The following is a 56,992-nucleotide window of genomic DNA, read 5'->3' as shown; positions in this document are numbered from 1 at the left end:
ACTTCCCAGCCGCCGTCCGCAGTCGGCAGCAGGCACCACGTGTTGTCCGCTTCCCGGCCGATCGACACGACTTCCTCGGGCACCCCGATGACGTCCAGCCATTTCCGGATCGATTGGCTGTTCATCGTGCCTCCCGCGTGACATCAACCAGGAATCCCAGCGTGACCAGTTCGTCCGCGGAGAGCACCGCACGGTAGCGGATTCCGCCGCCCGGCCCGTCGAACCACTCCGCCGACGTGGCTTGCCACACCGGCATCGGCTTCAGCACGCGATAACGGCGGTAGCCGGAACGCAGCGCGGCGGGCGGCAAAGCGCGCTCCGCGAACGGCGTGCCGTCCGGCGCGAACACCCGGCCGTGGTCGCTGCCGAAGCGGTCCAGCAGCGTGTTTTCCGGCAATACCACCGGATTCGGCTCTTCGACGCAGCCCTCCGCGGGCGGCCACACGTACTCGGCGCCGACCACGAATCGGCGCTCCCACTCCGGACCCGCTGGCGGCGCATAGCCTTCAGTGACCGCCTGGGGCGGCTCCGGATCGACCGGCGGCGCGGGCGAACGACGAAAGCCCTGTTTGACGTATCCGAGCACCGCCGTGTCATCGAGCAGCGCCGATTCCGGATGGTCGAACAGCGGACGCCGGGCGACCCCGTCCGAGGGCAGCGGCAACTGCCGGTCCGGACGGTCCGCGGCCACCGGCAAATGGCCGAGCGGGAACATGTGCACGGCGAACAGCGCCAGCACGCTTTCCCGGTCCGTGCGCGGAGAACCGACCGGCGGACGGCTGTGCGCGGGCAGCACTCCGGTGCCCGTTGGCGGGGTGGGCACCTCGTCGAAGCCGCGCTCGAGCAACCCGCCGTATTGCGCGGGCACGCGCACCGGGCCGGTGGCGACGTCGGTGTCTGCGGGTTCGGGTCGGTCGGACACTGGCACCCTCTTCTCGGTCGTGCCGGCACCGGGTCGGACGCTCGCTCGCGCCGGAAGGTTCCGGGCGAGCGGGAAACCCACCTTATCGGGCGACGGGGATGCGCCGCCGCACCAACGCGCGGGCCAGGCCGCGCTTCTCGACCGCCTCGAAGCCCGCGTCGGTGAACATGCCGGTGGAGCCGTGATAGAGGTCCGCGGAGGTCGTCCGAGGTCCGGCCTCCACCGGATATCCCTCGACGCTTTCCGCGCCCTGTTCGGCTGCGTAGTCCACGGCGGCCCGCAGCAACGCCGTCGCCAGCCCGCGCCGACGGCCGCGCCGGTGGATGTAGAAGCAGGTGATCGACCAGACCGCGCCGGGTTCGTCCGACGCCATCACGCGCGACCGCGCCAGCCGCGGATTGTCCTTCCGCGGCGACACGGCCACCCAGCCGAGCGGTTCACCGTCGATGATTCCCAGCAGCCCCAACGGTTTCCCGTCCTGAGCCTCGCTCCGGACGTGCTCCTTGCGGCCCTCGCGGCCGACGGCCTTGTAGTCCGGACCGCTGAGCCGGAAGAACGAACACCAGCAGCCGCCCTGCACCCCGCCCGGACCGAAGAGCCGCTCGAACAACGCCCACGTCTCCGCCCCGAGCGGGACGAACTCGACGACGCTATCCGGCAAGCGCGTTCACGACCCGCGACGGCGACGGACGGCCCAGCTGCCCGGCCATCCACACGCTGGTCTCCACCAGCTTGCCGAGGTCGACGCCGTGCTCCACGCCCAGTCCTTCCAGCAGCCAGACCAGGTCCTCGGTCGCCAGGTTGCCGGTCGCCGACTCGGCGTACGGGCAGCCGCCGAGACCGCCGGCCGACGAGTCCACAGTGGACACCCCGGCGCGGAGCGCGGCCTCGGTGTTGGCCAGCGCCTGGCCGTAGGTGTCGTGGAAGTGCACGGCGAGCGCCGAAGTATCGCCGAAGGCCTCGATCAGCCGGGTGACCTGGTTCGTGGTGGCGACGCCGATGGTGTCGCCGAGCGAGAGCTGCGAGCAGCCGAAGTCGAGCAGCCGCTTGCCCGCGCGCACGACCTGCTCCGCCGCGACCACGCCTTCCCACGGGTCGCCGAAGCACATCGAGAGGTAGCCGCGGACCTCGAGGCCCTCCTTGCGGGCCCGCGTGACCACCGGTTCGAACATGGCGAACTGGTCGTCGAACGTGGAGTTCAGGTTGCGCTGGGCGAAGGTCTCGGTGGCGCTGGCGAAGATCGCGATGTGGTCGACGCCCGCGTCGAGCGCGCGGTTGAGGCCGCGGTCGTTCGGCACCAGCACCGGATACCGGACGCCGTCGTGCCGGTCGAGCCCGGCGAGCAGCTGTTCGGCGTCGGCGAGCTGCGGCACCCACTTCGGGTGCACGAAGCTGGTCGCCTCGAGAGTGGTCAGCCCGGCTCCGGCGAGCCGGTCCAGGAATTCGAGCTTGACCTCGACCGGCACGACCGAGCCCTCGTTCTGCAGCCCGTCGCGCGCCCCGACCTCCCAGATCTCGACCCGCGGCGGCAATCCGCCCGCGGGGACCCGTTCCGGCAGGCCGACCTCTCGAGCACCCACGTCAGCGTCTCCTTCCGCGCGGTTCCCGGCCGCGCGGGGGCAGAGGTTCGGTGTCCTGCGGACCGGGCGCGCCGTGGTAGTCGTCGTAGGGATTGTCGTTGACTTCGCGGTAAATGACCGTGTGCACGTGCTCGACGTGGGGAATGTCATCGAAGCGCAGCGGCTCGTCCGAGGCCGACTCGATGATGAGCGTGCCGCAGCCGAAGATCCGGTCCATCAGGCCGTGCTCGAACTGCACGCTGTTGATCCGCGACAGCGGGATGTCGATGCCGGTGCGCTTGAGCACGCCCTCGCGCGCGATCAGCCGGTCGGTCGTCACGATGAAGTGCGTCGTGCGCCAGCGGACCAGCGGCGAGAGGAACAGCCACACCACGAAGATCAGCGCCACCACGGCGACAGCGATCATCGTGACGTTGTTCCACGGTCCGGCGAAGTCCTTGGCGAGAACGAACAGCCACACCGCCGCGCCGACGGTGATCACGAACGCCAGGAACGGGAAGATCAGCATCTTGAAGTGCGGGTGGCTGTGCACCACCACGCGCTCGTTCTGGCTGAGCAAATCGTCCGGATAGGCCACGGCGGGCGCTCCCCTGCGAATGTGTGCCGATGAGGTGGATCCACCGTACCGGCGCTGGCCCCGCGCGGGCGCGCCCGTTCCGGTCAAGCCGGGCGGACGTGCACCACATCACCGGCGAAAACGGTCAGCCGCCGCCCGTCGGCGACGTCGACCTGCAACTGGCCGGACGCGTCCAGGTCCGCGGCGCGGCCGGTGAGGGTCGACCCGTCCGGCAGCTGCACCTTGACGTCCTGGCCGAGCGTCGCGCACCGGGCGCGGTAGTCGCCGAGCAGTCCCGCCTCGGTGAGGTCTCCGCCCGCGGTCCGCCAGCGGCGTTCGAGGTCGTCGAACCTGGTCAGCAGGCCGACCGCGATCTCGGTGCGGTCGGTGGTCGTCGCGCCCTGTTCGGCGAGCGAGGTCGCGGGCAGGCCGCCCGGACCCGCTGGGACGTCGTCGCCGAGCGGCAGGACGTTGAGCCCGATGCCCAGCACCACAGCCGCGTCGTCGGTGCCGACGGCCTCGGCGAGGATGCCCGCGCATTTGGCTCGGTCCGGTCCGGCGAGCACGTCGTTAGGCCATTTGAGGGCGACGTCGACGCCCAGATCGGTGGCGAGCGCGTGCACCGCGAGACCAGCGACCACAGACAGTGAGCCGAGCGCGGAGAACGGCACGCCCGCCGGGCGCAGCGCGATGCTCAGGTACAGCCCGGCCCCCTTCGGCGAACTCCACGAACGAGCCCGCCGTCCCACGCCTGCCGTCTGGTGTTCGGCCAGCAAAACGGTCCGGTCCGCCGCGCCTTCGGTGAGGGCTTTCCGCAGGTCAGCGTTGGTGGAACCGGTCGTCTCCACGACGTCGAGGCGGGCGTAGCGGCCGCCGAGTCCGTCCCGCAGCCGCGCCGCGTCGAGTTCAGCCATGTGCCCACAATATGAGAGTCCCCCTAACGTGCAAGCCGTTCGCTCGTTACCCAGAGGTGCGCTCTTCTAGATTGGACGCCGTGACGCCGGAGACCCCCACCGCCGACGCGCCGCAGAAGCCCACTTGGGCTCGTGGCGCGCTGTATCGAGGGCTCGTGGCGTTGCCGCTGGTCGCCGGACTCGCCACCGCGGGTTGGCTAGTCGCCGGACGCGATCAGCCCGCTCCCGTTCCGGCGCAGGCCGCGCTCACCGCGCCAGTGCCGACGCAGACCGTCAGCGGTCCATCGGTGCTGCAGGCGAGCGCCCCGGTGCAAGCGCAGGAACCGGCTCAGGGCGCGGCAGGCGGAGGCGGCGGTCCCGCTCCGCTGCAGAAGTGGGCGGATTCGCTCGCCGGACCGTTGGACATCCCGGCTCCCGCGTTGCTCGGCTACGCGAACGGCGAGCTGACCATGCGCAAGGAGCGCCCGGACTGTCACCTGTCGTGGGTCACCCTGGCGGGCCTCGGCGTCGCCGGAAACAACCACGGCCGCGGCGACGGTGCCGCGATGGGGCTTTCGACGCCGCAGTGGAAGAAGTACGGCGCGCAGATTTCCGGCATCGCGAACCCGGCGCTGTCCGACCCGTCGGCCGCCTCCGTCGCCGCGGGCCGCGCACTGTGCGCGAGCGGCGTCGACCTGTCCGCGGGCAATGGCTGGTGGAAGGCGCTGGCCGGGTATGAGAACGGCAGCGGCATGGAGCTGTTCCGGCAGCGAGTGCTCGGCTACGCCCAGCTGTACGCGACGCTTTCCCTGGACCCGGCGAAGTCGAACGCGCCGTCGGTGCACGCCGCGCGGTTCGCGCTCGGCCAGCTCGGCCTGCCGTACGTGTGGGGCGGCAACGGTCCCGACGCGGGCGCGGCCGGGTTCGACTGCTCGGGTCTCACCAAGGCTTCTTACGACAGCGCCGGGGTTTCCTTGCCGCGCACGGCGGACAGCCAGTTCCGTTCGATGCCGCCGGTTCCCGGCGGGCAGGAACCGCAACTGGGCGATCTCGTCTTTTACGGCAGCCCGGCGCACATCCACCACGTGGGGCTGTATCTCGGGAACGGCCTGATGATCAACGCGCCGACCGAGGGACAGGCGATCCAGATCCACACGTTCCACCGGCCCGGCGACGATTACGCCGGGGCGGGGCGTCCGGCGAACTGACGTCGAGCCTCCGGATCACTGGCAATATTTCCGTTTTCGCACGCAGCGCCCGTCTGTCGCTTATGCTCCGGAGCATTCTTCCTGACGGGAAAGGCACGCCATGTCCGCTCGCATTGTCTCCGTTCTTGCCGTGGGCGCTGCTCTGCTGATCACCAGCTGTTCCGGAGAAAGCGGCGGCACCGCCTCCCCCGCGCCCTCGTCCGCACCCTCCGCCGCGCCCGTGTCTTCTTCGGCTGCAAAGCCCTCACCGTCTACCTCTGCCGCGCCCTCGTCGTCGGTTGCTGAAGCCACCGGTGGTGACGCGGTAGAGCGATACGAAGCCTTCATGCACGCCGCGGGTAAGGAGGACCTCGCGACGGTCTGCGAGATCGCCGGTCCGGCCGCCAAGAAGGCGGAGAACGAGGGCATGGGCCCGTGCGAGAAGACGATGCCGATGGCGTTCCAGCTGATCTCCCCGACCCAGAAGAAGGCCCTGCAGACCGCCATGGTCGACCGGTCCAAGATCAAGGACGGGGCCGACAAGGTCGAGATTCCGGCGAGCGCGGTGAAGGCGTCCGTCAAGTTCGCCAAAAGCGACATCGGCGACGTGGTTATGGAGAAGCGCGGCGGCAAATGGTACGTAGTCGACTGACCCAATGCGCGGCACCGGCGCGGCGGGCTACTTCGGCGGCCTTGCGGTAGTGCTCGTCGGGCGGCAATCCCAGCCGGACGGCCAACTCGCCCAGGTAATAGGCGACTGGCCCTAGTGTCACCACGCCGGAACCGGCACCGGCCAGTTCGTTCTCCGCTGGGATCAGTCGCTCGTACAGCTCGCGCGCGTCTCCGGTCGCGGCAGTGAGGCAAGCGCGCAGTTCCAGGAACAGGTCCGGGCGATCTGGCGGCAGAGTGAAGTCCACGGTGGATTCCAGATCGTGTTGCAGGTAAAGGCAATGCCGGGCCAGCGGCAGCAGGCCACGGTCCACTCCGGACATTCCGCTGCCGGACAACCTGGCCGCGGCGCTGCGATAGGCGGCTTCCGCGGCGGCGACCGGGCCGGTGACGGCCAGGCGGAGCGCGCGGTACCAGTCGGTGAAGACGCTGACGAGCGGGAGGTCGTACTGCTCCCCCAGTCGATCCGCCGCGGTCGCGTGTTTGTCGGCGGCGGCGAAGTCGGCGAGCGCTGAGCGGGCTTGCATCAGCACGAGGTGACCGAGCACTTCGAACGTCACCAATCGGTGCCGGGCAGCGAGTTCGACCAGTTCTTCGCCGATCCTGGCGCGTTCCGGGGCCAGGCCAGCGCGGGTGAAGGTCTGCGTCCAGCGTGCGTTCAACGCCAACGCCAGCAGCGCCGGATCCTCAGCGGACCGCGCCAGTTTCTCCGCTTCGACGGCCGCGTCGTGGGCGCGTTGACCGCCTTCGTTGCGCAATTCCAACGCGATGGTCGCGAGCAGCCGAGCGCGGACGTACGGATCGGTGGCGTGGACGCGTTCGGCGGCGTCGGCGATGCGGCGGGCCAGCGCGGGGTCGTCGTTCTCGGTCCAGATTCCCGGCACGTCGAACGCGGTCAGAACCCGTATGGTCAAAGCGGAATCATCACCGGCGAGGTCCAATGCCTCGGCGCGGTAGCGACGCGCGGCGGCCAACGACCCGGTGAACGCGGACGTCCGGGCCAGGCCCATCAGCAATTCGACGCTACGCGGTCCTTGCGCCAGTGCGGCTTGCCAGAGTCGAAGCGCCTCGTGGGGCGCGAAATCCCATTCGGCGCGTTCCGCTGCTGCTTGCGCATAGGCGGTACCGCGGTCGTCTCCGGCGAGCAGGAAGTGGTGGGCCAGCAAGGAAATCTCGGATGGCCGACGACTCGCCAAAGCCTCGCCGACTTCACGGTGCAGCTGTGCGCGCCGAGCCAGTGAAAGGTCGTCATAAACAGCGTCGCGGACGAGCGCGTGCGCGAACCGGAATGCTCGCGGTCCGCTTTCAGTCAGAAATCCCGCCTGTACAGCGGTTTCCAGCTCGCCGAGGACGTCGCCGAGCAACCCGAGGTCGACGTCTGCGCCGATCACCGCGGCTTTCCCGAGCACCGCGCGCACGTGGTCGGGCAGCGCGGCAATCCGGTTCCGGACGACGTCGCGTACTCCGTCCGGGAGGTCGCCTTCGGCGTCCAAAGCGCGAGCTAGTTCCTTGACGAAGAACGGATTTCCGCCAGACCGTCGATGAATCACCGCGGCGGACTCCGGACCGACCAACTCAGCGACCGCCTCGACCGAAAGCCCGCCGAGATACAGCCGAACCGGGTCGGCGCGCGCGAGCCTGCCCAACGCAGCGGTCAGTTCCGTGGAGACTTCAGTGGTCCGATACGTCGCGATCAACAACACTGGAGCCGCGGTCATCGACGTCAGCAGCGCCAGAGTTTCCTCGCCCGCCCAATGCACATCGTCCAGTACAAGCAGCAGCGGACCCCGGCGGGCCACCTCCGCGATCCGCGCGGTCATCGCCTGATGCCATTCGAACCGCGCCACCGCCGGATCACCGCCCGCGGACCGCGGCGGGACCGGTTCGCCCAGCGCGGCGAGGATCCGCGTCCACGGCCAGGCGGGCGGCACCCCGGCACCGTCCGGATTCGCGCCCCACGCCGTCGTCCAGCCCAGCCGCGCGGCGAATTCCTCGACCAGCGCGGTCTTTCCCGCACCCGCCTCGCCGGACACGAGCACAAGCCGGAATCGCTTGCGGTCAGCCACTTCCGCCGCGACTTCGGCGAGCCGCGTCAGCTCCGCGTCCCGCCCGGCCAACCGGCCGGAAACCGACGGCGCCAATTGCGGAGCCTGCGCGAGAATGTCCTGCTCCACTTGCCGCAACGCCGGTCCAGGGTCAACGCCCAGCTCCGCCGCCAGCCCGGCCCGCGCCCGACGCAACGCGGCAAGCGCATCACCCTGACGTCCGGCGCGGTACAACGCGAGCGCCAGCAGCCGCCACGCTTCCTCGCGCAGCGGATGAGCGTCCACAAGGGACTCCAGATCCGGTACCGCTTCGGCGGCGCGGCCGAGATCCAGCAAGCCAGCCGCCCGCCGTTCCAAGGCGAGCAACCGAAGTTCGTCGAGCCGAGCCCGTTCGGAACGCGCCCACGGTTCGTCGGCGAACTCCGCGTACGGCTCGCCGCGCCACCAGCCGAGCGCCTCGTCCAGCTGCGCGACCGACGGCGTCCCCCGCAGCAAGACCTCGAACCGCCAGGCGTCAACCTGCTCCGGTTCAGCACGCAGCGCATACCCCGGCCCGGCGGTGACCAGCAGTTTCGCGGGCGTCCGCGGCGGGCGGTCCGGCTCCAGCGAACGCCGCAGCGCGCCGACGAAGGTCTGCACCGCGCCGACCGCGCCCGCTCGCGGCTCGGTCCACAACGCGTCGACCAGCGCGTCCGTCGAAACCACCTGTCCGCGGGCGACGAGAAGCCGCGCGAGCACCAAGCGATGCCGCGGCCCGGGCAGCGTCACCGGCCCGCGCGCGTCGTGGGCCGTCAGCGGGCCCAGCACCGAGAACGAAATGGTCATCGGTTCCGTACTGTAATCAGCTCAGTCGGCGCTGATCGGTTGCTGATCGGCCCGGCGCACGCTGGGTCGCATGAACTTCGACTACCAGCGGGTACCCGTCGCGGATGGCGTGTCCCTCAACGTGGCGGTCGCGGGCTCCGGCTCGCCGGTCGTCCTGCTGCACGGCTTCCCGCAGACCCACCTGATGTGGCGGCACGTCGCCGCCGACCTCGCCGCCGACCACACCGTGCTGTGCCCTGACCTGCGCGGCTACGGCGACAGCGACAAGCCCGCCGACACCGGCGAGACCTACTCGAAGCGCACCATGGCCGCCGACGTCGTCGCCCTCGCCCGCGCCTTCGGCCACGAACAGTTCGCGCTGGCCGGGCACGACCGCGGCGCGCTCGTCGCGATCCGCGCCGGCCTCGACCACCCGGATCACGTGTCCCACCTGGCCATCCTCGACGTGCTGCCGACGCTGGACATGTGGGACGTGCTGCACGGCGTCAGCGCGGCGGTCGCCTTCCACCTCTACCTGATGGCGCAGCCGCCCGGCCTTCCCGAGCAGCTGATCAGCGGCGCGCCGGACGCGTTCTTCGGCTACTTCCTCGACCAGTGGGGCGCCGACCCGGAGTCCATTCCGGCCGACGTCCGCGCCCGCTACCTCGAAGCGAGCCGGAACGCGGTCCCGTCGATCGTCGCCGACTACCGCGCCTCCGCGGGCATCGACCTCGAACACGACCGCATCGACCGCGACGCGGGCCGCCAATTGAAGATGCCGACCACGGTCCTGCAGCAGGGCTGGGGCGACGCGCTGGGCTTCGACGCGGCCGCGCTCTGGCGCGCGTGGGCACCGGACTGCGTGCACGAAACCGTACACAGTGGACATTTCATGGCCGAGACTTCCCCTGCCAGCGTTACGAAATCCCTGCGGGACCTGCTCGCACGCTGACCCTTCGAAAGTCGTGCCCCGGACGAGTGGTCGCCAGTAATTCACCCACCGACCGCTCTCCGGGACACCTCCGCCGTGGCACGGTCTATGCCGCTCCCACCTGAGCGCATTTCCCGACCGATCTTGGAGGACCTGTGTTCCGCAAGCGGATCGTGGCCGCCGTCGCGACGGCAATTCTCGGTGCGGCAACCGCCGCCCAACCAGCCTCAGCAGCGGCAACCGTGCCCACCTTCGACCACGTCGTGCTCGTGATGTTCGAGAACGAGTCGTCGACGTCGATCGACTCGACCACCGCGCCTTACTTCGCCTCGCTCGCCGCGCAGGGCGCGAACTTCACCGACTCCCACGCGCTCACGCACCCGAGCCAGCCGAACTACGTCGCGCTGTTCTCGGGCGACACCCAGGGCGTCACCGACGACACCTGCCCGCAAAACCTCGGCGCGGTGGACAACCTCGGTTCGCAGCTCGCCGGCGCGGGGAAGACCTTCACCGGCTACTCCGAGTCCATGCCGTCGGACGGTTACACCGGCTGCTCGTCCGGCGAGTACCGGCGCAAGCACAACAGCTGGGTCGACTTCTCGAACGTGCCCGCGTCGAGCAACGTGCGCTACTCGCAGTTCCCGTCGGACTACTCGCAACTGCCCAGCGTTTCGTTCGTGACGCCGAACATGTGCAACGACATGCACGACTGCTCGGTCGGCACCGGCGACACCTGGCTGAAGAACAACCTCGACGGCTACGCACAGTGGGCTAAAACGCACAACAGCCTGCTGATCGTGACGTTCGACGAGGACGAAGGCACCTCGACGAACCAGATCTACACGAGCTTCACCGGCGCGCACGTGAAGCAAGGGGACTACTCGGAGACGATCAACCACTACACCGTGCTGCGCACCATGGAGGCCGCCAACGGTCTCCCCGGCATCGGCAACGCGGCGAACGAGACGCCGATCTCCGACGCCTGGCAGTGACGCGCGCCGGTCGCGGCCGCCTCGCCGGGGCCGCGACCGGGGTGCGCCCAGCTGTGCCGAACTGGAATGTCAGACTGGTCCGACCAGCGGATCTGACAACCAGGGAGAGCGATGGGCGACGGGCAATCTGCCGCCGAGGTGCTCTCCGCGGAACTCGCCGCACTGCGCGCGCGGGCCGGGAATCCGTCATTTCGCAAGATGGCCGACCGCTCCGGGCAGATCTCGCACACCACGCTGCACGAGGCGGTTCGCGGTACCCGGTTCCCGTCGTGGGACACCACGCGCGAGTTCGTCCGGGCGTGCGACGCGGACGAACAGCAGTGGCGGCGACGCTGGGAAGAGCTGAAAGGCGTGCCGCCGGAACCTGAGATCGCCGAACCGGGAGAGATCGCGATCGTCAACCCGGCCGCGGAACGGGTGCTGATCACCTCGGACCCGATCGCCCCGGAGAAACCCCGCCGCCGCAAGTACGCGCTGGCCGCGGTCGCGTTCGTCGTCGTGCTGCTCGCCGCCGTCGCCGCGATCGTGGTGCCGAAGCTGACCAACGGCACCATGGTCGACGTCGGTGCGCGCCTCCCCGGCGACAACTCCCAGTTCGTCGGCGACGTGACCGTGCCCGACGGCACCGTGATCCACGTCGGCGAGACCGTCCAGAAGGTGTGGGAGCTGAAGAACACCGGATCGGTCGCCTGGCATCAGCGGTACCTGCAGCGGATGGACCTGCCGCCGGCCCCCGGCTCCTGCCGCACCCCGGACCGGGTGCTGATCGGCGACACCCCGCCCGGCGACCACGTGATGGTGAGCATTCCGCTGACCGCCTCGCCCGCGCCGGGGCGCTGCTGGATCGGCTGGAAGATGATCGACGCGAACGGCGCGGAGTTCTTTTCGACCCGCCGCCCGGTGTATGTACTGGTGACGGTCGTCTCCTGACGTGTGTCAGATTCTGTAAGACCTGGTCACCGGGGTACCGAACACCCCAGCCCGCTCGACAGGATGAGTGCCGCTGGGGGTCGGTCCGTGGCAGCTCGCGAACAGCGCTGCCACGGACCGCCGCATTCAGGCCGGTCGGCGGAACGTCGTCCGGTAGGCGCTCGGCGAAACCCCGAGCGCGGCTTGCAGGTGCTGGCGCAGCGACGCCGCCGTCCCGAATCCGCACGCCGCGGCGACCCGGTCGACCGGCAGCTCCGACTCCTCCAGCAACTGCCGCGCGCGCTCCACTCGCTGCTGGGTCAGCCACTGCAGCGCCGACATCCCGACCTCGTCCCGGAACCGCCGGGTGAACGTGCGCGTGCTCATCGACTCGCGCACCGCCAGGTCGCGCAGCGTGATCGCCTGGTCGAGATGCTCCAGCGCCCACGCCCGCGCGGCAGAGGTGGACGACGACCTCGGCTCCGGCACCGGACGGCGGATGAACTGGGCCTGACCGCCCTCGCGATGCGGCGAAACGACCGTGCCGCGGGCGACCTCGTTGGCGACCGTCGCGCCGAAGTCGCGGCGGATCATGTGCAGGCAGAGGTCGATGCCGGACGCGACGCCCGCCGAGGTGAAGACGTTGCCGTCCTCGGTGTAGAGCACGTCCGGGTCGAGCCGCACGCGCGGGTATTCGAGCTGGAACTCGCACGCCGAACGCCAGTGCGTGGTCGCGCGCCGGCCGTCGAGCAGGCCCATCGCGGCGAGCACGTACGCGCCGGTGCAGATCGAGGCGATCCGGCTGTCCGGGCACACCAGGCTCATCGCGTGCTTGAGCTGCGGGGTCAGCTGCCGTCCGGTGGGCTCGTACTCGAGCGACGACGCGGGCACGATCACCGTGTCGGCCTCGGCCACCGCCTCCGGTCCTTGCGCGACCGGGATCGTGAAGTCCGAGTCGGTGCGGATGTCGCCGGGCTCCGGCGTGCAGGTGACGACCTCGTACAAGCGCTCGCCGTCCCCGGATTTGGCCTGGCCGAACAGCCGGTGGACGATGCCGAGCTCCATCACGAGCATGCCGTGCCGCACCAGCACCGCGACCTTGTGCCGCTCCGGATGACGAAAAACAGCCATGGCCCGATTCTTGCACAAGGTGGCCATCGGGCCACTGTTTTGGCCGTTTCGCCGGTTGCACCCTGGCCTCATGAACGTCTTGTGGATCTACGCCCACCCCGACCCCGCCTCGCTCAACGGCGCGCTCCGCGACGAGGGCGTCACCACGCTGCGCGATCTCGGCCATGACGTGCGCGAATCCGATCTCTACGCGATGCGCTGGAACCCGATCGTCGACGAGATCGCGACCGTGCCCGAGGACGTCCGGATCGAGCACGAAAAACTCGGCTGGGCGGACACCGTCGTCGTCCAGTTCCCGCTCTGGTGGGCGGACACGCCGGCCATCCTGAAGGGCTGGTTCGACCGCGTTTTCGTGCAGGGATACGGCTACGACTACCGCGACGAAACCGGCCACACCCTGCGCTACGGCAACGGGGTGCTGGCCGGGAAACGCGCGATGGTCATCGTGACCGCCGGGGCGCACGAGGACAGCCTCGGCCCGCGCGGCGCGCACGGTTCGCTGGACGATCTGCTGTTCAACGTCCAGCACGCGACGCTCTTCTACACCGGCATGACGGTCCTGCCGCCGCTCAAGGTGACCGGCACGAACCGGATGACGCCGGAGAAGTTCGACTGCGTCGCCGAGCGGCTGCGCAAACGTTTGCACTCCCTGGAAACGACCGATCCGCTGCCGTATCGCACGCAGGACGGCGGCGACTACGACCGGCGGCTCGTCCTGCTGCCCGAGGTCGCCCCAGGTCAGACGGGGTACGCAGTGCACCTGACGGCTTGACCCGTATATACCTCCGTGGTTATATACGGGCATGGCGATCCTGCGAACCACTCCTGGCGGACGACCGAGCGTGAAACTCGAACGGACCCTGGCGCATCCGCCGGAGAAGGTGTGGCGCGCGGTCACCTCGCCGGAAGAGCTGGCGCACTGGTTCCCGGCCGCCGTCGCCCTGCCGGAAACCCCGGCCCCGGGCGGGAAGATCACGTTCACCTTCACCCAGACCGGGGACGTCAGCGAGGGCGAGATCCTCGGCTACCGGCCGCCGGAGGTCTTCGAGTTCACCTGGAACTCGGACCTGATCCGCATCGAGGTGTCGGCCGACGGCGCGGGCAGCAAGCTCGCCTTCACGCACGTTTTCAACCGCGGCGAACCGGACATCGCCCTGCTCGGCGCGGGACGGCACGTCACCGGCTGGGTCGCCTGCCTGGATTCCCTCGAAGCCGCGCTGGACGGCCGGGAGCCGGAGATGCCGACCGACTGGCACGCGCGGATGGTGCACTACATCGAGGAATTCGGCCTGGAGGACGGCGAAGTCCTGGACGGCGGGACGATCCGCTTCCGCCGCGACCTGGTCTGGCCGCCCGCCGAGGACGTCTGGAATCGGTTGCCGCAGCCGGAAGACGGCGCGGAGGTGCTGGAGTCGCGGTCGCCGGAGGTGCTGGCCCACACCTGGCTGCACGACGGGAAACCGGCTGGGCGCGTGCGGTGGGAGGTGACCGAGGATCCGCTGGACGGCGTGCGGGTGGAGCTGACGCAGACCGTTCCGGCGGAGCTCGCCGATCAACTGCCGGACCTGCTGACGACTCGACATGAGCAGCTGAACGCGTTGTTCGCCGGGACGTTCAAGGTGGAGCTGGAGCCTTGGTCGGCGGAGCGGCGCGCCGAGGTCAGGAAGCGGTACAGCTAGCCGAGAGCGGTGTTGTACGGCGAAAACCGCACCTCCGCCGGTCCCGGCAACGCCTTTCCGTGGAGCACCAGCCGCGGTGCCGGACCGTGGACCGCCAGCCCGCGCGCCTCGCACCACGCCGACAGCCCCGGGAACCGGTGGTCCACCGCCAGCCGGAGATCGCCCGGCGTGGTGCGGGCGATGCCGCGGATCAGTGCGCGAGCCTGCTCCTCGTCCGCGGCCACCACGGGACCGACCACCAGCACCCCGGCTTGCGCGGTGCCGAGCGCATAACCGTCGTCAGTTACGTAGACGTGGTCAGCCTCGAACAGCATGCGGTTCAACAATTCCCGCCGCGCGAAGCCTTGTGAAGCACTGTCCAATTCGTACACTCGCGCCACGTCCGCCGGACCGATCGGCCGCGCCGCTGGACCACCGTCGTCGGTGAACCGGCCGCGATGGTCGTTGCAGCCGCCGTCGAATTCGAAGCCCATCGATTCGTACAGCGGACGCGCGTTTTCCGTGGTGTGCAAGGACACCACCGCATCACCGGCTTCGTCGAGCGCCCGCGCGGTCACGCGACGGCCGAGCCCCTGCCGCGCGAACCGCTCCGCGACGACGACCATCGACACGCTCGCGGTCGGCCCGGTCCGGGTGAGCACCGCCGCCGCGGCGAGACCGCCGTCCGGGGCGTCGATGCCGAATCCGCGGCCGACGTCCAGCAGCATCGCCCATTTCCGCTCTTCGCGCGGCCACCCACGATCGGTTCCGAGGTCGAGGCAGGCGGACAGGTCGGCGGGCCCGAGCGAGCGGACCGAGGCGTCGGCGAGCAGCACGCTGCCCACCCTAGGCCGGAGAACGCCCGTCAGGGCCAGGCCGACGCCGAAAATTCAACTGACGCCCGGCATAGGCTTCGCTGGTGACCGACTCCGAAGTGCTGACCGTCCAGCAGGTTCTCGGCGACGGCCGGTTCGCCGAAGTCGGCGACGTGCGGCTGACCGAGACCGATTCCCGCACGGGTCATGTGGCCGTCGGGGGTGCGCTGGGACGTCCGCTGTGGGCCGGGCACAGCGTGGCGAGTTCGTCCGGCCCGACCGCGTGGAACCGTGTCGGCGTCTACCGCGCCGACACGCTCGAATGCGTTCACCTCGTGCGCCTGTATTGGCCGGTCAATGCGTTGGCGTTCCATCCGGAGCTGCCGATCCTGGCCATCGGCTCCGGGTCGTACGACGGCGGCTATTTCTACGAAGGCGAGCTAACCGTCCTCGACCTCGAATCCGGCCACGCGACCTCTTTGCTGAAGGACCGCCGTGAGGTCACCGGACTTCGCTGGCGCGACCGGCACACTCTCGACGCGAAAATTTCGGTTCCCACCGAGGACGACGAGAATGAGCTCGGCACCACCACGATGGACGTCGCCATCGCCGTGCCGGACTGGCGAGCGGCGAAGGCCCGTTCACTGCAGGTCAACGGCGTCGCTGTGGCACCGACTGCCACGCCGTTCGCCCCGGAAAAACGCCGACGGCAGGCGTGGGCGGTCGCCGCGTTGAGCGACGGGCGGATTCTCGCCAGTCTTGATCGGGTCGCCGTCGAGTGCTGGTCAGCCACCGGCGAACGGGAATGGTCCGTGCCCGCCTCGGGCGTCGGCTGCCAGCTCTACGTCGACCCCGCCGAGAACACCGCCGTCCTCAACACCTGGACTGGCTGGACCGGATCGGCCTCCACCGTCGAACGCGTCCGGCTGGCCGACGGACACGTCGAACCGGTCCGGACTCTCGACCGCCCCGCCGTGGTCGTCACCGACGAAACCGGACAGCTCGCGATCCGCCCCGAAACCGGGCCGACCGAGGTGCTGCCGTCGGACAGCCGGGTCGAACTCGGCCGCTACGACCTGATCAACCACTTCTTCGACATCCGCCGCGCCCCCACGCTGCTGTTCCTGCAAGGCATGGGCGCCCGAGCGCACGAGGACAAATGGATCGTCGCCTTCGATCCCACACGGCAACGAACCGAGCGCTTGTTCCCGCTGGAATGGGACGCGGCGCAAGGCAGGCAACTCTTCGGCGGCCCGGGCGTGTTCGTCGACGGCTCGATCGTCCACGCCACCGCGGTCCACAACGGAGCCGGACTCCTGCCGGGCAACTCCTGCGTCGTCCGCCGCTCCTATCCCGACGGAAAAGCCCAGTGGGTCTTCACCGCCGACCACCAGGTCACCGCGATGGACACCATCGGGTGCACCGTCTACGTCGCGTTCAACTCCGGCGAGATCGTCGCCCTCGACGCCACCGACGGCCAACTGCTCGGCAGGCAACACCTGCAGGTCAACGGGCACCCGGTCGTCCCGCTCTCGATGAGCGCGGCTGCCCCGAACCGGCTGATCATCGGCACACTCGACGGCCGCGTGCTGGTCTGCGACACGGCGGTGAGGGAGTCCTACGCCACACGCGCGGCAACCGCGCAGTAGCTAAGCTCCGCCACATGAGCAGTGCGACGCAGCCGCTCGGGACGCCGCCCGAGGGAGAACCGGACATCCACACGACGGCCGGCAAGCTCGCGGATCTCTACCGCCGCTACGACGAGGCCGTGCACGCCGGTTCGGCGCGCGCGATCGAGAAACAGCACGCCAAGGGCAAGAAAACCGCCCGCGAGCGGATCGATCTGCTGCTCGACGAGGGCTCGTTCGTCGAGCTGGACGAGTTGGCGCGGCACCGCTCCACGAACTTCGGGCTGGAGAAGAACCGCCCGTACGGCGACGGCGTCGTCACCGGGTACGGCACCGTCGACGGGCGTCCGGTGTGCGTGTTCAGCCAGGACGTCACCGTCTTCGGCGGCGCGCTCGGCGAGGTCTACGGCGAGAAGATCGTCAAGGTGATGGACCTGGCGATCAAGACCGGCCGTCCGATCATCGGCATCAACGAGGGCGGCGGCGCGCGGATCCAGGAAGGCGTCGTCTCGCTCGGCCTGTACGGCGAGATCTTCCGCCGCAACACCATGGCCTCCGGCGTCATCCCGCAGATCTCGCTGATCATGGGCGCGAACGCGGGCGGCCACGTCTACTCCCCCGCGCTCACCGACTTCGTCGTGATGGTGGACGAGACGTCGCAGATGTTCATCACCGGGCCGGACGTCGTGAAGACGGTGACCGGCGAGGACGTCACCTTCGAGGAACTCGGCGGCGGGCGCACGCACAACACCAAGTCGGGTGTCGCGCACTACCTCGGTTCCGACGACGAGGACGCCATCGCCTACGTCAAGGAACTGCTCTCCTACCTACCGCAGAACAACCTGTCCGAGCCGCCGGAGTTCGACGCCGACGCGCCGCCGGCCGGGTTCTTCGAGAACGTCACCGACACCGACCGCGAGCTCGACACGCTCATCCCGGACTCGCCGAACACGCCGTACGACATGCACGAGGTCGTCACCCGGGTGCTCGACGACGGCGAGTTCCTCGAGGTGCACGAGCTGTTCGCGCCCAACATCCTGGTCGGCTTCGGCCGGGTGGACGGCCAAAGCGTCGGCGTCGTCGCGAACCAGCCGACGCAGTTCGCCGGCTGCCTCGACATCGACGCGTCCGAGAAGGCCGCCCGGTTCGTGCGGACCTGCGACGCGTTCAACATCCCGGTGCTGACCTTCGTGGATGTTCCCGGCTTCCTTCCCGGCACCGACCAGGAGTGGAACGGCATCATCCGCCGCGGCGCGAAGCTGATCTACGCGTACGCGGAGGCGACCGTCCCGCTGATCACGGTGATCACGCGCAAGGCCTACGGCGGCGCGTACGACGTGATGGGTTCTAAGCACCTCGGCGCGGACATCAACCTGGCCTGGCCCACCGCGCAGGTCGCGGTGATGGGCGCGCAGGGCGCGGCGAACATCGTGCACCGCAAGACGCTGGCCAACGCGGCGGCGGAGGGTCGCGATGTGGACGCGTTGCGCGCCGATCTGATCCAGGAGTACGAGGACACGCTGCTGAATCCGTACGCGGCGGCCGAACGCGGCTACGTCGACTCGGTGATCGTGCCCGCGCACACCCGCGGCCACGTCGCCAAGGCGCTGAGCCTGCTGCGCGGCAAGCGCGAATCCATGCCGCCCAAGAAGCACGGCAACATCCCCCTGTGAGGTCGCGATGACGGACGCTCCCCTGCTCCGCGTAGTCCGCGGCAACCCGGACGACGCCGAACTCGCCGCGCTCACCGCGGTGGTGGCCACTGTCGCTTCGGCGTCGGCGCCCGCTCCGGCGCGGCGTCGTACGTCGTGGTGGGGCGACCGGTCGACCGCGGTGCACGCGCCGATCGCGGCTGGTGACGGGGCCTGGCGCGCCTCAGCTCTGCCTCGCTGAAGTCTCTCTGGTTGATCCCGGTTTCCGAGCCGGGATCGACTTTGCGCCCACCTGCTAGACTCATTTTCTAAAATTGGATTTTGAGTCAAAGGCGGCAGCGTGGACGAGCACCTCATCCGGGAAACCGAGAAGATCGCGGTCGCGGTCGGCCGGATGTTCCCCGGGCTGTGCGAGGTCGTGCTGCACGACCTGCGGGATCCCGACCACGCGATCCGCGCGATCGAGAACAACCTGTCCGGCCGCCAGGTCGGCGATCCGGCGACCGAACTCGGGCTGCAGCGGATCAGCGACCCGGACTACCCGAGCGTCCTGCAGAACTACGCGAACCAGTTCCCGGACGGGCGGCCGGTCAAAAGCACGTCGATCGGCATCAAGAACGCCGAGGGCGAGTACATCGCCGCGCTGTGCCTGAACCTGGACGTCTCGGTGTTGTCGCCGCTCACGCACACGCTGACCAACCTGGTCGCTGCTGACGCCACGCAACCCGATGTCGTCGAAGACCTGCGTTCCCGTACCTCGCGTGAGCTGCGGGAACGGATCGAACGCGCGGCCGGTGGCAGCCCACGTTCTCTTTCCCGCGACGCCAAACGCGACCTGGTCCGCCGGTTGCGCGACGAGGGGTACTTCGAATCCCGCGACGCCGCCCAGATCATCGCCGACCTGCTCGGAGTATCCCGGGCGACCGTCTACAACTACGCGAAATGAGCCTGTCGATGACCGAAATCGTTCTGCGCGACAGTCCTGAACTTTCCGCACCCGGAGGGCATTACTCGCACACCGCGCAGTACGGCGGGATGGCGTTCGTCTCCGGGCAACTGCCCATCACCAGCGACGGGACCCGGCTGGTGGATGAGCCTTTTTCCGTGCAGGCCAAGCAAGTTCTGGCCAACCTCGACGCGTGTCTCGCCGCTGCTGGCACGGGCCGGGATCGGCTGCTGTCGGTCACCGTATACGTGACCGACATGGGCGACTGGCCGGAGTTCGACCGGATTTACCGTTCCTGGCTTGGCGATCATCGCCCGGCGCGCGCGGTCGCCGGGTCGAGCACCCTCCACTTTGGAGCGAAGGTCGAGGTGCAGGCAATTGCCGCCGGCTGAGGAAACTCTGGCTGATCCGGACACGCCGTTCGCCGTCGTCGAGCTGTCACGCGCCCAGCGCAACGCTGAATTCTTAGCGCAGCGGATGCGCGAACTCGGCGTTTCCCTGCGCCCACACACCAAAACGGCGAAGGCGTTGCCCGCTGCCGCGTTGATGCACGGCGGCAAGCCAGGCCCGATCACGGTGTCGACGCTGGCCGAAGCAGAAGCCTTCGCCGACGGCGGCTACACCGACATCACCTACGCCGTCGGCATCGATCCGCACAAGCTCCCGCGCGTGATTTCGCTGCTGCGACGCGGAATCACCGTGCGGGTGCTGCTGGACAGCGTCGCGCAAGCCTCTGCGGTAACCGCTGCAGCACGCGAAGCCGAGTTACGCATTCCGTCACTGATCGAGGTCGACTGCGACGGTCACCGTGGTGGCGTACTACCCGAAGACCCCGCGCTACTCACCATCGGACGACAGCTGCACGACTGTCTCGACGGTGTCCTCGTACACGCCGGTGAGTCCTACTTCGCGACAACCCCTGCAGCGCAGCGCGAAGCCGCCGCGCACGAGCGTGACGTCGCTGTCGCTGCAGCACAACGCCTTCGCGACGAAGGCCTGTACGCAGGCACAGTCAGCGTCGGCTCCACCCCGACCGCACACGCAGCCGACGACCTCACTGGCGTCACCGAAGTCCGCGCTGGCAACTACATCTTCTTCGACCTGGTGATGGCCGGACTGGGCGTCTGCAGCGTCGAAGACCTAGCGCTGTCCGTGGTCGTCACCGTGATCGGACACCGCCCCGAGCACGGCTGGATCCTCACTGACGGCGGCTGGATGGCGTTGTCGCGAGACCGAGGCACCGCGAATCAAGCCGTCGACCAGGGATACGGCTTGGTCGCCGACCTCGACGGCACTCTGGTGCCCGGTCTCGTAGTGACCGGCGCGAGCCAGGAACACGGAATCCTCACCGCGCGCGACGGGCATCCGCTGCCCGACCTGCCGATTGGCACCCGCCTGCGCGTCCTGCCCAACCACGCCTGCGCCACGGCCGCACAACACGGCAGCTACCGGATCGTGGAGAACGGCCGCCTCACCGGCACCTGGCAGCGAATGAGCGGCTGGTGAATCAACGTCCGCGCTGAGCCCAATCCGGAGCGTCAGCGCCCGCGTGCGCCAACAGCTCCTCCCGGGTGATCGAACCGAGCGGGCCGACTCCGCGCAGCAACAGGTAATCGCCCGCGTCGGCCTGGTCGTGCTCGATCTCGACGTCCTCGGCGTGATAGCTGTCGGTCCAGACGATCCGGACCTGGCAGCCGCCGTTCTGGGTGAGCGCGTGCACCTGCTGGACGGTCGCGAGCCGCGCCATCGGTTCCGATTCCCATCGCTGCTGCAGGAATCGCCAGCGCGAGGCCTGTTCGGCAGCCCGCAACCGCTGATCCAGCCCGCCCGCGCGGTCCCGGAAAATCCAGACAATCCCGGCCATGACCGCGGCGGCCACAGCCAGCCCGACCAGCCACCAGACCGTTCCCATGTCTCCAGGAGCCTACTCGGGCTGATGCTCCCGGAGGTATCGCTCAACCAGGCCATCTGTGAATTCCGGCGGCACCGGAGCGCCGGTGACCAGCACGCGGTAGTGGATCGGCCCGACGAGCTGTTCGACCGCGCTGTCCAGGTCAGTGTCCGACGGCAGTTCGCCGCGAGCAACGGCGCGTTCGAGCGGCAGCCGGTCGCGCGCGTGCTGGCCGCGGATGTGGTCCTCGCGCAGCAGCCGGGCCAGGTCCGGATCGTGCTGGGCCTGGCCGAGCAGCGTGCGGAACACCGCACCGGCGTCGGCGGTGGTCAGGAAGGACGCGATCGCGGCGAGGTGCGCGCAGAGGTCCTTGCGGAGGTCGCCGGTATCGGGCGGGGTGAGTTCCTCGACGAGGTCGTCGCCGAGGGCTTCGAGCAGAATGTCCACTTTGGACGGCCACCAGCGGTAGACGGTCTGCTTGCCGACGCCCGCCCTGGCCGCGATGCCCTCCATGGTGAGCCGGGCGAAACCGACCTCCACCAGCAGATCGTCGACCGCGTGCAAGACCGCGCGGCGCGCGTTCTCGCTGCGGCCGTAACGGTTCCCGTGATGCCGGCGCTCGCCGGGCTCAGTGACGTCGCCCACGTGCCGGAGTCTAGCCAAGACGCAACGTCTCGTCTAGCGTAGAGCGCACCAGCTCACTAGGGGGTTCTCAGTCATGTGTTCCGCGTGCGGGGTGCCGACGCACCAACCCGAAGCCGAGGCTGCCCCCGCGGCCCCGCGCAAATTCGCCGCGCTCTACAACAAGGATTGCCGTCCGTATCTGATCGGCACCGGCCTGGCGATGATGGCCGACAACGTCGAGCACGTCATCACCTACTGGGTGCTGTGGGAGAAGTTCCAGTCGCCCGCGCTGACCGGGTTCGAGGTGATCAGCCACTGGGTGCCGTTCCTGCTGTTCTCGGTGTATTTCGGCGGGCTGGCCGACCGGCACGACTGCCGCCGGATCATCCAGGCCGCGCAGGTGCTGTTCATGGCGGTGTCCGCGGCGTGGGGCGTGCTGATCCTCACCGACACCCTCGAGGTGTGGAGTGCCTGCGTACTGCTGATTTTGCACGGCTGCGCGGGCGCGATCTGGGGCCCGGGCGAGCAGCTGATGCTGCACGATTTCGTCGGGCCCGCCGAATTGCCGAGCGCGGTCCGGCTCAACGCCACCTTCCGCAGCCTGGGCATCCTCTTCGGCCCGGTTGTCGGCTCGGCCCTGCTCCTCGGCCTCGGGCCGGTGGCGGGCATCTTCGTGAACGTCGCGTTCTACCTGCCGCTGACGGTGTTCCTGTTCCGCACCAAGTTCACCGGCCACACCCGAGACGGCGGAATCATCCGCCGGCCACGGGTCGGGCTGATGGATTCGGTGCGGATCCTGAAGGACATCAGCGGGAATCCGACGATGGTCGGGATGATCATCCTCGCCGGGCTCGGCGCGTTCTTCGTCGGCGCTTCGATGCAGAGTTCGATGCCGATTTTCGCGCAGGACCTCGGCGCGGGCAGCGCCGGAACCGCGTACGGCGTGCTGCTGTTCGCCAACGGCGCGGGCGGCGTGATCGGCGGAATCCTGCTGGAGGCGACCGGAAAGATCAAACCGAACGTGCCCGCGGCGGTGATCAGCACGGCGGTCTACGGGATCTCGAGCCTGTTCTTCGCGATGACCGCCAGCTATCCGATCGCGGTGGTGCTGCTGGTGATCGGCGGAGTGGCGAACCTGGCGTCGATGTCGATCGGTCAGACCGTCGTGCAGCTGCTGGCGAAACCGGAGGAACGCGGCCGGGTGATCGGCGTGTACAGCGTGTCCGCGAGCGGTCTTCGCGCGGGCAGCGGATTCACCGTGGGGCTGCTCGGTTCCGCCGTCGGGGTGCACTGGTCGTTGGGCCTCAGCGCGGCCGCGCTGACCGTCGGCACTGGGATCGCGGGCTGGTATTCACTGGGCAGTCGCCGGGCACGGCAGCTGCATCAAGTCACCGACTGAGCCGGTCCCGAAGCCGGTCTACCTCGTCCGCGGCCAGTCCGGCGCGGACGAGGTATTCGGTGACGTCGAATCCGTCGAGGGTCTTTATGACGGCTTCGCGGATGGTCGTTTGGCGGCGGGCCAAGGCTGCTTCGAGCAGCTCCGTTTGGTCTTCCACGCCTAGCGCGCGGTACAGCGGGAGGACGGCTTCGGTCGAGAGCGCGTAGTCAGCGGCGATGGTTTCCGGGTCGACGTCGGCCAGGGCCAGCAGGAGGAGCGAGACGAGGCCGGTGCGGTCCCGTCCGGAAGTGCAGTGGAAGAGCACTCCGACTTCTGCTTGGGCCAGTGCTCGCAGGACGGTTGCGCAGCGTTCTGCTTTGCGGTCAAGGAAAACGCGGTAGTACAACGGGGTTCCGTCTAGCTGTTCGTCGGCGATGTACTGCCAGAACTCGGTGTCTTCGATGTCGTCCAGCGGGACTTCGCGGCGCGTCATCCCGGACGGCACGGTGGCGGCATAGGTGCTGATCTCGGCGAGGTTGCGCAGGTCGATGACGGTGCGCAGGCCGGATTCTCGCGCGCTGGCCCAGCCCTCTTCGGTGACGAACCGGAGACTGGCGGACCGGTAGAAGCACGCGAGTTCGGTACTGCCGCCGGATCGGGTCGGGAGACCGCCGAGGTCTCGAGTGTTGAAGAAGCCTTCCCAGTCGACTGCCCGGTTCTCGCCCATGAGCCGATCTTGGCCCGGGTTGTCGGTCGCGGACAGCCTTTCGGGGCCGCGAAAGGGCCGTCGAACAGGCGATCCCCGGTTTTTGTCGGTGGTCTTGGCTACGCTCTCCCCATCTCGCAGCACCCATCACCGTCAGCCACAAGCTGCTCACCAGCTCAGATCACACTGGACCGCAGCTTGATCCACACCGTATAGTCCACGTGGAATAACCCACTTGGTATCACTCGATTGGATTCCTGGAGGAACACCGTCATGGTCGCGGCCAAGCTCACGGCGCTGGGCGTCGCCGTGCTCGAGCTGCTGCACGAGCGGCCGATGCACCCGTACGAAATGGCCCAGCTGATGCGGGAACGGCACGTCGAAGCCCGCGTGAAGCTCAAGGCGGGCTCGCTCTACCACACGGTGGATCGGCTGCAGCGCAACGGTTTCGTCGACGTCGTCGAAACCCAGCGAGACGGCAGGCGGCCGGAGCGCACGGTGTATGCGATGACGGCCGCGGGCAAAGACGCCTTCCAGGAACGAGCCCGGCAAATGCTGGGCGACGTGGTGCCGGACTACAGCGACGTACTCAGCGGGCTCGCCGTGATCGACGATCTGGGGCGCGACGTGGCGCTGCTCGAACTGGAGCACCGGATGACCGCGCTGCGCGCGGCCGTGGCCTCCGACGAGGTGCTCATCGACCGGCTGGAATCCGACGGCACCCCCGACGTCTATTGGCTCGACTTCCGCTACAGCGCGGCACAGCGGAAGTTCGAGCTCGCGTGGATCGAGCAGCTGTCCGCGGACCTCGACAGCGGCCGGATCCCTTTCCAGGACAAGAAACTCAAGCTCAAGGAAGACCATGACCGCAAGACCAGTTAACCCGTGGGCCGCGCTCAGCGCGCTCTGCATCGGGTTCTTCATGATCCTGCTGGACACCACGATCGTGTCCATCGCGGTGCCCGCCATGCTGCAGCACCTCGGAGCCGGGCTGAACTCGGTGGTGTGGGTGATCAGCGTCTACCTGCTCACCTACGCCGTGCCGATGCTCTTCACCAGCCGCCTCGGCGACCGCTTCGGCCCGAAGCGCGTCTTCGTCGCCGGGCTCGTCGTGTTCACCGCGTCGTCGCTGTGGTGCGGCCTGTCCGGCAACGTCGAGATGCTGATCGCCGCCCGTGCCGTGCAAGGCCTCGGCGCGGCGCTGATGACGCCGCAGACGCTCGCGTTCATCAGCCACCTGTTCCCGCCCGCGAAGCGCGGCGCGGCGATGGGCGCGTGGGGCGGCGTGGCCGGCCTGGCCACGATCACCGGCCCGCTGCTGGGCGGCGTGCTGGTGCAGCACCTCGGCTGGGAGTGGATTTTCTACGTGAACGTGCCGATCGGCGTCGTCGCCATCGCGCTCACGCTGTGGCTGGTGCCGGACTGGCAGCCGAAGCACTCGCACTCGTTTGATCTGCTCGGCATCCTGCTGTCCGCGGCCGGACTGTTCTGCATCGTGTTCGGCGTCCAAAATGGACAGCAGTACGACTGGGGCACCGTGTTCGGCGGCATCACCGTCTTCGAAATCATCGGCGCTGGCGTAGTACTCCTGGTCGCCTTCGTGCTGTGGCAGCACCGCAACCGCCGCGAACCGCTGGTCCCGCTGGCGGTGTTCGCGAACCGCAACTTCTCCGCTGGCACGCTCACCGCGACCACCGTCGGCTTCACGATGACCGGCATGTTCCTGCCGCTGATCATCTACATCCAGACGGTGCTCGGCCTCTCCCCCACCATGGCCGGTCTTCTCACCGCCCCGATGTCACTGCTGTCCGGCGTGATCGCCCCGTTCGTCGGCCGCGCCTCAGACCGGCTCAACGGCAAGTACCTGGTGATGGGCGGCCTCGCGCTGCTGGCCGCGGGCGTGGGCATCATCGCGCTGCAAGCCCGTCCGGACACCAGCCCGTGGGCGCTGATCCCGGCCCTGCTGGTGTGCGGCCTAGGCGTCGGCTGCATCTTCTCCCCCATGAGCAACCTGACGATGGCGTCGGTAGAACCACGGCTCACCGGCACTGCCTCGGGCATCTTCAACACCGCCCGCCAGGTAGGCGGAGTCCTGGGCAGCGCCGCGATCGGCGTGCTCCTGCAAGCCCGGATCAGCGCTTCCATCACGAGCGAAGCCGCCACCGCCGCCCAGCAACTGCCAGAGCAATACCGCGCGCCGTTCACCGAAGGCATCGCCCACGCCGCCGCCTCCACCGGAGAATTCGGCTCCTCGGGCGGCCCGGCCCCGATCCCCGGCCTCCCGGCGGACATCGCCGCCCAAGCAGGCCGCCTCGCCGGGGAGGTAGTCCACAGTGGACTCACCGACGCCGCCCGCGCGACGCTGATCCTGCCGATCGTGGTGCTGGTACTGGGAGTCCTGTCAGCAGCGGCATTGCGCCGGGTGACTCCCCGGTCGCACACGCCGGCGCCGACCGCCCCGACCCCGGAACCGGCCCGATGAACGACTGACCCCGACCTGCCCCGGCTCGGCAAACCCAGCCGGGGCAGGGACTTCGGGAAGGACAACGCGAGCAGGAAGGACAAGGCAGGGCAAGCCGAAGCGCCTGAACCGGACAGGATCCTGGCAGGGCCGCGCCGGTATCGGCGGCGACGGCGTGATCCGCGGCAAGGTGGCGCTGCGCGCGTACTGGGCCGAAGGGCTGCGCCGGAGCCGGACAGGATCCGGGCGGGGCCGGGTCGCCGCGGGCCGAGGCAGCACAGCCCGGAACTTTCGGCGAGAAAGCCGGGGCGAACCGGACGGTGTGGTCCGAACGCGCCGCGCATCGCGCAGCAGCGATGTTGCGATGTTGCGATTGCGGTGCACCACAAACCCCGCCCGGGCAGTCCGCGCAATGCGGCCGCAACGTCTCTCGATCCCCAGCGACATCGCAGCCCGTTCCTCGCCCGCACTCCTCGTCCCCGCACCGTGCTCGCGCCCCTCGCCCCCGTTCCTCGCCCGCACTCCCCGTCCCCGCTCCTCGCTCCTCGCCCGCGCTCCCCGTCCCCGCTCCTCGCCCGCGCTCCCCGTCCCCGCTCCTCGCCCGCGCTCCTCATCCCCCATTCCTCGCCCGCGCTCCTCGCCCGCGCTCCTCGCCCCCGCACCGCGCTCGCCGCTCGCCACACCCCACGCCACGCACCACGCACCACGCACCGGAATCACCCAACTCGGCAACCTGGCGCACAACCCCGCCCCCGAATCCCGGCCCCCACGCGAACCCGCCAGCCCGGGTCACAACCCCACACCCCACCCAGCCGAGGTAGCGTTCGCGACCGTGCGTCTAGTCCTCGCCTCCCAGTCCCCCGCCCGTCTCTCCGTGCTGCGCAGCGCCGGTCTGGACCCGGCCGTCGTCGTGTCCGGCGTCGACGAAGACGCCGTCGCCGCCGCGCTCACCGACCCGGCGCCCGCCGAGCTCGTCACGGCGCTCGCCAAAGCCAAGGCCAACGCCGTCGTCGAGATGGTTTCCGAACAGGACGCCGTGATCGTCGCCTGCGATTCCATGCTTTCCATCGGCGGCGAGATGGTCGGCAAGCCCGCCAACGCCGAAGTCGCGAAGCAGCGCTGGGCGAGGATGGCGGGCAGCTCCGGCGTCCTGCTCACCGGGCACGCCGTGGTCCGGCTCGACGGCGGGCAGCGCACCAAGGAAGCCTCCGGCACGCGGTCCACCACCGTGCACTTCGCCAACCCCAGCCAGGCCGAGATCGACGCCTACGTCGCGACCGGCGAACCGCTGCACGTCGCGGGGGCGTTCACGCTCGACGCGCTCGGCGGGTGGTTCGTCGAGGGCGTCGAGGGCGACCCCTCCAGCGTGATCGGGATCAGCCTTCCGCTGCTGCGGCAGCTCCTCGCCGAGGTGGGCGTCAGCGTCACCGAGATGTGGAAATAGTTCACATACTGGGACGATGTGTCACTCGGACGAGTGATCAGGGAAAGTCGATCCCGGCCCGCATCCGGGCCAGCGGAAACTCTCGACCTCCCTGGGGTGGCACATGTCCTTCGTCAGGACGTACACCAAACCGCGCGTGTTCGCCGCGGCCGTGCTCGGTTCGCTTGTCGTGGGCGCCGGCCTCGGCGTGCTCGCGCGGACGACCGAAGCCGGCTGGCTGACCGACACCCTCGACCACATCGGCACGATCTTCACGACCCTGCTGCAGATCGCGGTCATCCCGCTGGTCTTCACCGCGATCGTGGTCGGCATCAACAGCCTTCGCGGCCTCGGCGGCGGCCGCACCGCCGCGCGGCTCGGCGGCAAGACCGTGCTGTGGTTCGCGATCACGTCGCTGATCGCCTCGCTGGTCGGGATCGCGATCGGCAAGCTGTTCAACCCCGGCTCCGGCGGGCTCGGCGAGGGCGTCGCAGCCACCGCGAAGAACGCCGACAAGGCCGCGAAGAGCATGAGCCACTGGGGTTCCTGGGACGCCTTCATCAAGGGCCTGCTGCCGGAGAACTTCTTCTCCGCCTTCGCCGAGGGCAGCACGCTCCAGGTGCTCTTCCTCGCCGTCGTGATCGGCGCCGCCGCCTACAGCCTTGGCGACAAGGCGAAGCCGTTCGTCGACTTCACCACCAGCGTCTTCGAAATCATCCAGCGCTACCTCGGCTGGATCGTGCGGCTCGCGCCGATCGGCATCATCGGCCTGATCGGCGCCGCGGTCTCCAACTACGGCGACGCGCTGTTCCGCCCGCTGCTGTCGACCACGCTCGCGGTGTACGTCGGCTGCCTGCTGATCCTGTTCGTGGTCTACCCGATCCTGCTGCAGTTCGTCGCCAAGGTGAACCCGCTGACGTTCTTCGCCAAGGCGGGCACCGCGATCCAGTTCGCGTTCGCTTCGCAGTCCAGCTCGGCGACGCTTCCGCTGACCCGCCAGTCCGCGGTGAACCTCGGCGTCGACCCCGGGTACGCCGCCTTCGCCACCCCGCTCGCCAGCGCGACCAAAATGGACGGTTGCGCCGCGGTGTTCCCGGCGATCGGCGCGATCTTCATCGCCAACCTCTCCGGGGTGCCGCTGAGCTTCGGGCAATACGTCGGCATCGTGGTCGTCGCCGTGCTCGGCGCGCTGGCCACCGCGGGCACCACCGGCTGGCTGACCGCGCTCACCCTGACCACCGCGTTCATCGGCCTCGACGCCAAGCAGGTCGCGATCGGCATCGCGCTGATCTACTCGGTGAACCCGATCATGGACATGATGCGCACCGCTACGAACGTCGCGGGCCAGATCGTGGTCCCGACCATCGTCGCCCGCAGCGAGGGCCTGCTCGACGAGGAAATCCTCAACACCCAGACCGCTCGGCCGAACCACCGCGACGAGGGCGGCGCCGCCCGTCCCGCGACCGCCTGACGCTTCGTGCGCGGCGATCCCGGCGGGAACCGCGATCGCCGCTCACGAGTTGCCGGAACACCGCCGCAGCTGGGATTTCTTCAGCTCGACGTCCGGCCAGCCGCGGAAATTCGACGGCGAGGTGACGGTGCTCGTGCAGCCCATCACCTCGCCGTCGAGTTCGTACACCTCCGCCACCACCGGGGCCGCCTGGCAGCGCGGCGAGCCGGACACCGCCTGCGGGCATTCGTGCCGGACGACGATCACGTCCGGACGGCCGTCCTGGCTCACGTCGTAGAGCGACAGCGAACCCGCGTCGGAGAAATACGGCTTGCCGTAGTCGCGCCACACCCCGCCGGACGCGGTGAGCAACTCGCCGTACGAACCGCCCGCCGCGTCGCCGCGGATCAGGCACGCGGCGGTCGATCCGTCGACGCAGCGCAGGGAATTCGCCGTCAGCTTCGCGCCCAGGTTCGTGATCGCCAGTTCGAACTCGGTGCCCGGCTGCTGCCCGACCTGGACCCGGCCCCATCCGCCCGCGGCGTCCGCCAGCAGCACGACCGGGGTCCCGCCGACGCTCATCGCCGCCAGCTGCTTGCAGGGGCCGTTCCCGCAGGTAGCGGACGATCCGTTGACCGGAGCCGCCGCGGGCTCGCGCGGCGCCATGGTGACCGCGCCGTCCGGCTTCGGGCGCAGCACGACGACCACCACGAGCGCCGCCGCCGTCACCACCGCCGCGAGAACGGCGGTGAGCAGCGCGGATCGCGGGATGCGCTTCGGCCAAGTCCCCATATCCGAGACTGTAAGCGACCTTGCGCACCGTGTCCGTCTATGTTGTCGGAGTGACGAACCCCAATCTGCCCCCGGCGCTTTACCTGCCGACCGGCCCCACCGGCCCGACCACCGACGGCCAGACCGGAGCCAACGTCGAACTGCGCCGCACCCCCGACGGCCGCACCGCGCTGGTCGCGTTCACCGCGCTCGACCGGCTCGTCGACTGCTGCGGCGAGCACCAGCCGTGGATCCTGGTCAACACCGAGAACCTGGCCCTGGTGCACCAGGTCAACCCCTACGACGTCATCGTGCTCGACTCCGAACTACCGGCCGAACTCCGGCATCAGGCCCCGGCCGGACGGGTATAAACAGGACCGAACTGGGTGGTCCACCTCTCAATCCAGGCTCTGTCCTGGTCCGTAGACTCCCGGTTGACCAGCAGCGCGGCGACGGGCACGGGAGGTATGTGGTGAGCGAGCAGGACACCGCGAGCACAGGCGGTCCGGTGACCAAGATCCTGGTCGCGAACCGGGGCGAGATCGCGGTTCGCGTGATCCGGGCCGCGAAGGACGCGGGCTTGCAGAGCGTGGCCGTGTACGCCGACCCGGACCGCGACGCTCCGCACGTGCGCCTCGCCGACGAGGCGTTCGCCCTCGGCGGGAACACCGCGGCCGAGAGCTACCTCGCGATCGACAAGATCCTCGACGCCGCCAAGCGGGCAGGCGCCGACTCGGTCCACCCCGGCTACGGCTTCCTTTCCGAGAATGCCGAGTTCGCCCAGGCCGTCCTCGACGCGGGCCTGACCTGGATCGGGCCGAGCCCGCAGTCGATCCGCGACCTCGGCGACAAGGTGACCGCGCGGCACATCGCGACCCGCGCGGGCGCGCCGCTGGTGCCCGGCACCAAGGAGCCGGTGAAGGACGCCAGCGAGATCGTCGCGTTCGCCGACGAACACGGCCTGCCGGTCGCGATCAAGGCGGCGTTCGGCGGCGGCGGCCGCGGCCTGAAGGTCGCCCGTACTCGCGAAGAAATCCCCGAACTGTTCGAGTCCGCGACGCGCGAGGCGGTGGCCGCGTTCGGCCGCAGCGAGTGCTTCGTGGAGCGCTACCTCGACAAGCCGCGACACGTCGAGGCGCAGGTGCTGGCCGACCAGCACGGCAACGCGATCGTCGTCGGCACCCGCGACTGCTCGCTGCAGCGCCGCCACCAGAAGCTGGTGGAAGAGGCCCCCGCGCCGTACCTGTCCGACGACCAGCGCGCCCGGATCCACGAGTCCGCCAAGGCCATCTGCAAGGAGGCCGGCTACTACGGCGCGGGCACCGTCGAGTACCTCGTCGCGGTCGACGGCACCATCTCCTTCCTCGAGGTGAACACCCGGCTGCAGGTCGAGCACCCGGTCTCGGAGGAGACCACCGGCATCGACCTGGTCCGCGAGATGTTCCGCATCGCGCGCGGCGAGAAGCTCCGGATCACCGAGGACCCGGTGCCGCGCGGCCACTCGATCGAGTTCCGCATCAACGGCGAGGACGCCGGCCGCGGCTTCCTGCCCGCGCCGGGCACGGTCACCAAGTTCGTGGCCCCGTCCGGGCCGGGCGTGCGCGTCGACTCCGGCGTCGAGTCCGGCAGCGTCATCGGCGGCCAGTTCGACTCGATGCTCGCCAAGCTCATCGTCACCGGTTCGGACCGGCAGAACGCGCTCGAGCGCAGCCGTCGCGCGCTGGCCGAGTTCGAGGTCGAGGGCATGGCCACGGTGCTGCCGTTCGACCGCGTGATCGTCGACGACCCCGCGTTCATCGGCGACGACAACGGCTTCAGCGTGCACACCCGCTGGATCGAGACCGAGTTCGACAACAAGATCGAGCCGTTCGTCGCGCCGGACGTCGAGGCCGAGGAAGAGGCGCCGCGGCAGAACGTCGTGGTCGAGGTCGGCGGACGCCGGCTCGAGGTGTCGCTGCCGGGCGGGTTCGCCCTCGAAGGCGGCGGCGCGCCCGCGGCGACGAAAGCCAAGCCCCGCAAGCGGGCCGGCGGCGCGAAGGCAGCGGTGAGCGGCGACGCGGTCACCGCGCCGATGCAGGGCACCATCGTGAAGATCGCGGTCGAGGAAGGCCAGCACGTCGAGGCGGGCGAGCTGATCGTGGTACTCGAGGCGATGAAGATGGAGAACCCGGTAACCGCGCACAAAGCGGGCACTGTCACCGGGCTTTCGGTCGAGATCGGCTCCGCGGTCACGCAGGGAACGCAACTGTTGGAACTCAAGGACTGAAGTTGTGCTGAATGTCGTGGGTGCCGCGCGCTCGCGCGGCCTACCATCGACAACGTGACTGAGGTTCCGTCTCCGCAGCTGCGGATCAGCGACCAGGAGCGAGAGTCCGCGCTGAATGCGCTCGGTGAGCACATGAGCGCGGGGCGGATCGACATCGACGAGTTCGGCGAGCGCTCCGCCCGGATCACCGCGGCCAAGACCCGCGGCGAACTGGGCGAACTGTTCAACGACCTGCCGGTGCCGCATCCGGTGTTCGGCGCGGGCGCGACCGCCGCGCCGGAACCGGCCGCGGCGCCACCGCCGCCGATGCCCGTTCCGCAGCCCGCGGCGTCCGGCGAGGTGGCCGCGCGGCAGCCGGAGTGGTCGGGCGGGCAACGCGCCGTCGCCGCCTTGATTCCGCTGGTGTGGATCGCGGCGATCGCCTTGATCGCCACCGGCACCGCGGGCTGGCCGGTGATTTTCGCGCCGATCGCGCTCACCGCGGTCGGCCGCGCGCTCTGGGGCAAGGGTTTCGAGCACCATGACCATCACCACCGCCACGACCGGCACCGGGAACGCCGCGAGGAGTTCCGGGCGATGCGCGACGAACACCGGCGGCAGCGCCGTCTGGATCCTTGAGGCGGACCATGCCTGACCTGCGGTTGAGCGACGACGAACGGCAGGACGCGCTCGACGTCCTCTCCGAGCACGTCCGCACCGGACGCCTCGACATCGACGAGTACGGCAGCCGTTCGGCGAAGGTCACGTCGGCCAAGCTGGTCAGCGAACTGGTGCCGCTGTTCGACGACCTGCCCTCGCCGCGCCCGAGCGCGCTGCTGGCCACGGCCCGGCCGCAACCGGCCGTGCCGTCCGCCGGAAACGGCAAGGTCGGTTCGTTCGTGATGCGGTATTCGGTGCCGCTTTCGATCGCCCTCGCGGTCATCGTGCTCATCGTGACGCGCGGACGGCTGCTGATCGTGTTCGCGCTGCCGTTGCTGCTGATCCTGCTCAGCGGATGGCGACGCCGCTGAGCCCGCCAGAACGCGCGCCGCGGTTCAGCCCGATGATGGGGCTGCGGCCGGGCTCAGTCGATCCGAGGGCCGAGCGCTGGGCGGGCCCGGTGTTCGCCGGGATCGGGATTCTTGCGCTCGCCGTGTGCACCATCATCGCCGCAGGTCAGCCGCACGGCCATCCCGCCCAGTGGCGCACCACGCTGCTTCTCGCCGCGGCGACCGGGCTGTGGCTGCTTGTGCTGATCCCGGTCTTCCCGCACCGCACGCGAAACCCGTGGCTGGCCATCGGATTCTTCGTCGTACTGCTGGCCGGCGCGACCGTGCTCGCTGCCCGGGTGGACCCGTTCACCGCCTTCGCTTCCATCGGCTACCCGATCGCGTTCGTGTTGTTCCCGACGCGCTGGAGCATCTTCGCGGCGGCTGCGACAGCGGTGGTTCCGTTACTGGCCAAGGGAATTTGGCAACCTTCGCCGCCGTGGATCACCGCGGTGTCGATCGTCGGACCGATTCTCTACGTGGCGTGGTTCGTGGGCGCGGAGAACGAGCAACGCCGTCGCACTAACGAAAAGCTCGCGCAGTCGAACGCGCAGCTGGAAACGGCGTTGACGGAAAACGCCGCGCTGCACGCACAACTGCTCACCCAAGCCCGCGAGGCAGGGGTGCTCGACGAGCGACAGCGGATGGCTCGCGAAATCCACGATACCGTCGCCCAGGGATTGACCGGCATCGTCACGCAACTGCAGGCTGCCGACCGGGCCACCGAAGCCGCGGATCGGCAACGGCATCTCGACCACGTGCACACGCTGGCGAAGGACAGCCTCACCGAGGCGCGCCGAGCGGTGCAGGCGTTGCGCCCGGAGCCGTTGGCCGACTCGCACCTGCCGGAAGCGTTGGCAGGCTTGGCGAATCGAGTGTCCGAGACTTCTGGCGTCAAGGTGACAACCGACGTCGAAGGCGACGCGCGACCGTTGCTGCCGGAACTGGAAGTGGCGATGTACCGGGTGGCGCAGGAAGCCTTGGCCAACGCGGAAAAGCACGCGCGCGCCAGCCGGATCGGCATCACGCTGACCTACACCACCGACCTGGTCATGCTCGATATCCGCGACGACGGACGTGGTTTCGCCCCCGGCGACCGCGGCGACGGCACCGGCTTCGGGCTGGAAGCGATGCGCCAACGCGTGCAGCGGGTCGCGGGCTCGCTGACCATCGAGTCCGCGCGAGGGGAAGGGACCGCCGTACACGCCGAGTTCCCGGCGATCCCTTCACCCGGCTTAGGTCATTGACCGCCTGCGGTACGCAACTGCCGCCGCAACACCTTGCCGTTTGCGTTGCGCGGCAACGCTTCCAGCCACGTCACGTCCTGCGGCACCTTGTACCACGACAGGTGCTCGCGAGTCAGCGCGACCAACTCCGCGCCCAGATCGTCGTCGCCGGTGCCTGAAGTGGCGACCACGTATGCGCGCAATGTCGTGTCCCCTGCCTCGCGCCGCACCGCGCTGACCGCCGCTTCGCGCACCTTCGGATGACTTTCGAGGAGCCGTTCGACCTCACCGGGCACGACGTTCTGCCCGCCGATCACCTCGACGTCGTCCAGCCGTCCGTAGACGTGGATGACGCCCTGTTCGTCGATCGACCCGAGATCGCCGGTCGACCACCAGGCGTTGGTCACCTGATCCGGGCCGAGGCTGCCCCGAGCGACACCCCGCGTGGCGAACGGGACCAGAACCTGCAGCTCGCCCTGCACACCGGCGGCCACCTCCTGCCCGCCGACCACCACGCGCGCCGAACGTCCCTCGAAAACCGGCCCGACCGCCGACGGGTCGGCGTAATCCGCCGGTCGGCCGACGGCGTACCCGCCAGCTTCAGTAGCCCCGTAGAGATTCACCAAGCGATCGCCGAAGACCGGCATCAGTTTCTCGCGCAACCGTGCGGAAAGCACTTCGCCAGCGCACATCGCGCCGCGCAACTGTCCGAGTGTCTCGGCGTGCCCCGGCTCCTGCAGCAGGCGCGCGTAGAAACTCGGCTGCGCGAAAAGCGTCGCTACGTTGTGGCGGCGGATCAGCTCCAGCGCGGCGGCCGGGGTCGCGCGCGGTCGTGAGAGCACCGACGTCTGGCCGGTGCACATCGTGGCCATCGCGGAGGAGTACAGGCCGCCGGAGAAGTACATCCGCGACACCGAAAGCGCGACCGTGCCGACCCCCTCCGTGCTGAGCATCGACGGATCGAAATTGCTGTGCAGATAGAAGCACAGCTTGGGCGCGCCAGTGGTCCCGGACGTGAACATCGCGTGCGAGGGATGGTCCCCGCCCGGCGCGAACTCCGTCTCCGGTTCCGCCTTCGCCAGCCGGTCCGCGCCGGTGGTCGGGGCGAGACCGGCGTCGTCGAGCCAGCCCGCGGTTTCCGGGTCGACGACGATCAACGCGGGTTCGGCGGTGCGGATGTCGCGGGTCAGATCGTCGTGGCTCATCTGGACATTCACCGGAATCGCGACGATTCCGGCCTGCCACGCGCCGAGCAGGCACCAGACCATTTCGACGCTGTCCGGGAGCGCGAGCAGAACGCGATCGCCGCGGCACAGCCCGACGGCTCGGTAACCGCCCGCGACGCGTGCGGCCCCGGCGTAGACCTCGGCGAACGTCCAGGTCCGGTCGTCGGCGAGAAAAGCGGGAAGGTCGTCCCATCCGTGCAGACGGGAATGTTCGGCGGCAAACTGGGTCAGATTGTCCGGCATACCGGCAACGCTGCCAGTGTGATCATCGCCGCGCGACGGCTTTTCCCTCAGCGCTGCCCGAAACGGCAAGGATTTTTCACCCTGGCTCCCGCCCCGGTCGTGACGCGGCACGCAGCCGTTTTCCGGTTCCGGACGGTTAGGCTCGAGTTGTGGAACCCGTGGAAATCAACGCGGGCGCGTACTACCTGCGTCAGCTGCGCGCGGACCGGAAGCTCGACGACCGGCCCGCGTTGATGGAGGCGTTCGCGGACCCGCGGCATCGGCGGTACGTGCTGAATTACCGGCTGCGCACCCCCGACGAAGCCACCGAATACGTGACGCTGCGCGCCGCGCAGTGGGCGTGCGACGAACGCTGCTCGTGGGCGGTCGCGGACCTGGCGACCGGCCGCCTGCTCGGCGAGGTCGGGCTGCGCGACCTGGACCTCGACTTCGGCACTGCCGAGGCGTCGGTGTGGACGCATCCGGCCGAACGGGGCAAAGGCATTGCGGCAGCAGGACTTTCGGCCGCGATCCAGTTCGGCTTCGCGCGGCTGGGGTTGCACGAGATCGCTTACCGGCACGACGAAAGCAACACCGCGTCCGAGGTCGTCGCGCGGCGGGCCGGGTTCACCCGGGTCGGGCCGGAGGAGCGGCCCTCGCCTAGTGGGGAGACGCTCATCCGGTGGGTGCTCAAGCCCTCGTGACTGCCTACGCCAGTTAAAGCGGACACTCGCGCTGGCTGCCTGCGGCGGGGAGCACCCCAATGTGGCATTCGGTGCGTGGGACGCACCCAATGTGGCATTCGGTGCGTGAGACGCACCCAATGTGGCATTCGGTGCGTGAGACGCACCCAATGTGGCGTTCGGTGCGTGGGACGCACCCAATGTGGCGTTCGGTGCGTGGGACGCACCCAATGTGGCGTTCGGTGCGTGGGACGCACCCAATGTGGCGTTCGGTGCGTGGGACGCACCCAATGCCACATTGGGGCGCGCCAGACCGCGCGCAACCCGAACCCGCAGAGCACCACGACCTCACGAGTGGCGATGCCGGCGAGAACCGGCATCGCCACTCACGAGGAAACCTCAGCTAACCGGCTCGATCAGCCCCGCCCGAGCCTCCGGAGCCGCCGCCCGCAGCGCGTCCGCGGACTCGTCCGTCGGCTGCAGCTGCGAATCCCGCTCCGCCTCGACCCGCGCCCGGTAGACCTCCACCTCGCGCTTCGTCTCGTCCTCCGACCAGCCCAGCACGCCACCCACCAGCTGGGCGACCTGCTCGGCGCAGTCGACGCCGCGGTGGGCGTACTCGATCGAGATCCGCGTGCGCCGCGCGAGGACGTCCTCCAGGTGCAGCGCACCCTCGTGGCTGGCCGCGTACACGACCTCCACGCCGAGGTAATCCGGCGCGGACTCGATCGGCTTGAGCAGCTCCGGCCGGTCCGCCGCGAGCGCCAGCACCTCGTGCACCAGCGAGCCGTAACGGTCGAGCAGGTGCCGCACGCGGTACGGGTGCAGCCCGTGCTCCGCGGCGAGGTGGTCGGCCTGGTTGACCAGCGCGTGGTAGCCGTCCGCGCCGATCAGCGGGACCTTGTCGGTGATGGACGACGGCGGGCGGCCCGGCAGGTCGACCACCGCGGCGTCGACGGCGTCGGCGGCCATCACCCGGTACGTCGTGTACTTGCCGCCCGCGATCGCGACCAGGCCCGGCGCGACGCGCGCGACCGCGTGTTCGCGCGACAGCTTCGACGTCTCTTCGCTCTCGCCGGCCAGCAGCGGGCGCAGACCCGCGTACACGCCTTCGATGTCGTCGTGCGTGAGCGGCGTCGCGAGCACCGAGTTCACGTGTTCGAGCAGGTAGTCGATGTCGTGCTTGGTGGCCGCCGGGTGGGCGAGGTCGAGGTTCCAGTCCGTGTCGGTGGTGCCGACGATCCAGTGGTTGCGCCACGGGATCACGAACAGCACCGACTTCTCGGTGCGCAGGATCATCCCCGACTCCGACACGATCCGGTCGCGCGGAACCACGATGTGCACGCCCTTGCTGGCGCGCACGCGGAACCGGCCGCGGCCGCCGGAGAGCCGCTGCAGTTCGTCGGTCCACACGCCGGTGCAGTTGACCACCGCGCCGGCGTGGATCTCGGTTTCGCGGCCGTCCTCGACGTCGCGCACGCGCACGCCGGAAATCCGGTCCGCCTCGCGCAGGAAGCCGACGACCTGGGTGGAGGTCCGGACCACCGCGCCGTAATGCGCGGCGGTGCGCGCGACGGTCATCGTGTGCCGCGCGTCGTCCGACTGCGCGTCGTAATACCGGATGCCGCCGATCAGCGCGGACCGCTTGAGCGCGGGGACCATTCGGAGGGCACCCGCGCGGGTGAGATGTTTCTGGCCCGGCACCGACCGGGCGCCGCCCATCGTGTCGTACATCAGCAAGCCGGCGGCGGTGTAGGGCCGCTCCCAGATCCGGTGCGTGAGCGGGTACAGGAAGCTCACCGGCTTCACCAGGTGCGGCGCGATCTTCGTCAGCATCAGCTCGCGCTCGTGCAGCGCTTCGCGCACCAGGCCGAACTCGAGCTGCTCGAGATACCGCAGGCCGCCGTGGAAAAGCTTGCTGGACCGGCTCGACGTGCCGGACGCCAGGTCGCGGGCCTCGACGAGAGCCACCCGCAGGCCGCGGGTCGCCGCGTCGAGCGCCGTGCCCGCGCCGACGACCCCGCCGCCGATCACGACCAGGTCGAAGGTCTCGTCGCCGAAGCGCCGCCAGGATTCCTCCCGGCCCGCCGGACCCAGCTGGGCCGGGTCGCTGCCGCTGCGCGGATTCGTCACCACTCGTTCCTCCTCGTGCTCCACCTTCCCCAGCATCGCACGCCTGCGTGATCGTCTGCTGACCCCGAGGTGACACGTGTGGCGGAACCCATGACGATCATGGTCACATTGCTTCGCCCGGCTTATGGATTGCGCGCGTACGCGGCGGTAACGTGCCGCGGACTGGGGTCGGCGACGGGGCGGTGGCCGGACGTGTTCGGCCCTGCACAGACTGTCCAGTGTGGAGGTGCGGAGAGCGTGAGTGTGAGTCTGAGTCCGGGCGCGATCATCGTCTGGGAACTGCTGGGCACAGCAGTGCTTATCTTGCTGGGCAACGGCGTGGTGGCCAACGTCGTGCTGCGCAAGAACAACGGCTTCCAAGCCGGAACGCTGTTCATCACTTTCGGGTGGGGTTTCGCGGTGTTCGCGGGGGCCAGCATCGCCGCGCCGACCGGCGCCCACCTCAACCCCGCGGTCACGCTGGGGCTCGCCATTTCGGGCAAAGTCTCGTGGACCGTCGTGCCGTATTACCTGATCGGGGAAATGCTCGGCGCGATTCTCGGCGCCGTGCTGTGCTGGCTGACGTACAAGCTCCAGTTCGACGACCACCCGAACCCCGAGGAGACGCTCGGCATCTTCTCCACCGCCCCGCAGATCCGGAACAAGGCGTGGAACCTGGTGACCGAGATCATCGGCACCTTCGTCCTGGTCGGCTGGATCCTGTTCACCCCGGTCTTCAAGACCGCCTCGCCCGGGCCGGACTTCGGCAACTCGGCGCTCGGCTACGCCGGGGTGTCGTTCGTCGTGCTGGTGATCGGCATCTCGCTCGGCGGGCCGACCGGCTACGCCATCAACCCCGCCCGCGACCTCGGCCCGCGGCTCGCGTACGCGTTCCTGCTGCCGATCAAGGGCAAGCGCGACCCCGACTGGGGCTACTCGTGGGTGCCGGTCGTCGGGCCGCTCGTCGGCGCGGCGCTGGCCGCGGCGGTGTGGCTCGCCGTCCACAACTTGACCTGATCCCCTTTCCTGGAGGAAATCCATGACTTCGTACGTGGCCGCGATCGACCAGGGAACCACGTCGACGCGTTGCATGATCTTCGACCACTCCGGCCGTGTCGTCGCGGTCGACCAGCGCGAGCACGAGCAGATCTTCCCGAAGGCGGGCTGGGTCGAGCACAACGCCGAGGAGATCTGGGAAAACACCCGCGCGGTCGCGGCGGGCGCGCTCGCCAAGGCCGACCTGCGGCCGACCGACATCGCCGCGGTGGGCATCACGAACCAGCGCGAGACGGCCGTCGTGTGGGACCGCAACACCGGGAAGCCGGTGTACAACGCGATTGTCTGGCAGGACACCCGCACCGACAAGATCGCCGGCGAACTGGGCGCGCTCGGCGGCGGCCAGGAGCGCTACCGCTCAAAGACCGGCCTCCCGCTCGCGACGTATTTCTCCGGCCCGAAGATCAAATGGATCCTCGACAACGTCGAGGGCGCGCGGGCCAGGGCCGAGGCGGGCGACCTGGTGTTCGGGAACATGGACACCTGGGTGCTGTGGAACATGACCGGCGGCACCGACGGCGGCGTGCACGTGACCGACCCGACGAACGCGTCGCGCACGCTGCTGATGGACCTCGACACCCTGAAGTGGGACGAGGACATCGCGGCGGAGATGGGGATTCCGCTGTCGATGCTGCCGGAGATCCGGTCGTCGTCGGAGGTGTACGGCAAGGTCCGTCCGCGCGGAGCCCTCGCTGAGGTGCCGATCGCGGGCATCCTGGGCGACCAGCAGGCGGCGACGTTCGGCCAGGCGTGCCTTTCGCCGGGCGAGGCCAAGAACACTTACGGCACCGGCAACTTCGTCCTGCTGAACACCGGCACGGAGAAGGTGCTGTCGGAGAACGGCCTGCTGACGACGGTCTGCTACAAGATCGGCTCGAACGACACGGTGTACGCACTGGAGGGTTCGGTCGCGGTCACCGGTTCGCTCGTGCAGTGGCTGCGGGACAACCTGGGGTTGATTTCGTCGGCGAGCCAGATCGAGGAATTCGCCCGAACGGTCGACGACAACGGCGGCGCGTACTTCGTCCCGGCGTTCTCGGGCCTGTTCGCCCCGTACTGGCGCTCGGACGCCCGCGGCGCGATCGTCGGCCTGACCCGGTTCGTGAACAAGGGCCACATCTCGCGGGCGGTGCTGGAGGCGACGGCGTTCCAGTCGCGCGAGGTGATCGACGCGATGAACGCCGACTCGGGTGTCCCGCTGAAGTCGCTGAAGGTCGACGGCGGGATGGTCGTGAACGAGCTGCTGATGCAGTTCCAGGCGGACATCCTCGGGGTGCCGGTGATCCGCCCGGTGGTGAACGAGACGACCGCGCTGGGAGCGGCCTACGCGGCCGGGCTCGCGGTGGGGTTCTGGGAGTCGGAGGACGACATCCGGACCAACTGGGCGAAGGACAAGCAGTGGGACCCGTCGATGGACGAGTCCCGGCGGGAGAAGGAATACCGGAACTGGAAGAAGGCGGTCACGAAGACGTTCGACTGGGTGGAGGACTGATCCTTCCGGCGGGCTTGGCTGGCTGAAGGTCCGTGCGGGGAACCCTGGGGGAAGCAGATTCCCCCAGGGTTCCGCTCACGGGCTTCTCGCACAGCTCGACCCGGTACCGGTACAGCTCGACCCGACTCGGCCCGACCGGTACCGACTCGGCCCGGCCCGGCCCGCCCCACCCGGCTCGCCCAGCACGGCTCGGCCCAGCACGGCTCCACCGGTACCGACTCGGCCCGCACGGCACGGCACGGCACGGCACGGCACGGCACGGCACGGCACGGCACGGCACGGCACGGCACGGCACGGACCAGGTTCAACCCCTCCCCAACCTCACCCCCACCCGTCCTGGGTCCCCGACTGAGCGTTGGGCGCCATCAACGAAAAGCCCGCCCCCTGGTCATCCACGGCGACCACCAGCCGACCGTGCGGCGTATCCACCGGCGGGTTCACCACAGTCCCGCCCAGCTCGGCAACCCGTGCCGCCGACGCGTCCGCGTCCGCGGTCCAGAAGTACGTCATCCACCCAGGCTGCGCCGGGCTATCCGCAGACAGCTCGCCAAGGCCGCCAACAGGACGACCGTCCACGTCCAACGTCGCATAAGTGAACCCCGGCCCGGACATATCCCCGAACCCGTACCCGAACACATCGCCATAAAACTGCTTAGCAGCAGCGAAATCCCGCGTCATGCATTCGTTCCACGCGGGTGCGCCCGGAGCCAAAGCAGCTTGGGTTCCCGAATGCCGGCCGGGCTGCCACAGGCCGAACGTCGCGCCGGTCGGGTCGGTCGCGATGGCCATCCTGCCCTCGGTCAGGACGTCCATCGGCGGGGCGATGACCTGTCCGCCCGCCTCGGCGATCGCGGCCACCGTTTTGTCTACATCGGACACTGACAGGTATGTCGTCCACATCGGCGGCATCCCGGCCTGCTCCGGCGGGATCTGGCCGATGCCCGCCACCGGTTTTCCGGCTATCTGCGCCATTCCGTAAAAACCGGTCTCCGGACCGCCGGATTCGACTGTCCAGCCCAGCAAACCCTCGTAAAACGTGACCGCCTTGTCGCGGTCCGGCACCATCAGGTCGCCCCAGCACGGTGTGCCCGCGGGCCACGGTTCTGTCCTGGTGATCATGCGTGCCTCCCAGACTTGTGCCAACCGCCACAGTGTCGCACCGGGGACCGACAAAATCGGGGGCGTCTTGTTCAATGCCCGCGCAATCGCCCGATCAGTGCGAGCCGTTCACCAGGTGGGCGTACACGATGATGTTGTCCACATAGCTGTGCTCGGCCCGGTCGAACGCGCCGCCACAGGTGATCAAGCGCAGTTGCGGGTCCGAAGTGTCCCCGTAGACCGCGTCGCTCGGGAAGACGTCTTTGGGCACCTGGTCCACTTTGGTCACCTCGAAGTGCGCGGTGGAGCCGTCGCGGCGGGCGATGTCGACGTCGTCTCCCGGCTTCATTTCCTTGAGTCGGTAGAAGATCCCTTTGTGCTTGTTTCCGTCCACGTGTCCGAGCACGACCGCGGGACCGACCTCGCCGGGCGTCGGGCCGTTTTCGTACCAGCCTGCCTGCAACGGCGTGCTGACCGGCGGGACCTGCACCGAATTGTCGGGATTGAGGCCGAGCGGCACCAGGCTGGAATGCGCGTCGATGCTCGGGATGTCCAGCGACACCGGCTCCGATTTCGGCATCGCGGCCGACGAAGCGGACGGAGCGCTGGAAGCGGGTGCCGCGGTCGTCGAGCCGACCGAGCATCCGGACACCAGCGCGGCGATCGCGACGGCCGACGCGGCGATTGTCTTCCTGATCATCATTCCCCCGATCCGGCCAAGGCCTGGCCGCGAAAACGCAGCCAGGCCCAGGAGACTAGTCAGCCACGCCGGCGACGACGCGCCGCCACGAGCCCGGTGCCGCCGAGCGCGAGCACGCCCATCGCGCCGGCCGCGATCGGCAGGCCGAGGCTGGAGCTGTCCGCAACCGGACCGTCGGTGCCGCCGGTCTGCGGAGCGCCCGACGGGACCTTGCTGACCTGCTTGGGCGCGGGAGCGGGCGTCGGCTTCGGCGCGGGCGTCGCGCCCAGCACGGTGAACTTCGTGGTGAGGTCGGCGCTGCCGCAGGAGAACGCCACCTTGTACACGCCAGGCTTCACGCCGGTGCGGACGGTCGCGGTGCCCTGCGAGATCGGAGCCTTCGACGGGTCGTTCTGCGGGCCGACCGGGTGCAGCTTGCCGAACTGCAGCGCCGCCGAGTTCAGGTTCTTGATTTCCGAGGCTTCGCAGCCGATGCGCACCGTGACGCGGTCCCCGGCGTGGCCCGAAGAAGGCAGCACGCGAATGAACGCCTTCGGGACACCCGCGTTGTCGTCCGTCGGCTCCTCAGCGGCAGGAGAGGAAGACGGCGCGGCAGCGGTGCTCGTCGCGGGCGGCGCAGTAGGCGCTTCGGCGGCGAAAGCCGGTGCGGCCGAAAGCATTCCGGCGGCGACCAGGGCGGAGAAAACAACGGTACGCTTCATGACACTCCCCTTGATGAAAAATGCGATTCCCGCCGCATACGACAGCGGCGAATCCGCGCCCTGCCAGCAGTTCCCCCTGTGGCCCGGGCGTTTTCGTTCCGACAACAACCAAGACGTCTCCACCCGCCGCGGGGTTGCCCCGGGAACGAAAAAACCGCCGGAAACAATTTTCCGGCGGTTTTCGGCAAGCAGGGACGATTAGCCGGCGAGACTTCCGTCGCCCGCTTTCGCCGCGCCCTGGGGCACCCGGGACACCTGCGCGGCGGGCACGGTGAAGGTCGCGTTGTACTGCTTCCCGTCGCACGTGACGGTGAGCGGGTAGCTGCCGGGTTTGGTGCCAGGCACCAGGTTCGCGTGTGCGCTCATCGTGGCCTTCACGCCGACCATCTCGCCGTAGTAGTACTGAGAGAACGCGAGCGCGGGCGAGCTGAACGTCGCCGCACCGGCCTTGGCGCCCGGGCAGTAGGCGAGCGCCAGGTTCGGGTCCGAGCCGCGCTGGTAGGCGTTCACCTGGCCGTGCCGCACCGCGGTGTCCTGGTTCAGCTGCACGGTCACCGGATCCGGGGCAGGCCCGTCCGCCGCTACCGCCGGGACCGCTGTCCCGGCCAGTCCGATCGCCGCCGCCACCGCGAAAATCGCGCTCTTGCGCACCCTCGTTCCTTCCCCGTGCCACACGTCTTCACCCCGCAAGACGCGGTGTGCGGCACGGGGTTGCCCTGAGGAGAAAAATCAGTCCAGATCGTCGTGCCGCATGAGCTGACGGCCCGCTTCGGTGATCGAGCCGGACAGCGACGGGTACACCGAGAACGTCAGCGCGAGGTGGTCCACCGTCAGCTGGTTCTGCACGGCCAGCGCGATCGGCAGGATCAGCTCGCTCGCCGACGGCGCGACCACCACGCCGCCGACCACCACGCCGGTGGCGGGGCGGCAGAACAGCTTCACGAAACCGCGGCGCAGGCCTTCCATCTTCGCGCGCGCGTTGGTGGCCAGCGGCAGCATGATGGTGCGCGCGGGGACCTCGCCGGAGTCGATCGCCTGCTGGCTGATGCCGACGGTCGCGATCTCCGGGTGGGTGAAGACGTTCGCCGCGACGGTCTTGAGCTTGATCGGCGCGACGCCCTCGCCCAGCGCGTGCCACATCGCGATGCGGCCCTGCATGCTCGCCACGGACGCGAGCATCAGCACGCCGGTGCAGTCGCCCGCCGCGTAGACGCCGGGGACGCTCGTGCGCGACACCCGGTCCACCGCGATGAAGCCGCCGGGGCCGGGTTCGATGCCGACGCGGTCGAGGCCGATGTCTGCGGTGTTCGGAACGGACCCGACGGTCATCAGCGCGTGGCTTGCCTCGATCACGCGACCGTCGGCCAGGTGAACCTCAACGCCCTTCTCGGTGCGCTCGACGCGTTCCGCACGGGCCTGCTTGGCCACCGTGGTGCCGCGCTGCGTGAAGACCTCTTCGAGCACCGCGGCGGCGTCGGCGTCCTCGTGCGGCAGCACGCGGTCGCGGCTGGACACGACGGTGACCTTCACGCCCATCTCGGTGTACGCGGAGGCGAACTCGGCCCCGGTGACACCGGATCCGATCACCGCGAGGTGCTCGGGCAGCTCAGTCAGGTCGTACAGCTGACGCCAGTCCAGGATCCGCTCGCCGTCCGGCACCGCGCCGGGCAGCACGCGCGGGGTCGCGCCGGTGGCGATCAGCACGACGTCGGCGGACAGGGATTCCGCCTTCCCGTCGGCGTGCGTGATCTCCACCGTGTGGGTGGCCAGACCCGGCTCGTCGTCGGCGAAACGGGCCTCGGCGGTGATCACGCGCACGCCCTCACGCTGCACGCGGGCGCGGATGTCGGCCGACTGCGCGAGCGCGAGGCCTTTCACCCGGCCGTGCACAGTCGGCAGGTCGACGGTGGTGTCCGCGAGGTCGGTGTTGATGCCCAGCTCGCCGAGGTCGTGCATCTTCGCGAGCGCGCCGGACGAGGCGATGAACGTCTTCGAGGGCACGCAGTCGTAGAGGACACAGGCGCCGCCCAGGCCGTCCCGCTCGACGATCGTCACGTCGGCGCCGTGCTGCGCCGCGACCAAGGCGGCTTCGTAGCCCGCCGGGCCGCCACCCATGATCACGATCCTGGTCACCTGGGTCCTCCTATGTCACACGTGCTTGGCGGTGGTCCTGACCCTACGCGGCGAACCTGACCGGCAGGCGAAGTGCCCGGACACGGCATGTGCATCCGGATATGCGAAGGAAGGGTCGCTAGGCTGTGCCGCGTGCCGTTGTATGCCGCTTACGGATCCAACATGGAGCCCGCCCAGATGCTGGAGCGCGCCCCGCATTCGCCGATGGCCGGCACCGGCTGGCTGGAAGGCTGGCGGCTGACCTTCGGCGGCGAGGACATCGGGTGGGAAGGCGCGCTGGCCACCATCGTCGAGGACCCGTCGTCGCGGGTGTTCGTGGTGATCTACGACGTGACCGGGCTCGACGAGGAACGCCTCGACCGCTGGGAAGGCGGCGAGCTGGGGATGCACACGAAGATCCGGCTGCGCGTGCAGACCATGGACGGGTCGGTGCTGGCCTGGCTCTACGTCCTGGACGCCTACGAGGGCGGGCTGCCCTCGGCGCGGTATCTCGGGGTGCTCGCGGACGCCGCGGAGGCGGCCGGTGCCCCGGTGGATTACGTGGACGATCTGCGCACCCGGCCGTGCACCGGGATCAGCGGCTGACGCTTTCCGCTTGACTGTCCGTGAGGGGAACCCTCACGGACTCTGAGTCCCTCAGGGTTCCCCTCACGGACTTTCAGCCGTTCGAGAGGCGAACCAAACCGCTCCTCCGGAGTGCGCCCGGCCTCGCGGCGGCGGTCCGGAGGCTCGTTTTCCGAGCCATCCACAGCCCGCCCAGGCCGTCCCCGGGCGAGCCGGGAAGTTGTCCCCAGCGGCACCACCCTGTGGATAACTCTGCGTCTCCGGACTATCCACAACCCGGCCGGACAGCCGCCCAATACCACACGGCAGAGGCTCACCCACACGGGCATCGAGCACCTCAGCGCGCAGGAAAAATCGCAGCGCGTCACCGAAGTTGGCGGCACAATTCAGGACAGCACATCACCGCGCACAGCCGCGGATTCCGCCAAAGCCGTTGCCGCACAACGCGAAATCCGCCAGAGGCAGTCACCGGCCAACTGCTCAGCCAAGGCCGCACAAAAGTCCGAAATGACTCTCGGTGAACAGGGGCGGGCAAGGACAACGGCGGTCTAGACCACAGCGCGTAACTCCCCGCTGACACCCCCGCACGAGGGGTACCTCTCACCCACCCAAGTTATCCACATCGGCGCTAAGCCTGTGGATAACTCAGGCCAGTGAGGCCAGTGCGGTGTGCACCAAAGTGCGGACTCCGACGAGCAGCGCGCGCTCGTCGAGGACGAACGTCGGGCGGTGGATGTCGGCCTGCGGAGCGGGCGGGCCGGACCACACGCCGAGCCGGGCGAAGGCCCCGCCGACGTGCTCCAGGTACCAGCCGAAGTCCTCGCCGCCGGACGACTGTTCCGTCCCGGCGAGCCCCGCTTCGCCGACCGCCGCCTCGACGCCGGCGCGCATCAGCGCGGTCGACTCCGCGTCGGAGACCACGGGCGGCACGCCGCGGCGGTAGTCGAGCGAGAAGCCGACACCGGTCGGGGCCAGCAGCGATTCCACCGACGACGCGACGAGCGGCTCCAGTGCCTTCCACACCTCGTGGTCGGCGGTCCGCAGCGTGCCGCGCAGGACGCCGTCCTGCGGCACCGCGTTCGCGGCCTGTCCGGCGTGCACCGCGCCCCACACCAGCACCGTGCCGGACCGCGGGTCGACGCGGCGGGACAGCACCGACGGCAGCGACGTGATGACCGTGCCCAGCGCGTACACGAGGTCCGCGGTGAGGTGCGGCCGCGACGTGTGCCCGCCGGGCGAGGTGAGGCGCAGTTCGATGAGGTCGGCGGCGGACGTCAGCGCGCCGACCCGGGTGCCGACCTTGCCCGCTTCGAGCCGCGGGTCGCAGTGCAGGCCGTAGATCCGCTCGACGCCCTCCAGCGCTCCCGCGGCGATCATGTCCAGCGCGCCGCCGGGCATGACCTCCTCCGCGGGCTGGAAGATCAGCCGCACGCGGCCGGGCAGCTCGGGCGCGCCGGCGAGCGCGCGGCCGGCGCCGAGCAGGATCGCGGTGTGCGCGTCGTGACCGCACATGTGCGCCGCGCCCTCGGTGGTGGAGGAGTACGGCAGGCCGGTGTCCTCGGTGAGCGGCAGCGCGTCGATGTCCGCGCGCAGCGCGACGCAGCGCTCGCCCTTGCCGATGTCGCACACCACGCCGGTGCCGCCGGGCAGCACCCACGGCTTCAGCCCGACCCGGCGCAGCAGCGACACGATCAGCTCGGTCGTCGCGTACTCGTTCCGCGACAGCTCGGGGTGGGCGTGGATGTGCCGCCGCCACGCGAGCACGTCGGTCGCGTTCGCGCGCAGCCAGTCGTCCAGCCAGAACGGGCCGCGGCCCGCACCAAGGTCTTCCACCGGAGCCATGCTGACGCCGGCTTCGGTGAGCAGCGCGCCGGGCGCCGCGATCGGGTTGTGGTCACCTGGAACGTCCGGCCGTGAGTCCAGCACCGTCACGCCGCACCTCCTCCCGCAACACGAGCGCAGGGGAACACGCAACGTGCCGATCGATCTGTCTTACGCATTGGAGTCGATCGTGCACCATGCAGGTGGCAAGCGGCGGTGCGGTGCGCTTCGGCCAAGACGGCCGGTAGAAGATCTGCGGCGAACGGCTGACGAAGTTCGGCGTGGGTGAACGCCGGAAAGCTCAGCCGCCTTGGGCCTTGCGGCGCTTGATGCGGTGGCGGCGGCCGAAGAACACGATGGCGAGCAGCACCACGGCGGCCCCGCCCGCGACGAGGTTCTTCTTCGTCTTGTCGGCGTTGGCCTTGTCGGTCTGCGTCGGGTCCAGCACCGGGCCGGGGGGTGCCTGGTGGACCGCGTTCACCTGCGTGATCGCCGTCTCAGCCGCCACGGTGACCGCGGCGGGAGCCGAGGTCGCCGCGGACGCCGCCACCGGCAGCACCCCGGTGAGCAGCACGCCGAGCAAACCGGCCAGCAGCAGTCCCCGCACCTTCGCCATGACTTCCCTTCTACGCCGTCACCGTGCATTGTGCCCGCCGAAGCTCGGGCGCGTCAGCCGCCACGCGGTGGAGCCGGGCCCGCTCGCCCCGTGCTGACGACCGCCGGGCGCAACAAGCCCCTGAGACGGCCAAAAGACACTTGTGCGCAGAGCGCTTTTTCTTCTTGGACAACGTTCAAGAAGAGGGGTTCACGACGGCCCGGCGAACGCCGCCAAGATCCGCTGCGCGGCCAGCGTCGCGGTGAGTTCTCCGTCGCGCACGGCTCGTTCCACGTCGGCTACCTGCGCGCGGACCGCCGGATGCGCGGTGAGCCGGTCGAGCAGCTGTTCGCGGACCATCGACCAGGTCCAGTCCACCTGCTGCTTTTTGCGCCTCTCGCCAAGATCACCCGATTCGGTGAGCACCTCGCGGTGTTTCCCGATCGCCGCCCACACCTCGTCGAGGCCGCTGCCTTCGAGCCCGCTGCACGTGAGCACCGGCGGCGTCCAGAGCGCGTCCTTGCCGTAGATCATCCGCAGCGCGCCCTGCAGCTCGCGCGCGGCACGCTTGGCGTCGCGTTCGTGCGGGCCGTCGGCCTTGTTCACGGCGATGACGTCGGCGAGTTCCAGCACGCCCTTTTTGATGCCCTGCAACTGGTCGCCGGTGCGCGCCAGCGTCAGGAAGAGGAAGCAGTCGACCATGTTCGCCACGGTCACCTCGGACTGCCCGACCCCGACCGTCTCCACCAGCACGACGTCGAAGCCGGCCGCTTCCATCAGCACGATCGTCTCGCGGGTCGCGCGGGCGACCCCGCCGAGCGTGCCGGACGTCGGCGACGGGCGGATGAACGCCTTCGGGTCCACCGCCAGCCGCGCCATCCGGGTCTTGTCGCCGAGGATCGAACCGCCGGTGCGGGTCGAGGACGGGTCGACGGCCAGCACCGCGACCCGGTGCCCGGCCGTGGTGAGGTCGGTGCCGAGCTGGTCGATAAATGTCGACTTACCGACTCCAGGCACGCCGGTGATGCCGACGCGTTTCGCGCCGCCCGCGTGCGGGAGCAGCTCGACGAGCAGTTCCTGAGCTTGCCGCCGGTGGTCCTCCCGATGCGATTCGACCAGCGTGATGGCCTTGGACAGGGTCCCCCGGTCGCCCGCGAGCACGCCCTTGGCGTATTCGCCGACGTCGATCCGCCGCGGCAAGGTTCAGGACTCCTGCGCGGCCAGCTGCTGGAGCAGGTCGATCGCGGCGTCCGCGAGCACCGTGCCCGGGCCGAAGATCGCCGCCGCTCCCGCTTCGCGCAGCTCGGGGTAGTCCTGCGGCGGGATCACGCCGCCGACCACGACCATGATGTCCTCGCGGCCCAGCTCGGCCAGCTCGTGGCGCAGCGCGGGCACCAGCGAGAGGTGCCCGGCGGCCAGCGAGGACACGCCGATCACGTGCACGTCGGCTTCCGACGCCTGGCGCGCGACCTCGGCCGGGGTGGAGAACAGCGGGCCGACGTCGACGTCGAAGCCGAGGTCGGCGAAGCCGGTGGCGATCACCTTCTGGCCGCGGTCGTGGCCGTCCTGGCCCATCTTCGCGACGAGGATGCGCGGGCGGCGGCCTTCCTCTTCAGCGAATTTGTCGACCAGCTCGCGGGCCTTCTCGACGTTGTCCGACTTCCCCACCTCTTCCCGGTAGACGCCGGAGATCGTGCGGATCTGGCCGGAGTGGCGGCCCCAGTTCTTCTCCAGCGCGTCGGAGATCTCGCCGACGGTGGCCTTCGCGCGCGCGGCGTTGATGGCCAGTTCAAGCAGGTTGCCGTTGTTCTGCGCGCCTTCGGTGAGCCAGCGCAGCGCGTCCTCGGTGGCCTGCGGGTCGCGTTCTTCGCGCAGCCGACGCAGCTTCTCGAGCTGCTGTGCGCGTACGCCCGCGTTGTCGACCTTCAGGACGTCGATCTGCTCGTCGTCGGTGACCTGGTACTTGTTCACGCCGATGACCGGCTGACGTCCCGAGTCGATGCGCGCCTGCGTACGCGCGGCTGCCTCTTCGATGCGCAGCTTCGGGATGCCTTCGTCGATCGCGCGCGCCATGCCGCCCGCGCCCTCGACTTCGGTGATGTGACCCCACGCCTTGCGCGCGAGGTCGTAGGTGAGCTTCTCGACGAACGCGCTGCCGCCCCACGGGTCGATGACGCGCGTGGTGCCGGATTCCTGCTGCAGCAACAGCTGTGTGTTGCGCGCGATCCGCGCGGAGAAGTCGGTGGGCAGCGCCAGCGCTTCATCGAGAGCGTTGGTGTGCAACGACTGTGTGTGCCCCTGGGTGGCAGCCATCGCTTCGACGCACGTACGCGTGACGTTGTTGAAGACGTCCTGCGCGGTGAGAGACCAGCCTGACGTCTGAGAGTGCGTACGCAGCGACAGCGACTTCTGCGACTTCGGGTCGAACTGCTTCACCAGCTTCGCCCACAGCAGCCGCGCCGCGCGCAGCTTCGCGACCTCCATGAAGAAGTTCATGCCGATGGCCCAGAAGAACGACAGCCGCGGCGCGAACTTGTCGACGTCCAGCCCTGCTTCGACGCCCGCGCGGATGTACTCGACGCCGTCCGCGAGCGTGTACGCCAGCTCCAGATCGGCGGTCGCTCCGGCCTCCTGCATGTGGTACCCGGAGATCGAGATCGAGTTGTACTTCGGCATGTGCTGCGAGGTGTAGCCGAAGATGTCGGAGATGATCCGCATCGACGGCTGCGGCGGGTAGATGTAGGTGTTGCGGACCATGAACTCCTTGAGGATGTCGTTCTGGATCGTCCCCGCGAGCTGCTCCGGCTTCACCCCCTGCTCCTCGGCCGCGACCACGTACAGCGCGAGCACCGGCAGCACCGCGCCGTTCATCGTCATCGAGACGGACATCTTGTCCAGCGGGATGCCGTCGAAGAGCTGGCGCATGTCGTAGATCGAGTCGATCGCCACGCCCGCCATGCCGACGTCGCCGGACACGCGCGGGTGGTCGGAGTCGTAGCCGCGGTGGGTCGCGAGGTCGAACGCGACCGACAGGCCCTTCTGCCCGGCCGCGAGGTTGCGGCGGTAGAAGGCGTTCGACTCCTGCGCGGTGGAGAACCCGGCGTACTGGCGGATCGTCCAGGGCTGGTTGACGTACATCGTCGGGTACGGCCCGCGCAGGTACGGCGCGATGCCCGGGTACGTGCCGAGGAAGTCCACATCGGACAGATCGGCGGCGGTGTAGACCGGCTTCACGCCGATGCCCTCGGGGGTTTCCCAGGCAAGCGCGTCCGGGCCCTTGCCGGTGGCTTCCTGCACGGCCTGTGCCCACGCGGCTCGGTCGCCTGGTTCCGGGGTGCCGAGGGGGATGTCGGCGAAGTTGGGGATGCTCATCGAATCACCGTCTTTAGACCCGCGCCGGAGCGCATTGCTGCCTCACGCTTCCTGATGGTTTTCATTGAGCGACTCCCAGCTGTGCGTGGAGGCTGGTCAGGACTTCGAGCGCGTCGCACCCGGCGTACAGATTGCCGCTGATTCCGTCGTAGGTACCCTTGCCCGCCAACAGAACCTGCTTCGCGCCGAGTGAGGCCGCAGCGGACGCGGCCTGTTCCTCGTACGCCGCGTCGGTGCCGCAGACGCAGGCGACCTTCGTGCCGCTCTCACGGAACGCGCCGGGCAGATCGTCGGTCGCGCCGGGGTTCACCGCCTCGATGCCGCCTGCCTGCAGCAGGTTCGTCGCGAAGGACGCGCGGCCGGTGTGCGCGGCGACCGGACCCAGCGTGGCCAGGAAAACCTTCGGCCGCTCGCCGTGCTCGGCGAGGTAGGCGTCGGACGCGTCGCGCAGCTTCTCGTACTCCTCGGCGTACCGGTGCCGCGGCAGCCCGCCGTCCACAGTGGACGGAAGCGGGTCGCGGGTGACCGGCTTCTCCTCCAGGTTCGGGAACTCGCTGACGCCGGTGAGCGGGTCGCGTCGAGTGGCGAGGCGGCTCGCGCGCTTCTCCCAGGTCTCGGCCAGCCGCCCGGCCAATGCGCCGGAGGCCAGCTCGGCTTCGATGCCGCCCGCCGCTTCGATCGCGGTGAACTCGCGCCACGCGGCTTCGGCGAGTTCGTCGGTGAGCTTCTCGACGTACCAGGAGCCGCCCGCCGGGTCGATCACGCTGCCCAGCTTCGACTCTTCGATGAGGATCGCGTTGGTGTTGCGGGCGATCCGCGAGGAAAACGCGTCCGGCAGGCCGATCGCCGCGTCGAACGGCAGCACGGTGACCGCGTCCGCGCCGCCGACCCCAGCCGCGAAGCAGGCGACGGTGGTGCGCAGCATGTTCACCCACGGGTCACGCTGGGTGAACATCGACGGCGACGTGACCGCGTGCTGATGCATCCCGCGCGCGTCCGCGGCCGCGCCGGAAACTTCGAGGACCCGGTCCCACAGCCGGCGCGCGGCGCGGAACTTGGCGATGGTGAGGAACTGGTCCGCAGTCGCCGCGAACCGGAACTCGAGCTGCGCGGCCGCCGCGGCGACGGCCAGCCCGGCCTCGGTGAGCGCCCGCAGATAAGCGACGCCGGACGCGATCGTCGCGCCGAGTTCCTGCGAATCGGAGCCGCCTGCCTCATGAAACGGCAGTCCGTCGGCGACGATCGTGCGGACCTTGGGGTACTTAGGGGCAACCTTCGCCGCCAATTCGGCGGCCGGGCCGAGCGGCAGCGCCTGCCCGGTGCGCGCCGTGGTGCCGAGCGGGTCCGCACCGAGCGTGCCGACGGCTTCGCTGGCCGGGACCTCGCGCTCGGCGAAGAGGTCGAGAAGCGCCTGAGCTGCGGTTTCGTACTCCGCACCGGCGTCGAGGACGACCGGCGCGAGGCCGACGTAAACCTCATTCAGCGCATCCGCGAGCGCGGAAATCGGCAGCGAACCCTCGCCGAGCCGCAGCCACACCGAGGACGCGCCGCCTTCGAGGTCAGCGAGGATCGCGGCGTTCGCCGCGCGGACGTCTTCCCGCTGGTGACGGACCCGGATGTCCCATCCGGTGTCGACGACACCCTCCGGCCGAGCCCCGCGCACGAACGGCGGCAGACCGGGGAAGCCGAGGTCGCCGCCCGCATCGTCAGACGTGTATAGCGGCTGGATCTCGATGCCGTCGTAGGTGCGCGAGGCGAGCTTGCTCTCCGGCGCCCCCGCGAAATCCTCGGGGAGCCTGCCGCTCTTGCGCAGCACTCCCGCCACCAGCTCCTGCCACTGGGCGCGGTCCGCGGTCGGGAACTCCGCCGCGAGCGCGAGCCCGGGCTCGGAGGTCGGCGCCGACTCCGGACCAGCCACGTTCGTCATACCCAGTGATGGTAGAGGCAGGCCACCACCCGCACCTGTGACTCTGCTCGCCCCCCGTACGGGTGAACTCAGGGGTAGCGGTGCTGAGTCGAAGAGTGTCGGCCCCTTGGGCCACAATCATGGGGTGCCCTCGGAGAACAGCGACCTGGACCAGCCCGGCAACACCGACAGCACCGGCTCGGCGAAAGCCGGGCCGTCGACCGGCGGCGACCAGCCGCGGGTAGTCGCCGGGCGCTACCGGCTGCGGTCGGTTCTGGGGTCGGGCTCGATGGGCACGGTCTGGTCGGCCTACGACGAGTTCCTGCACCGCCCGGTCGCGGTCAAGGAGATGAAGGTGCCGCCGGGCATCCCGGCCGAACAGGCGGACGAACTCCGCGAGCGCACGCTGCGCGAGGCCCGCGCGATCGCGGTGCTGTCGCATCCGAACGTCATCACGCTGCACGACGTCGCGCGCGAGAACGACGCCCCCTTCGTCGTGATGGAACTGCTGCCGTCGCGCAGCCTCGCCCATCTGCTGCGCGACCACGGCCCCCTGACTGTCGAACAGGCCGCAGCCGTCGGCATCGCGGTCGCGGCGGCCCTTGAAGCAGCGCACGACGCAGGCATCACGCACCGTGACGTGAAGCCGGGCAACGTCCTCGTCGCCAGCGACGGCCGAATCAAGCTCACCGACTTCGGCATCGCCCGCAACGTCTCCGAAGCCACCATGACCCGAACCGGAATCATGCTGGGTTCGCCCGCCTACATCTCGCCGGAAGTCGCTTCCGGCGGCGCAGTCACCCCCAACGCCGACCTGTGGGGCCTCGGCGCGACGCTTTTCGCCGCCGTCGAAGGCGCACCCCCGTACGACGCGGACGGCGACCCCTTGGAAACCGTCGGCAAGGTCGTCAACGGCAAAGTCCCGCGCCCGAAACCCGGCCCGCTGGCCGACGTCATCGCGGCGTTGATGAAGAAGGAGCCGGAAAAGCGAATCTCGCTGCGCGAGGTGCGCCACCGCCTCTACCCCATGCAGAACAAGGCCGCCCTCGACCTGTTCGGCCCAGAACTGTTCCGCACCCCAGACGGCAAAAAGACGGCCGCCCACCTGGACGCCACCGACACCCAGGTCATCAAAACGGTCGCCCCGAAACCCGACACCCCCGATCAACCCGCCGCGCTGGCAGCAGACCCGGGCCCGCTGCCCTTCATGCGCTCGGGAAACACCGGCTCTGCCCCCGTCTTCGCCCCAGCTCCCCCGCTGCCCGCCCCACCCCCGTTGCCCGCTCCGCTGCCGCCTCCGCCCCCACGCCGCAGCAGCAAAGCAACGGCAATGCTGGCGGTAGCTTCAATGGTCCTGTTCGCCCTGGCCTGCGGCGGCGGTTTCGCCCTGGCGCGGGTCGTGAGCGGCCAAAACCTGCTGCCACCACAGGGCCCGGGAACCGGAGTGCTGGCCACCCTGGGCACCGTCGCAGGCTCATCGGAGCCGCTGAAGCTGGTCCCGCAACACGGGAACGCCAGCGCAACCGCGAACGTCTCGCGCGACAGCGAATACACCGTCTCAGTGCCTGAGGGATGGAAACGCTTCATCGCCTCCCGGAAATCCTCTTTTGGCGCCTCAACGGTAGTCCAATACCTTTCCCAGGACGGCCGCCAATCCCTGCGTCTGGAACGAATCCCGAACTTCTACGAGAAGTATTCGCTCAGCGACGCGATGGCAGCACTGCGCTCGTCAGGTTCGCAAGACTCATTCAACTTCACCCGAGAACCAGTCACCACGAACAACGGCGTCGAAGTCATGTTCCGCGCAGTAGAACGAGCACAAAGCCGCTCCGCCAACCCGGACGCAGTGATCACCCGCGCAACCTACGCACTGATCAAACAAGCGGACAACACCCTGTGGCTGCTATCGCTAACAGTCCCGGCGGAACAAGAAGACACCGGCTCCGCGACCTTTAACCAAATCGCGCCAACCTTGTCTTTCCCAGCAACTTCATAAACAACAAAGCCCGCACCAGCGCACCGCCAGGCAACGAGCTGCCGACACGCACTTCAAAGTGCCTTTTGCACGCCCTCCCTCACTAACCCATCATGGTGTTACGCACCATCAGTGAGGTGAGAAACATGGCCGACCAACGGCGCACAAAAGACCCCCGGCTACGCCCAACTGCTGAAACAAGCCGACTAACTCACCCCGCCACAGCCCGAGCCCGCCCAACCCCGTTCACCGCACTGACAGCCCGATTACCGGCAACCTCCCCGTGGTGAGCAACAGCCCAATCCACCATCCCCCGCACCGCGTCGATCAACGACCGCCCCAAATCCGTCAACGCGTACTCCACCCGCGGCGGAACCTCGGCATGCGCAGTCCGGGTAAGCAACCCGTCCCGCTCAAGATGCTTCAGCGTCTGAGTCAACATCCGCTGCGAAATCCCCGCCACACTCGCCTGTAAATCGGAATAACGCAGCGAACCACCACTCAAAGTGCTGATGGTCAACACCGTCCACTTGTCACCGATCCGGTCGAGCACCTCCCGGATAAAGCCGCTGTCCTCCGGCCACGCCTGACACGGACCGCTGACCTGTCGCGCTGACGCCATCTCGCTCCCCTTCCGAGTGCAACCGCACTACCAGTATGCAACCACGTCACACCTCAATTGAGAGAGAAGTGAGCACTGTGCACGCACCCGACACCATCGTCGTCGGAGCAGGCCCAGTGAGGTTTTCTCAGTAGCGTCCGTGGTGTTCGTGGTGGGTGAGGACGAGGGCTGC

At 69.2% G+C, this 56,992-nt stretch carries 54 protein-coding genes (1 of these 54 cut by a window edge); 28 read left to right on the top strand and 26 right to left on the bottom strand.

Annotation, left to right across the window (positions count from 1 at the left end; translation table 11 throughout):
• From ACFORO_RS21915 to ACFORO_RS21890, 6 genes are all read right to left on the bottom strand, one after another.
• Positions 1–125: the 5' portion of a hypothetical protein gene (locus tag ACFORO_RS21915; RefSeq protein WP_377874423.1), read on the bottom strand. Its footprint begins 139 nt before the window's first position; only the first 125 of its 264 coding nucleotides appear in the window; its start codon is at positions 123–125; its stop codon lies off the left edge, out of view.
• On the bottom strand, positions 122–922 hold the full coding sequence (locus tag ACFORO_RS21910; RefSeq protein WP_377874421.1) for a TNT domain-containing protein: 801 nt from the start codon (positions 920–922) through the stop codon (positions 122–124). Before ACFORO_RS21910 ends, ACFORO_RS21915 begins: the two co-directional genes overlap by 4 nt.
• An 82-nt stretch (positions 923–1,004) precedes the next feature.
• Positions 1,005–1,583, bottom strand: coding sequence for a GNAT family N-acetyltransferase (locus ACFORO_RS21905; RefSeq protein ID WP_377874419.1), 579 nt, complete (start codon positions 1,581–1,583; stop codon positions 1,005–1,007).
• A complete protein-coding gene (locus ACFORO_RS21900) occupies positions 1,573–2,502 on the bottom strand; it encodes a hydroxymethylglutaryl-CoA lyase (RefSeq protein ID WP_116204770.1) in 930 nt (309 codons plus the stop codon). Before ACFORO_RS21900 ends, ACFORO_RS21905 begins: the two co-directional genes overlap by 11 nt.
• A gap of 1 nt (position 2,503) precedes the next feature.
• Positions 2,504–3,079 (bottom strand): PH domain-containing protein, encoded by a 576-nt coding sequence (locus ACFORO_RS21895; protein ID WP_354745339.1) that lies wholly within the window; start codon positions 3,077–3,079, stop codon positions 2,504–2,506.
• 83 nt (positions 3,080–3,162) lie between these two features.
• On the bottom strand, positions 3,163–3,972 hold the full coding sequence (locus ACFORO_RS21890) for a biotin--[acetyl-CoA-carboxylase] ligase (protein ID WP_354745338.1): 810 nt from the start codon (positions 3,970–3,972) through the stop codon (positions 3,163–3,165).
• Positions 3,973–4,052: 80 nt separating this feature from the next.
• Here ACFORO_RS21890 and ACFORO_RS21885 point away from each other — a divergent pair, with 80 nt between their 5' ends.
• Positions 4,053–5,159 (top strand): C40 family peptidase, encoded by a 1,107-nt coding sequence (locus ACFORO_RS21885; protein ID WP_377874416.1) that lies wholly within the window; start codon positions 4,053–4,055, stop codon positions 5,157–5,159.
• Positions 5,160–5,484: 325 nt separating this feature from the next.
• Complete coding sequence (locus tag ACFORO_RS21880) at positions 5,485–5,790, top strand: hypothetical protein (protein WP_377874414.1); 306 nt, start codon at positions 5,485–5,487, stop codon at positions 5,788–5,790.
• On the opposite strand, the gene ACFORO_RS21875 is transcribed toward ACFORO_RS21880, so the two are convergent.
• On the bottom strand, positions 5,750–8,677 hold the full coding sequence (locus ACFORO_RS21875) for a BTAD domain-containing putative transcriptional regulator (RefSeq protein WP_377874412.1): 2,928 nt from the start codon (positions 8,675–8,677) through the stop codon (positions 5,750–5,752). The two genes, ACFORO_RS21880 and ACFORO_RS21875, sit on opposite strands and share 41 nt — an antisense overlap.
• A 70-nt stretch (positions 8,678–8,747) precedes the next feature.
• On the opposite strand from ACFORO_RS21875, the gene ACFORO_RS21870 reads away from it, so the two are divergent.
• The 3 genes from ACFORO_RS21870 to ACFORO_RS21860 all read left to right on the top strand — a co-directional run bounded on the left by ACFORO_RS21870 (position 8,748) and on the right by ACFORO_RS21860 (position 11,509).
• Entirely contained in the window at positions 8,748–9,608 is an 861-nt protein-coding gene (locus ACFORO_RS21870) for an alpha/beta fold hydrolase (protein ID WP_354745326.1), read from the top strand.
• A gap of 221 nt (positions 9,609–9,829) precedes the next feature.
• Positions 9,830–10,579 (top strand): alkaline phosphatase family protein, encoded by a 750-nt coding sequence (locus ACFORO_RS21865; protein ID WP_446681616.1) that lies wholly within the window; start codon positions 9,830–9,832, stop codon positions 10,577–10,579.
• Between the two features lie 111 nt (positions 10,580–10,690).
• Positions 10,691–11,509, top strand: coding sequence for an NBR1-Ig-like domain-containing protein (locus tag ACFORO_RS21860; RefSeq protein ID WP_377874408.1), 819 nt, complete (start codon positions 10,691–10,693; stop codon positions 11,507–11,509).
• A 126-nt stretch (positions 11,510–11,635) separates the two neighbouring features.
• Here the strand turns inward: ACFORO_RS21860 and ACFORO_RS21855 are convergent, their stop codons facing one another.
• Positions 11,636–12,619, bottom strand: a complete 984-nt coding sequence (locus tag ACFORO_RS21855; protein ID WP_377874406.1) for a GlxA family transcriptional regulator — start codon at positions 12,617–12,619, stop codon at positions 11,636–11,638.
• Between the two features lie 70 nt (positions 12,620–12,689).
• Here ACFORO_RS21855 and ACFORO_RS21850 point away from each other — a divergent pair, with 70 nt between their 5' ends.
• Entirely contained in the window at positions 12,690–13,391 is a 702-nt protein-coding gene (locus ACFORO_RS21850; protein WP_377874404.1) for an NAD(P)H-dependent oxidoreductase, read from the top strand.
• Positions 13,392–13,422: 31 nt separating this feature from the next.
• Positions 13,423–14,298: an SRPBCC domain-containing protein gene (locus tag ACFORO_RS21845; RefSeq protein ID WP_377874402.1), complete on the top strand. Its 876-nt coding sequence runs from the start codon at positions 13,423–13,425 to the stop codon at positions 14,296–14,298.
• On the opposite strand, the gene ACFORO_RS21840 is transcribed toward ACFORO_RS21845, so the two are convergent.
• A complete protein-coding gene (locus tag ACFORO_RS21840; RefSeq protein ID WP_377874400.1) occupies positions 14,295–15,113 on the bottom strand; it encodes a GNAT family N-acetyltransferase in 819 nt (272 codons plus the stop codon). The two genes, ACFORO_RS21845 and ACFORO_RS21840, sit on opposite strands and share 4 nt — an antisense overlap.
• Before the next feature lie 83 nt (positions 15,114–15,196).
• On the opposite strand from ACFORO_RS21840, the gene ACFORO_RS21835 reads away from it, so the two are divergent.
• From ACFORO_RS21835 to ACFORO_RS21810, 6 genes are all read left to right on the top strand, one after another.
• The gene (locus tag ACFORO_RS21835) at positions 15,197–16,741 is read left to right on the top strand and encodes a hypothetical protein (RefSeq protein WP_377874398.1); all 1,545 of its coding nucleotides are present in this window, start codon (positions 15,197–15,199) and stop codon (positions 16,739–16,741) included.
• A gap of 14 nt (positions 16,742–16,755) precedes the next feature.
• Positions 16,756–18,393, top strand: coding sequence for an acyl-CoA carboxylase subunit beta (locus ACFORO_RS21830; protein WP_344288827.1), 1,638 nt, complete (start codon positions 16,756–16,758; stop codon positions 18,391–18,393).
• A 7-nt stretch (positions 18,394–18,400) separates the two neighbouring features.
• Positions 18,401–18,613 (top strand): acyl-CoA carboxylase subunit epsilon, encoded by a 213-nt coding sequence (locus ACFORO_RS21825; protein ID WP_377874396.1) that lies wholly within the window; start codon positions 18,401–18,403, stop codon positions 18,611–18,613.
• Positions 18,614–18,712: 99 nt separating this feature from the next.
• Positions 18,713–19,318 (top strand): helix-turn-helix transcriptional regulator, encoded by a 606-nt coding sequence (locus tag ACFORO_RS21820; RefSeq protein WP_377874394.1) that lies wholly within the window; start codon positions 18,713–18,715, stop codon positions 19,316–19,318.
• Positions 19,315–19,710, top strand: coding sequence for a RidA family protein (locus ACFORO_RS21815; RefSeq protein WP_377874392.1), 396 nt, complete (start codon positions 19,315–19,317; stop codon positions 19,708–19,710). The genes ACFORO_RS21820 and ACFORO_RS21815 overlap by 4 nt, the downstream gene beginning before the upstream one ends.
• On the top strand, positions 19,697–20,824 hold the full coding sequence (locus tag ACFORO_RS21810) for an alanine racemase (protein WP_377874390.1): 1,128 nt from the start codon (positions 19,697–19,699) through the stop codon (positions 20,822–20,824). The genes ACFORO_RS21815 and ACFORO_RS21810 overlap by 14 nt, the downstream gene beginning before the upstream one ends.
• Position 20,825: 1 nt before the next feature.
• Here ACFORO_RS21810 and ACFORO_RS21805 read toward each other — a convergent pair whose 3' ends face one another.
• Together ACFORO_RS21805 and ACFORO_RS21800 are read right to left on the bottom strand one after the other, a co-directional pair.
• Positions 20,826–21,230: a hypothetical protein gene (locus ACFORO_RS21805; protein WP_354745302.1), complete on the bottom strand. Its 405-nt coding sequence runs from the start codon at positions 21,228–21,230 to the stop codon at positions 20,826–20,828.
• 12 nt (positions 21,231–21,242) lie between these two features.
• Positions 21,243–21,854, bottom strand: coding sequence for a TetR/AcrR family transcriptional regulator (locus ACFORO_RS21800; protein WP_377874387.1), 612 nt, complete (start codon positions 21,852–21,854; stop codon positions 21,243–21,245).
• Between the two features lie 73 nt (positions 21,855–21,927).
• On the opposite strand from ACFORO_RS21800, the gene ACFORO_RS21795 reads away from it, so the two are divergent.
• Positions 21,928–23,232: an MFS transporter gene (locus ACFORO_RS21795; RefSeq protein ID WP_354745299.1), complete on the top strand. Its 1,305-nt coding sequence runs from the start codon at positions 21,928–21,930 to the stop codon at positions 23,230–23,232.
• Here ACFORO_RS21795 and ACFORO_RS21790 read toward each other — a convergent pair.
• Positions 23,222–23,938, bottom strand: a complete 717-nt coding sequence (locus ACFORO_RS21790; RefSeq protein ID WP_377874384.1) for a tyrosine-protein phosphatase — start codon at positions 23,936–23,938, stop codon at positions 23,222–23,224. The two genes, ACFORO_RS21795 and ACFORO_RS21790, sit on opposite strands and share 11 nt — an antisense overlap.
• Before the next feature lie 252 nt (positions 23,939–24,190).
• Between ACFORO_RS21790 and ACFORO_RS21785 the strand changes: the two genes are divergently transcribed.
• From ACFORO_RS21785 to ACFORO_RS21770, 4 genes are all read left to right on the top strand, one after another.
• A complete protein-coding gene (locus ACFORO_RS21785; RefSeq protein WP_377874382.1) occupies positions 24,191–24,799 on the top strand; it encodes a PadR family transcriptional regulator in 609 nt (202 codons plus the stop codon).
• Positions 24,780–26,399, top strand: a complete 1,620-nt coding sequence (locus ACFORO_RS21780) for a DHA2 family efflux MFS transporter permease subunit (RefSeq protein ID WP_377874380.1) — start codon at positions 24,780–24,782, stop codon at positions 26,397–26,399. Before ACFORO_RS21785 ends, ACFORO_RS21780 begins: the two co-directional genes overlap by 20 nt.
• A gap of 811 nt (positions 26,400–27,210) precedes the next feature.
• Positions 27,211–27,822 carry a Maf family protein gene (locus tag ACFORO_RS21775; RefSeq protein WP_377874378.1) on the top strand — a complete coding sequence of 204 codons (612 nt, stop codon included), beginning with the start codon at positions 27,211–27,213 and terminating at the stop codon, positions 27,820–27,822.
• A gap of 103 nt (positions 27,823–27,925) precedes the next feature.
• Positions 27,926–29,272, top strand: a complete 1,347-nt coding sequence (locus ACFORO_RS21770) for a dicarboxylate/amino acid:cation symporter (protein WP_377896621.1) — start codon at positions 27,926–27,928, stop codon at positions 29,270–29,272.
• Between the two features lie 42 nt (positions 29,273–29,314).
• Here the strand turns inward: ACFORO_RS21770 and ACFORO_RS21765 are convergent, their stop codons facing one another.
• Positions 29,315–30,043, bottom strand: a complete 729-nt coding sequence (locus ACFORO_RS21765; RefSeq protein WP_377874374.1) for a hypothetical protein — start codon at positions 30,041–30,043, stop codon at positions 29,315–29,317.
• 29 nt (positions 30,044–30,072) lie between these two features.
• Here ACFORO_RS21765 and ACFORO_RS21760 point away from each other — a divergent pair, with 29 nt between their 5' ends.
• The 5 genes from ACFORO_RS21760 (at position 30,073) to ACFORO_RS21740 (ending at position 34,563) form a co-directional block, all read left to right on the top strand.
• Positions 30,073–30,393, top strand: coding sequence for an SAV_915 family protein (locus ACFORO_RS21760; RefSeq protein WP_106961290.1), 321 nt, complete (start codon positions 30,073–30,075; stop codon positions 30,391–30,393).
• A gap of 101 nt (positions 30,394–30,494) precedes the next feature.
• Positions 30,495–32,288, top strand: a complete 1,794-nt coding sequence (locus tag ACFORO_RS21755; protein ID WP_377874371.1) for an acetyl/propionyl/methylcrotonyl-CoA carboxylase subunit alpha — start codon at positions 30,495–30,497, stop codon at positions 32,286–32,288.
• Positions 32,289–32,342: 54 nt separating this feature from the next.
• Positions 32,343–32,906 (top strand): DUF1707 SHOCT-like domain-containing protein, encoded by a 564-nt coding sequence (locus ACFORO_RS21750; protein WP_354745283.1) that lies wholly within the window; start codon positions 32,343–32,345, stop codon positions 32,904–32,906.
• An 8-nt stretch (positions 32,907–32,914) separates the two neighbouring features.
• Positions 32,915–33,298 carry a DUF1707 SHOCT-like domain-containing protein gene (locus ACFORO_RS21745; protein ID WP_377874366.1) on the top strand — a complete coding sequence of 128 codons (384 nt, stop codon included), beginning with the start codon at positions 32,915–32,917 and terminating at the stop codon, positions 33,296–33,298.
• Positions 33,283–34,563 carry a sensor histidine kinase gene (locus tag ACFORO_RS21740; RefSeq protein ID WP_377874363.1) on the top strand — a complete coding sequence of 427 codons (1,281 nt, stop codon included), beginning with the start codon at positions 33,283–33,285 and terminating at the stop codon, positions 34,561–34,563. The genes ACFORO_RS21745 and ACFORO_RS21740 overlap by 16 nt, the downstream gene beginning before the upstream one ends.
• On the opposite strand, the gene ACFORO_RS21735 is transcribed toward ACFORO_RS21740, so the two are convergent.
• A complete protein-coding gene (locus ACFORO_RS21735) occupies positions 34,557–36,011 on the bottom strand; it encodes a class I adenylate-forming enzyme family protein (RefSeq protein WP_377874361.1) in 1,455 nt (484 codons plus the stop codon). The genes ACFORO_RS21740 and ACFORO_RS21735 overlap by 7 nt on opposite strands.
• A 149-nt stretch (positions 36,012–36,160) precedes the next feature.
• On the opposite strand from ACFORO_RS21735, the gene ACFORO_RS21730 reads away from it, so the two are divergent.
• On the top strand, positions 36,161–36,694 hold the full coding sequence (locus ACFORO_RS21730; protein WP_377874359.1) for a GNAT family N-acetyltransferase: 534 nt from the start codon (positions 36,161–36,163) through the stop codon (positions 36,692–36,694).
• 378 nt (positions 36,695–37,072) lie between these two features.
• Here ACFORO_RS21730 and ACFORO_RS21725 read toward each other — a convergent pair whose 3' ends face one another.
• Positions 37,073–38,842: a glycerol-3-phosphate dehydrogenase/oxidase gene (locus ACFORO_RS21725; RefSeq protein WP_354739423.1), complete on the bottom strand. Its 1,770-nt coding sequence runs from the start codon at positions 38,840–38,842 to the stop codon at positions 37,073–37,075.
• Positions 38,843–39,055: 213 nt separating this feature from the next.
• Here ACFORO_RS21725 and ACFORO_RS21720 point away from each other — a divergent pair, with 213 nt between their 5' ends.
• Together ACFORO_RS21720 and glpK are read left to right on the top strand one after the other, a co-directional pair.
• Complete coding sequence (locus ACFORO_RS21720; RefSeq protein WP_377874453.1) at positions 39,056–39,802, top strand: MIP/aquaporin family protein; 747 nt, start codon at positions 39,056–39,058, stop codon at positions 39,800–39,802.
• Between the two features lie 22 nt (positions 39,803–39,824).
• A complete protein-coding gene (gene glpK, locus ACFORO_RS21715; protein ID WP_354739425.1) occupies positions 39,825–41,333 on the top strand; it encodes a glycerol kinase GlpK in 1,509 nt (502 codons plus the stop codon).
• Between the two features lie 321 nt (positions 41,334–41,654).
• Here glpK and ACFORO_RS21710 read toward each other — a convergent pair whose 3' ends face one another.
• The 5 genes from ACFORO_RS21710 to ACFORO_RS21690 all read right to left on the bottom strand — a co-directional run bounded on the left by ACFORO_RS21710 (position 41,655) and on the right by ACFORO_RS21690 (position 45,965).
• Positions 41,655–42,452: a VOC family protein gene (locus tag ACFORO_RS21710; RefSeq protein WP_377874356.1), complete on the bottom strand. Its 798-nt coding sequence runs from the start codon at positions 42,450–42,452 to the stop codon at positions 41,655–41,657.
• Between the two features lie 94 nt (positions 42,453–42,546).
• A complete protein-coding gene (locus ACFORO_RS21705; protein ID WP_377874354.1) occupies positions 42,547–43,131 on the bottom strand; it encodes a class F sortase in 585 nt (194 codons plus the stop codon).
• 59 nt (positions 43,132–43,190) lie between these two features.
• The gene (locus ACFORO_RS21700; protein ID WP_377874352.1) at positions 43,191–43,832 is read right to left on the bottom strand and encodes a hypothetical protein; all 642 of its coding nucleotides are present in this window, start codon (positions 43,830–43,832) and stop codon (positions 43,191–43,193) included.
• A 198-nt stretch (positions 43,833–44,030) separates the two neighbouring features.
• Complete coding sequence (locus tag ACFORO_RS21695) at positions 44,031–44,483, bottom strand: hypothetical protein (RefSeq protein WP_377874350.1); 453 nt, start codon at positions 44,481–44,483, stop codon at positions 44,031–44,033.
• Positions 44,484–44,561: 78 nt separating this feature from the next.
• Positions 44,562–45,965, bottom strand: a complete 1,404-nt coding sequence (locus ACFORO_RS21690) for an NAD(P)H-quinone dehydrogenase (RefSeq protein ID WP_377874348.1) — start codon at positions 45,963–45,965, stop codon at positions 44,562–44,564.
• A 132-nt stretch (positions 45,966–46,097) separates the two neighbouring features.
• On the opposite strand from ACFORO_RS21690, the gene ACFORO_RS21685 reads away from it, so the two are divergent.
• The gene (locus ACFORO_RS21685; protein WP_344288881.1) at positions 46,098–46,550 is read left to right on the top strand and encodes a gamma-glutamylcyclotransferase; all 453 of its coding nucleotides are present in this window, start codon (positions 46,098–46,100) and stop codon (positions 46,548–46,550) included.
• A 624-nt stretch (positions 46,551–47,174) separates the two neighbouring features.
• On the opposite strand, the gene ACFORO_RS21680 is transcribed toward ACFORO_RS21685, so the two are convergent.
• The 5 genes from ACFORO_RS21680 to ACFORO_RS21660 form a co-directional block, all read right to left on the bottom strand.
• Positions 47,175–48,461 (bottom strand): amidohydrolase, encoded by a 1,287-nt coding sequence (locus tag ACFORO_RS21680; protein ID WP_354739435.1) that lies wholly within the window; start codon positions 48,459–48,461, stop codon positions 47,175–47,177.
• A gap of 190 nt (positions 48,462–48,651) precedes the next feature.
• Complete coding sequence (locus tag ACFORO_RS21675) at positions 48,652–48,966, bottom strand: hypothetical protein (RefSeq protein WP_354739437.1); 315 nt, start codon at positions 48,964–48,966, stop codon at positions 48,652–48,654.
• 189 nt (positions 48,967–49,155) lie between these two features.
• Complete coding sequence (gene meaB, locus ACFORO_RS21670) at positions 49,156–50,145, bottom strand: methylmalonyl Co-A mutase-associated GTPase MeaB (protein WP_354739439.1); 990 nt, start codon at positions 50,143–50,145, stop codon at positions 49,156–49,158.
• Between the two features lie 3 nt (positions 50,146–50,148).
• Positions 50,149–52,317: a methylmalonyl-CoA mutase gene (gene scpA / locus ACFORO_RS21665; RefSeq protein ID WP_377874344.1), complete on the bottom strand. Its 2,169-nt coding sequence runs from the start codon at positions 52,315–52,317 to the stop codon at positions 50,149–50,151.
• Between the two features lie 61 nt (positions 52,318–52,378).
• Complete coding sequence (locus ACFORO_RS21660) at positions 52,379–54,244, bottom strand: methylmalonyl-CoA mutase family protein (protein WP_377874342.1); 1,866 nt, start codon at positions 54,242–54,244, stop codon at positions 52,379–52,381.
• Positions 54,245–54,512: 268 nt separating this feature from the next.
• Here ACFORO_RS21660 and ACFORO_RS21655 point away from each other — a divergent pair, with 268 nt between their 5' ends.
• On the top strand, positions 54,513–56,219 hold the full coding sequence (locus ACFORO_RS21655) for a serine/threonine-protein kinase (protein WP_377874340.1): 1,707 nt from the start codon (positions 54,513–54,515) through the stop codon (positions 56,217–56,219).
• A gap of 190 nt (positions 56,220–56,409) precedes the next feature.
• On the opposite strand, the gene ACFORO_RS21650 is transcribed toward ACFORO_RS21655, so the two are convergent.
• Positions 56,410–56,820 (bottom strand): winged helix-turn-helix transcriptional regulator, encoded by a 411-nt coding sequence (locus ACFORO_RS21650; protein WP_377874338.1) that lies wholly within the window; start codon positions 56,818–56,820, stop codon positions 56,410–56,412.
• Between the last annotated feature and the right edge of the window lie 172 nt (positions 56,821–56,992).

The organism is Amycolatopsis halotolerans, from assembly GCF_042647905.1.
GTDB classification, from domain to species: domain Bacteria; phylum Actinomycetota; class Actinomycetes; order Mycobacteriales; family Pseudonocardiaceae; genus Amycolatopsis; species Amycolatopsis halotolerans.
The sequence above is the reverse complement of the archived record's forward strand: the minus strand, read 5'-3'. Positions and strand labels throughout refer to the sequence as shown.

Bases quoted from the DNA above. Each gene is read 5' to 3' on its own strand.
- ACFORO_RS21790 (WP_377874384.1), bottom strand. From the start codon at position 23,938: ATGGGCGAGAACCGGGCAGTCGACTGGGAAGGCTTCTTCAACACTCGA.
- ACFORO_RS21870 (WP_354745326.1), top strand. From the start codon at position 8,748: ATGAACTTCGACTACCAGCGGGTACCCGTCGCGGATGGCGTGTCCCTC.
- ACFORO_RS21675 (WP_354739437.1), bottom strand. From the start codon at position 48,966: ATGGCGAAGGTGCGGGGACTGCTGCTGGCCGGTTTGCTCGGCGTGCTG.
- ACFORO_RS21850 (WP_377874404.1), top strand. From the start codon at position 12,690: ATGAACGTCTTGTGGATCTACGCCCACCCCGACCCCGCCTCGCTCAAC.
- ACFORO_RS21890 (WP_354745338.1), bottom strand. From the start codon at position 3,972: ATGGCTGAACTCGACGCGGCGCGGCTGCGGGACGGACTCGGCGGCCGC.
- ACFORO_RS21880 (WP_377874414.1), top strand. From the start codon at position 5,485: ATGCACGCCGCGGGTAAGGAGGACCTCGCGACGGTCTGCGAGATCGCC.
- scpA (WP_377874344.1), bottom strand. From the start codon at position 52,317: ATGAGCATCCCCAACTTCGCCGACATCCCCCTCGGCACCCCGGAACCA.
- ACFORO_RS21705 (WP_377874354.1), bottom strand. From the start codon at position 43,131: ATGATCAGGAAGACAATCGCCGCGTCGGCCGTCGCGATCGCCGCGCTG.
- ACFORO_RS21650 (WP_377874338.1), bottom strand. From the start codon at position 56,820: ATGGCGTCAGCGCGACAGGTCAGCGGTCCGTGTCAGGCGTGGCCGGAG.
- ACFORO_RS21825 (WP_377874396.1), top strand. From the start codon at position 18,401: ATGACGGACGCTCCCCTGCTCCGCGTAGTCCGCGGCAACCCGGACGAC.
- glpK (WP_354739425.1), top strand. From the start codon at position 39,825: ATGACTTCGTACGTGGCCGCGATCGACCAGGGAACCACGTCGACGCGT.
- ACFORO_RS21660 (WP_377874342.1), bottom strand. From the start codon at position 54,244: ATGACGAACGTGGCTGGTCCGGAGTCGGCGCCGACCTCCGAGCCCGGG.
- ACFORO_RS21745 (WP_377874366.1), top strand. From the start codon at position 32,915: ATGCCTGACCTGCGGTTGAGCGACGACGAACGGCAGGACGCGCTCGAC.
- ACFORO_RS21860 (WP_377874408.1), top strand. From the start codon at position 10,691: ATGGGCGACGGGCAATCTGCCGCCGAGGTGCTCTCCGCGGAACTCGCC.
- ACFORO_RS21780 (WP_377874380.1), top strand. From the start codon at position 24,780: ATGACCGCAAGACCAGTTAACCCGTGGGCCGCGCTCAGCGCGCTCTGC.
- ACFORO_RS21815 (WP_377874392.1), top strand. From the start codon at position 19,315: ATGAGCCTGTCGATGACCGAAATCGTTCTGCGCGACAGTCCTGAACTT.
- ACFORO_RS21805 (WP_354745302.1), bottom strand. From the start codon at position 21,230: ATGGGAACGGTCTGGTGGCTGGTCGGGCTGGCTGTGGCCGCCGCGGTC.
- ACFORO_RS21855 (WP_377874406.1), bottom strand. From the start codon at position 12,619: ATGGCTGTTTTTCGTCATCCGGAGCGGCACAAGGTCGCGGTGCTGGTG.
- ACFORO_RS21735 (WP_377874361.1), bottom strand. From the start codon at position 36,011: ATGCCGGACAATCTGACCCAGTTTGCCGCCGAACATTCCCGTCTGCAC.
- ACFORO_RS21845 (WP_377874402.1), top strand. From the start codon at position 13,423: ATGGCGATCCTGCGAACCACTCCTGGCGGACGACCGAGCGTGAAACTC.
- ACFORO_RS21875 (WP_377874412.1), bottom strand. From the start codon at position 8,677: ATGACCATTTCGTTCTCGGTGCTGGGCCCGCTGACGGCCCACGACGCG.
- ACFORO_RS21700 (WP_377874352.1), bottom strand. From the start codon at position 43,832: ATGAAGCGTACCGTTGTTTTCTCCGCCCTGGTCGCCGCCGGAATGCTT.
- ACFORO_RS21785 (WP_377874382.1), top strand. From the start codon at position 24,191: ATGGTCGCGGCCAAGCTCACGGCGCTGGGCGTCGCCGTGCTCGAGCTG.
- ACFORO_RS21655 (WP_377874340.1), top strand. From the start codon at position 54,513: ATGGGCACGGTCTGGTCGGCCTACGACGAGTTCCTGCACCGCCCGGTC.
- ACFORO_RS21765 (WP_377874374.1), bottom strand. From the start codon at position 30,043: ATGGGGACTTGGCCGAAGCGCATCCCGCGATCCGCGCTGCTCACCGCC.
- ACFORO_RS21740 (WP_377874363.1), top strand. From the start codon at position 33,283: ATGGCGACGCCGCTGAGCCCGCCAGAACGCGCGCCGCGGTTCAGCCCG.
- ACFORO_RS21710 (WP_377874356.1), bottom strand. From the start codon at position 42,452: ATGATCACCAGGACAGAACCGTGGCCCGCGGGCACACCGTGCTGGGGC.
- ACFORO_RS21830 (WP_344288827.1), top strand. From the start codon at position 16,756: ATGAGCAGTGCGACGCAGCCGCTCGGGACGCCGCCCGAGGGAGAACCG.
- ACFORO_RS21795 (WP_354745299.1), top strand. From the start codon at position 21,928: ATGTGTTCCGCGTGCGGGGTGCCGACGCACCAACCCGAAGCCGAGGCT.
- ACFORO_RS21725 (WP_354739423.1), bottom strand. From the start codon at position 38,842: ATGCTGGGGAAGGTGGAGCACGAGGAGGAACGAGTGGTGACGAATCCG.
- ACFORO_RS21770 (WP_377896621.1), top strand. From the start codon at position 27,926: ATGTCCTTCGTCAGGACGTACACCAAACCGCGCGTGTTCGCCGCGGCC.